Genomic DNA, 50,779 nt, shown 5'->3' on the forward strand with positions numbered 1-50,779 from the left:
CCAACCTTCCATTTTCCCTCTTCCTTATAGAGTTTTAGATTGGCGGGGTGTTCTGACTTGTGATAGAGGATATCCACCTCTGCGTAGTCTTTTTTGATCTTATTGATTTTCCAAGTGCTCTGCACGAGGACCATATCTGGGTTGAATGCGTTTAGAAATCCATTCCAGTAAGCTTTTGCTAGTGGGCCACCTTTGGCAAAATCATCCTCCGTTTCCTCTTCCTTCAGGTAAATTTTATCCTTGGCTGCGAATGAGATAACACTTTTTACAATCTCACTTTTAGATTTTGCTGTTAGCCCCTCCCAGACAACTACATACTTTTTTTCCTTCATGGCGGTGAAGAACTTTTCCACTGTCTCGTAAAGTATATTTTCCTCGGATACGTCGGGGTATGAGGTTGGAATATTTTGGTTGCCTGTGCAGTGTGTAATAAGCAAAACGGATAAAAAACAGAGATATGCTCTATAACTAAGGTTAGGTAATCGATACATAAACAGTTAGAAGAACCCCTTTCGCCAGAAAGTGGCAAAGAGGTTCTTTTTCGACTGTTGGTTAAATTTTAATGGTGTGCTGTAGAAGTTCCCGAACTTGACGCTTCTGCAACTGTCGCAATTACTGCCGCAGCTGCCACTGTAGCCACAGCAATTGTACCAATGCTTATACCCGCAATAGTTGCAGTTCCTGCTGCTGCTCCAGCACCTGCAGCTGCTGCTCCCGCGCCCACAGCTGCTCCTGCACCCGTTCCAGCACCTGCTGCTGCTCCTGCACCTACCTGTGCCTGAGCAAATACTCCAGTAGATAAGAGCATTCCGATGAGGGTGAGTACACTGATCACTGCAATTTTTTTACTGTACAGCTTACGCATCATTGAGTAAATCCCTCCTTCCCATCAAGGTACTTTATTTTTAGCATGCCAAATTTTTTTGTCAATGTTTTTTAGTCCAGACCCTGTTTTTTTGTTATGAGATCCTTTTCGAGGTAAACTTTTGTGTTCCGCTGAACTATGTCAAATAAGTCATGAAAGTGTATTATGTCCTGGGCTACATCCCTGGTCCAGGGTGAGAATTTGAAATCGTAAGATGTTTTGGAATCGGAGCCTTTGAATAAACGAAGGGGTATGACGATACCTATACCTTTGTCGTGGTAACCCCTATTGAACTTATCTGTAAATAGGGAGGTGTCTGTTATACTGTACCAAATGCTTAAAATAATACCATTTATAAACTTAGAGACAGAAAACACCACGCCTCTATCTCCTGCAAGAAACTGTCCTGCTTTTATATCAAGAGAACTCTCAAGTTCGGGTACGTTTAGCCTCGTTTTCAGAAATGCTGTGTTGTACCATGATTTGTAGTCTTCTTTTTTGTAAGAGAAGACGCTATCAGGTTCTCTTTTCTTAACACAGGTGGTGTTAAGTCCAACAAGGAGACGTCCATTTAGGAATGGTCGCATCGCCTCTACATCAACCCCACCGTACTGCAGTTCCAGGTAGCCTGCTGATATCCTACCGTAGATCTCCATTGGAAATTTCTCCATTTTCTCTAACATCAATAATCCCATGTTGAGTTTCTCCTTCTTGTACAGCCATAGGTCTGAGCGCACCGCCTGTGGCATAGGAGGGTTGGCAGATGAGATGTTGTTGAGAGGATAGCCCTCTAAACCGGCTATTATTGATGTACCTCTTCGAGGATTAATACTTATCCAGCCTAGTGCACCGAGACGGTATTTAAAAAAACCCGACGGGTCGTTGAGCAAAGTCTGGAATGACGGTTTAATTCCCCAATCCCACCATTTTGGATTTGTTTTCTTCGCCTCGAGGTTTTTGTGGATGGTTGTATCAATGTGGGAAAGGTAGAGGAATTCCCCCGTAGTTAAATGCTCCTGTATGTACTCTTTCAGATCGTATAGGGTGGTTTCGAATTTCACTATTGGGATATCGTTATCGGAGAGAATTAGGTGTATCTGTTTAACGGTGGTGTCTTCTTTTAATACTTCGTGTATTGCTCGAAGTGCCATGCCAATTGCCCGAGGAGTGTAGTAGTACTTGTCGTTCTGTGTTTCAATCCAGAGATCACTTCCGTCGATGATAATGCTGATGCCGCTGAACCCCGATTTTTCCAGGGCTTCCACTATTCTGTACTTGAGGGGCATATGGCGTGCTTGAGGTCTTTCTTTGTAAGGAACATCGTAGAGGGGGACCATAGGCGGACCCAATTCAAAGTTTACTGATACGTTTACGCCGAACTGTTCACCTCGCTGATAAGAAAAATCTGTTTCCAACCATTGCCAGGGTTTAACACGTATGCCGAAGTTGAATGGCGATGGTACAGGTTTGGGAAAATGTATCTTCTGTCCCGGGTCCTGTGTTTGTTTTTCATATCTTATAGGACTGTATTCAGCCATCAAAATGAGCCACGGGGTTAAAGCGAATTGAATGCCACCGAAGAACTGGCTATCGGATATAAATTCCCGAGGATTTTGGATTATTTCCATTTTGATCGTTTCTCCTGAGGGTGAAAGGGGTTTTTTGCCGAAGCGACCATTGCCAAAACCTAGTGTAAAATCGAGAGGATAGATCTGTTTCGATGCAACGACATACTGGGCTGAGAATATACGGGTTCCATGAGGATCCATGATACCTACAGCGATCGCGGGTAGATATTTTTTCTCACGTAACAGGCGAAACTTGATGTCCGCCACCTTGTCTTTGTAGTTGCCATAATTTCTCCATGTGGGATCACCAGGGTTGACGGGAACGTCGAGGATTTCCGTGAATCTTCCGTCTATTTCTATTCCCTTTAGAGGACTGAAGGCACCGTAGAAGTTTCTGTAAGGAGGAATGTGAGTAAATCCTAAACGAGCGTGATTTTCCTCAAGAAAACGGGCCGTGGGAGTTTCCATAATGCCAGTTCCACCGTAGTTTGCTGGTGTTATAAACTCTGTATCCTTTGCTTTTACTGGTGAGCCAATGATGTTGCACGCTATAAGAAAAAAAAATGCGACTACGAACCTCTTTATGTCTCCAGCAAGCAAATCACCCCTCATCTCCAGTCTCGCAGGAAAGGGTTTTACTGGAGTCCATTGGCTTCTCTATATGCGGCCACAAATCTGTCAACTAGAACGAAAGCATCATGCTGGATGTGGTGAATGTTGCCAATATTTGCCAGTCCAGTTACGTTTAGACTCCACGTTGTCACAGCGGTTTGCAATTTGGGATTGGCGGTAAGAAAGGCGAGTTGTCTCAATTCGAGTTTGATGTCGTAGGCGTACCAGTATTTTTCTGTTTCGTGGGTGTTAATGTTTAGGTAAAGAAACGGGCGCCCTGGTATTTTAAGCCATTCATCCCCTTCCAAGACCTTAATTCCTGCTTGATTCAGTCGATTTGTTATACGCCTTTTGAGAAATTCCTCTGATATGCCGGCCTTTTTTGCATATTTTTGTATGTTTGGTTGTAGGTCTTCTATGAATAGGGCCACACTCTTAATGTTTTGGAGTGTCTTTCTGCTTAAGGGCGTATCATCACTCTGACCGGCTTCAGGTGTTAGGTAAAAAATTAGAACAAGTATAACAGCAGTTACGATTTTATTCCTCTTGCTCATTTTTTTCCCTGCCATTTCTAAATACTCAGAACAGTTTTATAATCGTTGCGGCGGTAACAGCGGTGTTCATAAGTATTTGGGTTATGTCTCTAATTTCTCTAAGCCAGGCGATTGTTGTTATTTTTTCGGGAACTACGATGACGTCCCCAGGTTCAATTTGAGGGAACCTCTCTCTTCCAAAAGCAGTGAATTCCCAACGTTCTTTCCCTTCATCCCAGCTTATGATAGTGTCTTTAAGTTTGCGGGCGCTTCCATCAACCTTCAGTACAAATACGTTGTCTTCGTCGGCAAAAGTGGAGAATCCCCCCGAGGCCTTAATGTAGTCGATATAAGACCACCGGCTGTTATAAACGTGGGTACCTTCAGACATGACAGCACCAATTACATTGACCACACTACTCTTCTGGGGAATGTAGAGCGTATCCCCGTCTTCCAGTTCGATGTCGTAGATGCTTCCCTTGAGCAAACGTGGATGGGCAAGGTGGATGGTCATTCTTCCTGTTGCTTTAAGTGACCTCATGTGATCGATCAGGCGTTGCTTCATTTGCATTTCCTGTGATTTTGCCTGGGCTTCTTCCGCTGTCAGTGAAGAAGCTATATACGTTGACGCCCCCGCTAGAAGTTCCCTTTCCATTCTCTTCGTCATATCTTCCAGGCTCTTCTGCTGTAGCTTGCGGACAGATTCCCGGGTAAAGTAAGCAGCCCTCAGATATGCCGTGGGAAGGTACCCTCCTGCCCTCTCGATGACTGAGGATAGACGCTCACCTTTTTGGATTGCGTATTTGCCCGGGAATCGGAACTCTCCCATAAGTGTCACGTACATGGTGGGACCCCAGTTGGGTATACGTTTTACTAACAGATAGTCCCGGGGTTTCAGAAGGACGTTGTGCTCCGGGTCACCTGATAGGGCTTTCCGCAGGTTTATTACACGTCTTTCTGTGCGCATGGTATTTTGTTCGTCTATGAACGAAGAGAAAAGCTCAGCTTCGTCGAGGTAAGCAGATTCCAGAGTATTCCCTGCCTTGAATACTAGGTCTTTTACATACATATTTTCTGTGTATTGGTACTTTCCCGGTTTTGTAACTTCTCCATCGATTGTTACGAATTTATGTACTTCGTGTTCATAGATGGAGTGAATGGTTATCTTGTCCTCCTTTTCAAGAGGTATGTTGTGTTCTGGATCACCGGCCAAAGCTTTTTCTACGCTGAAGAAAAGTGTGTGGAGTTTTCCCGATGCATCCTTTCTTACTATTTGTGCCTTTTTGAGATAAGCCTCATTCGTAAGACCGCCGGATGCAAGAATGGCATCTCTCACCCGCATGTTATCCTCGAGCTTCAAACGGCAGGAGGGTCTCATCAAATTCTCGAATTCCAAAATCTTCGTTGCGTAGCTGCTCTCACCCGCGTTTTGTAGGGCAATTCTTAGTTGAAGTAATTTACCCGCGGGGGGCACCTTACCAGCATTAATTGTGGAATTTATTTCCCCTACCATTGCTGCGAGATCATTCATACCCCGGTTGGAGAGGTCCTTTTCCATTGACTGAAAGTAAAGTTGGGCGTTTTTTAGGGTTGTAAGAAATCCCGGAGTGCGGTTTTCAAGAACGTCACTACTCTCAGCATGACATTCTCCCCGTATTTCCCCTTCGACGGTAACATATGGTTTTTCCTCAAAGAACCATTTACTGAAAACATAGATCTCATCTTGAGGCATTAGTTCTATGTTGTGATTTTCATCTTTCGAAAAAAGAAGTGCTTTCAGATTAACAGGGACTAAAGTAGAATTCATTAGTGGTGGTTCTAATCGCTTTATCAGAGCGTAATCTAGATATGTTTCTGGCAGTAGTTCCTCAATTTTTACTACATCTCCGATTTTCATCCCTTTTTTGTATTCGTATTTCCCTGGACGTTTAACGTTGCCGTTCAAAGTAACTATGTTAACGTCCATCTCTACAATGGGGAATACTTTTACGAGATCTCCATCCTGAAGTATAAAATTTTTGGCCTTTTCGAGGTTTTTGTCGTCAATGTCTACTACTATCTGTTTTTCGTTTTTGACGATGCGTTCAACCTGGATCTGCCTTGTGTAAGCTGAAGGTATTATTCCCCCAGCGATATCGACTAGGTACTTTAAGTCGTGCTGCGTGGATAGTTCGTATATGGCTGGTCTTTTGACATGGCCGGCAATACCGACCAGTGGTCCTGTTACGGGAACAAAGATCACATCCCCTGCCATGAGTGTTACGTCCTTTGATTTGTCTCCTCTGAGGAAAAGGTCGTAGAGGTCAAGAGTTGTAATAGTTTCCCCTTTCCTTCGGAGTTGTATTTTGCGCATTGAACCGATCTCTGTGGGTCCGCCTGCCAAGAGGAGAGCGTCTGTGATCGTTGCAAAGGAACCGATTGTATAAGCACCCGGTCGTCTAACATCACCGAGAACGAATATGGGTATTGTTTTGAGGGCACCCAGTGTTACATCAACATTTGTACCAACGATCTGTTCGGCTTGCTTTATGATCTGTTTGGACATCTCTTCGAAGGTCATTCCAGCCACGTAGAGTGGCCCAATTTGAGGAATGGTAATCTTCCCATCCCTGTCTACAATCAAGTTGTACTGAGCGTTTACACGGCCCCAAAGGAGTAATCTTACTTCATCTCCTGGCCCAATAACGTATTTCAGTGGTACCGGTATGTCAGAACGATCTGTCACAAGGCGAACTGCTGCCGTTTTGAAGAATTCGTAACCGAATGGTTTGAGGTTAAGTGGGATGTTCTGGTACTTTCCGATTTTTCGGAACCGGGTAAAAAGGGATTCTTCCTCTTGGACCGCGCCTTTATATTCTAGCATCTCTTTGCCCTTTGTAACTTCTTCCGGGGTAATCCCTTTGTATTCTGGACGTTTTTTAAGGGCTTCAATGGCTTCAGGTGTGAGTTTTTCTCCCTTTTTCTGTAATTCCCCCGATTTCTGAATTTCATCAAGTCCCAAGGTTTGCCTTTGCTCGGGGGTCAATTGCTGGTAAATATCTTTCAATTGTGTGGAAGGGGGCAACTGAGGCGGAGATACGGGTTCGGTTACTCTGGATGACCCATCCTGAATGCTTTTCACTGTTATGGAGGGCTGTTGGGCAAAAATACTTCCTGCCCACATGATAACAAGGATAAGCAGAAATTTCATAAAGTGTTTCATGGGACCCCACCTGATTGTAAAGTTTGTACCCTCTTTTTTGTATTTTCGATGTAATTTAGAAGGAAAGCTAAAAATATACCTACGAATAGGGAACTCACGAAAGCAACACTTACCATTAATAACCTTTTGGGTTTAATTTTCAAATCGGGGATCTTTGGCGGATCCACCAGCTTAAAGGCGAAGTTTTCCTTGACTTCGGCCATCATGGAAAGCTCAATCTGTTGTGCTATGAGTGCATAAGTTTTTTGTTTTATAAGGGGATCTGAGGTGGTTGCCAATTGTTCTTCCAGATATTTCTTGTTCGTGGTTGCCACCCTTTTTGCTTCGCTGCTCATATGGTCAGTTAGTGTCCTTAGTAGATACTCAACTATATGTGCTGCCATTTCTGGGTCTTTAAACTCCGCCGATACGGTTATGGTTCCTTCCTTCGGTGATTGTGTAATTTTAATTATCTTTTCGAGTGCCCGAAGTCCATCCCATGTGTCTGGTACGTGAGGATCTTTTTTGACTACGGTCGGGGGTGGGGGATTTATTAACTTATTTATGTAAGGCAGGGGGTTTATTGAAGCACTCCTTTTTTTCTTCCACGTATTCTTTTTTTCATCCCATTGATCTGAAAATAATACTGGTAGAAGGTTGAACTGGGTAATCATCTTTTCCCGGAGGACGTTGGATTTAAGGAGGGCCATTATTTCTGCAGCAGTCGCTGATCCTGGAAGGGAGATACCGGGTAGTGCACCAAATTGGGCCGCTATTAAAGCACTGACACCCGCGGAACTTCCCGTATCTTTAGTTATTGGAACGATTACAGCCTGTGCTCGGTATATGTTGGGCATAAAGAGGGATACAACAGCAGTTGATAAAACGGATATGAATACAATAATGGCTATCATTTTGCGGTACTTCCAGATAACAATCCACAATTCATAGAGATCTATTTCGTCCTCCGAGGGATAATGGGTTACTTCACCGGGTGCATGTGGGGATGGTCGATTTTCTGTCATTCTCCCTCCTCTTTTTCATGGGACTAGAATTCTTATAGTAAGACTCACCAAGTGTCAAGGAACTTCCTGGTACCTCATCTCGCACCGCGTGCGAAGATCACAACCCTTATTGTGCGCGCAATCACATGAAGGTCCAATAGAAAGGATAGGTTTTTAATGTAGTAGAGATCGTACTCCAGTTTGATCAGTGCATCTTCCAGCGTAACTCCGTGCCTGTAGTTCACCTGGGCCCACCCTGTTATACCGGGACGAACGGTGTGGCGAAGGTTAAAGTACGGTATCTTTTCGGAAAATGTTTGCACTTCCTCCTCCATAAGTGCTCGAGGACCGATTAGACTCATTTCTCCCTTTATCACGTTTATGAGTTGGGGTAACTCGTCAATGCGGAACAGTCTTAAAAACTTACCCACGCGGGTTATTCTGGGATCATCAGGTTGCCCGGCTAATTCACGTTGATACTCTTGCCCTACCTTCATGGAACGAAATTTGTAAAGCACAAAAGGTTTGCCTTGAAAGCCCACACGTCTCTGCCGGAACAATACGGGACCAGGGGATTCCAATTTTATGGCTGCGGTGATTATTGCTACGAATGGTAACGATGCTAGAAGTAGAATCGACGCAATTGCTTTATCCAAAAGCTTTTTGAAACGCCTGTTGTATAGGGTTCTCCGAACTCCTGTTATCCGGGAAAAAACAAACCAGCGGTCATCTATGTACCTCACAGGAATCCTCTGGAAATTTATTTCTGAAAAGATAGACGGTTCTAGGATATCTACCCCTGAGAGCTTAATCTGTGTGAGTTCCCTAGTAAATTGTGGAGATTTCTCGATGAAAGGTGATATGATAATAGCGTCTGGCTTGAGCTTCGCTGGTGTCCTCTTGAGATGATAAGTGTCTGAGTTTTCTGTGTTTCCCTTTCCAGTTGGTGGAGTATTATCCTTTTTATCGGTGAGTTCATCAAGAAAACCAAGAAAGTGAAAATCCTTCCTTTTTTTTATTTCTTCTGCAAGTTCTAGGCTATGTTTGTCTTTTCCTATTATGAGTACCCTTTTTGGCGCAAAGATTGAAGTTTTTTTGGTTCCAGTGATGATGAGCCTTGATAACAGACAGAGAACGAAAACCATTGAAGCCCATATTGTTAAAGTTACAGTGTCGTAAGGGCGCACGTTGAATATGTAAAATAGGGCAGCGGCTAAAAAAAAGGCAGCAGCATTTGCAATAACTATCCGTGAAAAAGTGGTAAATCTGCCAGTTGTTACGTCAATACTATACAATTCAAATACGTAAAAACTTGCAAGGTACAAAGTGAAGAGGACAAGTTCTGGGACTAGAAGGACATCTACATCTGGAACAACACCGAAACGCAGAAGAGGCGTTAGATAGAAAGATACTGTAATGCATAGTATATCCCATAAGAGCAGGAGAAATTTCCACTTTGGTATGCTTATTGGCATAGATTTTTAAAAGGGGTTTCTGATATAGGAAAACTTTGCGCCCCTCCTGTGAATGTACTTCATACGATTTTTCCACTTTGTGTGTCAAGTGAGAGGGTAAGGAAGCTTTTTTTTCTTGACATATCAAGACGATGGTGATAGGCGAGCAGCGGTCTTAATACTTACATTTAGAGGTGGGTACTACGAGACTTTAGTCCATAAATTTTAAAGTTTTAACACTGAAGAACGGCGAGGTGGCTTACCGTGGTGCCAAGTAAAGAGAAGATAGGTGCAGTAATGGTTGTTGGATCGGGGATTGCGGGAATACAGGCATCCCTCGATTTGGCAAATTCAGGGTTCAAAGTTTACCTTGTAGAGAGGGAAATAAGTATAGGCGGCGTAATGGCCCAGCTGGATAAAACGTTTCCAACCAATGACTGTTCTGCGTGTATTCTGTCTCCTAAGCTTGTAGAAGTTGGGCGACATCCTAATGTAGAGATTTTGACCCGTTACACTGTAAAGGGTGTAGAGGGAGAAGCGGGCAGATTCAAAGTGAAGCTCCAGAGGGCGCCACGTTTTGTGGATCTGAATAAATGTACTGGCTGTGGTGACTGTGCAAGGGTATGTCCTGTGTCCGTTCCTTCCGATTTCAATGAAGGGTTAGATGAGAGGAAAGCTATATACCGCCACTTCCCGCAGGCTATTCCAAGCGGCTACGCCATCGATAAATTGGGAACGTCACCTTGCAAGGCTAATTGTCCGACCCACATAAGTGTTCAGGGTTACGTAGCCCTCATTGCTGCAGGGAAATTCAAGGAAGCTCTTAAGCTCATAAAGAAAGACAACCCATTCCCCGTTGTATGCGGTCGGGTATGCAATCACCCCTGCGAATCCGCATGCATGCGTGGGAAGGTGGATGAACCCATTGATATCATGCACCTAAAGCGGTTTGTGGCAGATCTGGATCTGAAAGATGAGAACAGGTACATTCCGGAAAAGAAAGATTACAAGGGCAAACGGGTGGCTGTGATTGGGGCTGGACCTGCAGGACTTACCTGTGCGTACTATCTGGCTATCGAAGGTTACGATGTGGAAGTTTTTGAGGCATTACCCGTCGCGGGTGGTTGGATGGCAGTAGGAATTCCTGATTACCGCCTGCCCAAGGATGTGTTGAAGGCTGAAATTAAAGTGATCGAAGATTTGGGTGTGAAGATTCACTTGAACACTACTGTAGGAAAGGATGTTCCCTTTGAAAAGCTGCGACAGGAATTCGACGCTATCTTCATAGGATGTGGAACAGTCAGGAGTGCGAAGCTGAATATACCCGGTGAAGATCTTGAAGGGGTGATTCACGGTGTTGATTACCTGAAGAGGATAAATCTGGGTGAAAAGGTTTATCTGGGTGATAGGGTTGCCGTAATCGGTGGCGGTAATGTGGCTATGGACGCTGTGCGAACGGCAATTCGAACAGGATCAAAAGATGTTTTCATACTTTACCGTCGTTCCCGAGCGGAGATGCCTGCATCGCCTGAGGAGATCGAAGAAGCACTTGAAGAAGGTGTGCGAATGGAGTTCCTCGTGGCTCCCAAACGGATTCTTGGTGAGAACGGAAAAGTAACGGGTGTGGAGTGCATTCGGATGGAACTTGGGGAACCCGATGCCAGTGGTCGTCGCCGTCCTGTGGAGATACCAGGTTCGGAATTTATCGTGCCTTGTGATGCTTTGATTCCTGCAATCGGTCAAGAAGCTGATCTGGATTTCATACCAGCGGACAGTGGCATCACCATAAACAGGTGGAAAAACCTTGAGGTTGATCCTGTAACTTTTGCCACAAGTGTGCCCGGTGTGTTTGCGGGCGGTGATGTTGTAACAGGCCCGGCAACTGTGGTCAAAGCAGTGGCAGCTGGTAAAGAAGCAGCGATATCCATCGATAGGTATCTCCGCGGTGAAGATATTGCGGCAGGAAGGGCTAAGGATTGGACCAAAAATATTGCTGATAAGAGTGATGTTTCCAAGGTGTCAAAAAAACCGAGGACACCTTTCCCCCATCTCAAGCCTGAGGAGAGAAAAACGAATTTCAAGGAAGTGGGACTTGGCTTCTCAGAAGAACAAGCGATTGAAGAGGCAAAAAGATGTTTGTCCTGTGGTATCTGTTCCGAGTGTTATCAATGTGTTGAAGTTTGTATAGCCAAGGCCATTAATCACGAAGATACCTTTGCAGAAGAAGTCCTCGAGGTTGGAGCTATTATCGCTGCTCCCGGATTTGAGGTCTTCGACGCTCAGCTGAGGGGGGAGTATGGTTTTGGGGTTTACCAGAACGTAGTTACCTCGCTACAGTTTGAGCGTATACTTTCGGCGTCCGGTCCATATTTTGGGCATGTTCAGCGCATATCTGATGGTAGAGAGCCCAGGAAGGTTGCGTTTATTCAGTGTGTTGGTTCCAGGGATGTATCCTGCGGGAACAGTTGGTGTTCATCTGTGTGCTGTATGTACGCTACTAAAGAGGCTATCATAGGTAAGGAACATGTAAAGGATCTGGAACCTACCATTTTCTACATGGACATAAGGGCTCATGGCAAGGACTTCGATCGTTTCGTAAACAGGGCCAAGGAGGAATATGGTATACGCTATATCCGTTCCATACCTTCCACAATAAAGGAACTTCAGCAGACAAAAAATCTTCTTGTAAAATACGTTCAGGAAGACGGGACTTTGGTTGAGGAAGAGTTTGACATGGTAGTCCTTTCCGTGGGGCTTACGCCTCCTAAAGAGGCGAGGGAATTGGCCAGAGCCCTGGGTATAGAGTTGGAAGAACATGGTTTCTGTGCGACCGCGCTGGATAATCCGGTCAAGACCAGCCGGGAAGGTATCTTTGTGTGCGGTGCATTCGGAGGTCCAAAAGATATTCCGGAGACTGTCATGGAAGCGAGTAGCGCTGCGGCTTGTGCTGCGGGACTACTTGCGGAAAAGCGGGGTACAATGGTGACCGAAGAGGAAATGCCTGCTGAGATGGATATAAGGGGCATAGGACCGCGGACTGGCGTATTTGTTTGTCACTGCGGTATTAATATCGGTGGTGTGGTCAATGTACCGGAAGTTGTCGAATACGCCAAAACGTTACCGAATGTTGTTTTTGCTATGGAAAATCTCTTTACCTGCTCACAGGATACAGCTGTGAAGATGGCGGAGGTTATCAAAGAGAAAAACCTAACGAGAGTTGTTGTAGCTTCATGTTCACCCAGAACCCATGAACCCCTATTCCAAGAGAACTGCTTAAAGGCGGGATTGAATCCATTTCTATTTGAAATGGCAAACATTCGCGATCAGAACTCCTGGGTTCATATGAATGAACCCGAAGCAGCTACGGAAAAAGCCAAAGATCTGGTAAGGATGGCTGTGGCAAAAGCGCAGTATCTGAAGCCTTTGAAGCCAGGGCAGCTTACCATCAATCCGTCTGCGCTTATCATTGGTGGTGGTTTGGCAGGTATTACAGTAGCACTGTCCCTGGCTGAGCAGGGATTCAGGTCGTATATTGTGGAGAAGGAACCTCTCCTCGGAGGAAATTACAGAAGACTTCACTACACCCTAGAAGGGTTGGATGTCCAGGCTCATTTAAAAGAGCTTTTAGATAAGGTAAAGAGCAACGAAAAAATACGGGTTTATACAGGAGCAACCATTGAAAAGATAGAGGGATTCATTGGGAATTACAAGACGACAGTGAAACTCCGGGATGGTGAAGATACGTTTGAACACGGTGTCGTTATCGTGGCCACAGGTGCGTATGAAAATAAGCCTGTGGAATATATGTACGGACAATCACCGAATGTGTTTACTCAGAGGGAACTAGAAGAGCTCATAGCCAGTGGTGACGAGCGGATAGCAAAGGCGAGTAGAGTTGTTATGATTCAGTGTGTTGGTTCCCGAACAAAGGAAAGGCCGTACTGTAGCAGGTACTGTTGTTCGGAGGCGATAAAGAACGCTTTGAAACTGAAGGAAATTGACCCCTCGCGGGAAATAACCATCATTTACCGGGACATCCGCACCTTTGGTTTAAAAGAGGATTACTACCGAAAGGCCAGGGAATGGGATGTCCGTTTCATTCGTTACGATGAGGATAGAAAACCGGAAGTTTTGCAAAACGGGGGTAAACTATTAGTGAGGGTTTTTGATCCTGTGTTAGACGATACTGTAGAACTTCAGGCAGATATGTTGGTTTTGTCCGTTGGTGTAATCCCCAATCCTGACAATGAGAAGATAGGGAAGATGCTTAAAGTGCCCATCAACCAGGATGGTTTTTTCCTGGAGGCGCATGTGAAGCTCCGACCTGTAGATTTTGCCACAGATGGAGTATTTCTCTGCGGTATGGCTCATTCCCCAAAACTCAGTGAGGATACGATAGTTCAGGCGAATGCCGCTGTTTCGAGGGCGTGCACCATACTGACTAAGGATTACATCGAAGCGGAAGGAAAAACTGCTTATGTGATAAAGGAACGTTGTTCTGGTTGTGGGCTTTGCGAGGTAAACTGCCCCTTCGGTGCCATAGCGGTTAACGAGGTGGAAGGTGTGGCGGAGGTCAACACGGTGTTGTGCAAGGGTTGTGGGGTGTGTTCGTCATCGTGCCGTATGAATGCCGTTGATTTAAATGGATTTACAAACGAGGAAATTCTCGCCCAGATAGAGGCGCTGTAGTTTGAGGAGAGCATATATGACGGGACGTAACAATTGGGAACCTAAGATTGTAGCTATAGTTTGTAATTGGTGTACATACGCTGGTGCTGATCTTGCGGGAATAAGTCGTATTCAGTATCCGCCGAATGTGCGAATTGTTAGGACACCCTGTACGGGGCGGATAAATCCTTTTTACATTGTAAAGGCGCTACAGCACGGTGCAGATGGGGTGCTGGTTTCGGGTTGCCATCCTGGAGAATGCCATTATATTACGGGTAATCTGTCGGCACGACGAAAATTCGTCATGCTTAAGCGATTTTTGAATTACATTGGAGTGGAAGAAGATCGCACAATTTTTACGTGGGTTTCAGCTTCGGAGGGTGAGAGGTTTGCGAAGGTTGTTCAAGGGGTAACTGAGCGTGTAAGGGCACTTGGGCCGGCGAGTAAACTTGTGAAAACCCTGTAGAAAAATGTTAATAAAGGTGAGGGTTCATCGACCGTGGAAAAGATTGAGAAAAATTTAAAGGAAGAGGCGAGGAAGCTCCTGGAAGGTAAGCAGGTGGATGTGCTTATAGGTTATGAAATGGGGACTTTACCACTTACGGCAACGCCCTGTTTCATTAGTTCACCTGATGAGGTGGATCGGTTAGTTTGGAATGCCCTCTGTGTTCACAATTTGGCCAAGTATGTTCATGACGTTATTGCACAGCACAAAAAGGCTCAGAAGAGGGTAAAACCAGAGGACAGGAAGAAGAAAGTTGTTGGGGTTGTGGCAAAGGGGTGTACTTCTCGTTCTATTGTTCTTCATCTCCAGGAACGACAGTACACCAGGGACGAGGTGATTATACTCGGTGTTCCGTGTACGGGTTACATCGATAAAAGGAAGTTGGATCGTGCGTTGGATGGACAGGAATTGAGGGAGGGTTCGCTGAACGAGGATTACGTTCTGGTGTATACGAAGGCGGGGGAGAAGAGGTTGGTGTTGAAGGAGCTTTTGGCGGATAACTGTATTACCTGTCCTTTTAATAATCCTGTGATATACGATGTTATGCTTGGTGAAAAAGCGGTTCCCATGAACGTGGAAAGTGAGTATTTTCTTGTAGATGAATTCGCTAAACGTTCTACTGAAGATAGATGGGCGTACTTTACTAAGGAAATGGCCAAATGCATTCGTTGTTACGCTTGCCGACAGGCTTGCCCGTCATGCTATTGCCCAACGTGTTTTGTGGAGCAGAGTCAGCCTTACTGGGTAGGGATAAGTGATGATCCTTCTGATACTCAGGTCTTCCAGATCATGAGGTTGTTCCACATGGTGGGCCGTTGTGTTGATTGTGGCTCTTGTGTTTCCGTATGTCCTATGGGTGTGGACCTAAGAACGTTTTTGAAGAAGTTGGACAAAGATGTTTTTGAATTGTTTGGTAGCAGAGCGGGGTCTTCGATGGACGACCTTCCACCGCTCTCTCAATTCAGCGAACATGATTATGGTGATTTTATATTTAATCCATGAAAAGTAAAGGTTTTTGCAGGAGAAGTTATGGAAAGCTTTCTCGAGAGGGTTAATAAGAGAATTGATGGTGTTCCCATTCAGAGGTGTTTTCACTGTCGTAAGTGCACGGCGGGATGTCCACTTGCCTTTGCAATGGAGTACAATCCCAATCGGGTGATCAAGATGATTCAGATGGGATTGGAGGATGAGGTGCTGAATAGTTCTACCATATGGCTTTGCGCCTCCTGCGAGACGTGCATTACCCGTTGCCCTAATGAGGTGGATATAGCTCGTATGATGGATGTACTTAGGGAGATGGCCATTGAAAGGGGAGTACCCGTGCGGGAGAAGAAGATTCTTGCGTTTCATCAGGCTTTTTTGAACAGTATCAAGTCAAGGGGAAGAATAAACGAGCCCTTCATGATAATGGATTATAAGTTGAGATCGGGAGATCTGTTTTCGGATATGGCGATGGGAGTAAGCATGTTTTTGAAGGGGAAGTTGGCGCTTATTTCTCCTAAGACGAGGGACATTGCGTCTGTGCGACGCATATTTGAGAAAACGGGAAGAAAGTCAACCGTTAATTAATAAATCCTGGTTATCAAGGAGGAGAGAGTTGGTTATTTCATATTATCCAGGATGTTCGCTTCATGGAACGGCCAAAGAGTATGAACAATCAGTAAAATCAGTGAGTGCGGCTCTCGGGATAGGTTTGCAGGAAGTAGAGGATTGGTCATGTTGTGGAGCTACTTCAGCGCATTCCACAAATTTTGATCTCTCTATTGCGCTTCCGGCTAGGAACCTTGTACTTGTGGAATCCGCAGCGGTTAAGGAGGTTATGGTACCTTGTGCGGCGTGTTTCAACCGTTTCAAGAGTGCTCAATACTATCTATCGAAAAGTGATACTTTGAAAAGACGTACGGAAGAGGCAATAGGGAGACCTTATCGTGGGGAGGCGGTGGTAAGACATCCTCTCGAGATATTCTATAAGGACGTGGGGTTAGATGCACTGGCTGGTAAAGTAACGAAGAAACTTGTAGGCCTTAAACCTGTTTCTTATTACGGTTGTTTACTTTTACGACCCCCGAAGGTATGTCAGTTTGATGATCCTGAGAATCCGTACATGATGGATGAAATCCTTCAAGTTCTGGGAGCGGACGTGAAAAAATGGTCGTACAAGACAGATTGCTGTGGTGGAAGTCTCACCATAAGCAGGGTGGATGTTGTTGGCCGTCTGGTAAATAAACTTATGACTATGGCGCGCGAGGCAGGCGCAAATTGCATCGTTACTGCATGTCCTGTTTGTATGGCAAATCTCGACACTCGATCTGGGGAAACAGTGAGACTGCCCGTTTTTTATTTCACGGAATTGATGGCATTGGCCTTTGGGCTAAGTGGACCTGTGAATTGGTTTAGGATGCACAATATAGATCCCGAGCCTCTTCTGGGAGGATTGGGAATCGTGTAAGTAATTCTGGGGTCTAACTCCAGAGGCAATAAAAAAATAAGGGCTGAAGGCGGATATGAAAAGACGAGTAGTAAAAAAAGATGCCCTGGTTGGGATTGCGAAGAGGATTTCTGAGAGTGTCGTTGTTTATACCCCGGTTTTGGTAGAGGGGGACGTGCTTTTCAAGGCGCTTGAGAAAGGGGACGAACCTCTTTTGGGTTATGCAAACAGTAAGAATGCTCCAAAGAATTTTTTCTTCCCCCGTTCGGAGATCATGTTGCGTTTTACAAGAACACCCAAGGGGTTGGTGTTGACCCATGAAGAAATAACCTCACAGGAGGGTGTCTTGTTTGGGGCGAGACCCTGTGATACTAGGAGTTTTATCCTTTTGGACATGCTTTTCGATCAGGAGAAATATAAAGATCCCTATTATATAGCGAAAAGGCAGAGAACTACGGTGGTTAGTTTGGCCTGTGCTAACCCTCCCTACGCCACTTGTTTCTGTACCTCCGTTGGAGGCCATCCTGTTGATAGTCAAGGTGCAGATGTACTTATTACTGATGTTGGTGGTGAATATCTGGTTGAGTTTCTGACACCGAAAGGAGAAGCTCTGGTAAAGTACTTTGGGGAGGTGGAAGCTGATGAGTCGGTGGAAGAGAAAAAAAAGAAAGTATCTGAGGAAGCTGAAAAGGCTTTAGCTAAAAAACTCGCCGTTGATGGTTTGAAGGAAAAACTGGACAGGAACTTCCACAGTCCATTCTGGGACGATGTGCACAAGAGATGTTTGGCCTGTGGAACATGTACGTACCTATGTCCTACCTGTCATTGTTTCGACATCAGAGACGAGGTTAAGTACGATGATGGTAGGAGATTGCGTAACTGGGATTCCTGTATGTTTCCTTTATTTACGCAGGAGACCTCTGGTCATAATCCCCGGCCGACCCAGAGAGAGAGATGGCGACAGAGGGTGATGCACAAGTTTAGTTACTATCCCGAGAACTTTGGCGCCATAGCCTGTGTGGGTTGCGGTCGGTGTGTGATGTACTGCCCTGTTAACATTGATATACGCAAGATTGTAGAAGATGCAGCCCGCTTGTTTAGCAATACGTCCCCATAAGAGGAGATGAAGATGGAGAATCCTTATCTGTCATATCCGGTTGAAGTGGTGAAGATCATAACGGAAGTGGACACCAAGGACATTAAAACCTTCCGTATGGTTTTCCTCAACAAAGAGGATGAGGAAAAATTCCGCTATTTGCCAGGACAGTTTGCAGAGTTATCAGTGTTTGGGAAAGGTGAATGTCCAATTGGAATAGCTTCCTCCCCTACGCAGAAAGGTTATGTAGAATTTACCGTTCAGAAAGCTGGTGTAGTGACCACGGCATTGCACGAAATGGAGGAAGGAACCAGAATGGGGATCAGAGGACCTCTTGGACATCCCTGGCCCCTTGAGTATCTTGAGGGGAAGAATGTTGTAGTTGTGGGAGGTGGTTTCGCATTTACCACTCTTCGATCTCTTTTGAATTATATGATTTATGAAGAGAACAGACCAAAATTTGGGAAGATCACAGTTATATACGGAGCCCGCACGCCGGGATTGCTGCTTTACAAAGAGGAATTAAAGCAGTGGTCCGAGCGGGGAGATATCGAGATGAACATTACTGTTGACAAAGGTGATGCAACCTGGACGGGAAGGGAAGGTTTTGTGCCCACGATATGTAAGGAAGTGGCCCCCAGTCCAGAAAATGCAGTTGCTGTTATTTGTGGTCCGCCCATTATGATTCGCTTCACCTTGCCCGTTTTCTTAGATCTAGGTTTTTCCAAGGAGAATATTTTTACATCTCTTGAAATGAGGATGAAATGTGGTATTGGTAAATGCGGGCGTTGTAATGTGGGCAGCAAATACATATGTAAGGATGGGCCAGTTTTCTCTTTTGCTGAACTTGATAGACTGACACGCGATTATTGATCAATCAAAATTGGGAGAGTTACATGCCGAAGATTGTTGCCAAAAAGATATTGGCTGAGACGATAGTGCGTATGGATGTTGAAGCCCCCGAGATTGCCAGACGACGTAAAGCGGGGCAATTTGTCGTTTTGAGGCTCCACGAAAAGGGTGAGCGTATACCACTCACGATTGTGGATTCCGATTATGAGAAGGGGACGATAACGTTGATATTCCAGGTGGTGGGCAAGACAACTGCAGAGCTAGCTATGCTTGATGAAGGATCGGAGATAAAGGACCTTTTGGGACCATTGGGTCATCCCACAGAGATAGAGCCATTTGGACGTGTCATCTGTGTGGGAGGGGGGGTAGGCGTTGGTGTTATATATCCGATCACGAAGGCCCTTAAGGAGGAAGGTAATTACGTGATTTCTATAATAGGTGCGAGAACTAGGGATCTCATAATTCTGGAGCGAGAGATTGGTGTTCTGAGTGATGAGTTTGTGGTCTGTACCGATGATGGTAGTTATGGATTTAAGGGGTTTGTAACGCAGGCATTAGAGGGTATTTTGCGCGAAGATGGCAATATTGATCGTGTGTTTGCCGTTGGACCCGTGCCCATGATGAGGGCTGTAGCAGACGTTACACGACCGTATAACATCAAGACCATAGTTAGCCTCAACCCTATTATGGTGGATGCTACTGGTATGTGTGGCGCTTGTCGTGTTTCCATTGGTGGAAAGACAAAATTTGCCTGTGTTGACGGACCGGAATTTGATGGCCATGAGGTGGACTTTGATCTTCTCATGAAACGTCTAAAGATTTACGTGAAGGAGGAGGCAGTTGCCTACGAAAGACACAAGTGTGGTTTCCATGGAAGCTGACGTAAGAAGAGAGAAAATTCCACGTCAGAAGATGCCTGAACAGGAACCGAGGGAGCGGATCCGGAATTTCAATGAGGTGCCCCTCGGGTATACACCGGAGCTTGCAATGCGGGAGGCCCAAAGGTGTATTCAGTGTAAAAAACCGGGTTGCATTAAGGGCTGTCCAGTAGATGTTCAAATTCCTCAATTCATAAAGCAGATTGCTGAGGGTGATTTCTTGGGTGCAGCGCGTACGTTGAAGGATACCAATAGTCTACCGGCAATATGTGGGCGAGTATGTCCTCAGGAAATCCAGTGTGAAAAGTACTGTGTGCTTGGTAAGAAGGGTGAACCTGTGGCTATTGGGCGTCTCGAAAGGTTTGCTGCAGATTACGAGAGAGAGACAGGTCAAATTGCCATTCCCGAGATTGCCCCTCCGAATGGCAGGAGAATTGCTGTTGTTGGCTCTGGCCCTTCAGGACTGACCATTGCAGGTGATCTCGTGAAACTCGGCTATGAGGTTACAGTTTTTGAGGCGCTTCATAAGGCTGGTGGTGTGCTTGTGTACGGAATTCCCGAGTTCAGGCTTCCAAAGGCAATTGTTGAAGCGGAGGTATCGTATCTCGAACGTTTAGGGGTTAAATTTAAGCTCAATACGGTGATCGGACGCGTGAAAACTGTGGACGATCTCTTTGCCGAAGGGTACGATGCTGTGTACATTGCCGTTGGTGCTGGAGCCCCTATGTTCATGAACATCCCGGGAGAAAATCTTAACGGCATCTATTCTGCAAATGAATATCTTACCCGTTCTAATCTGATGAAGGCTTATCTTTTTCCTGAATACGACACACCTATTGTTCGAGGGAAAAATGTGGCGGTGATTGGTGGTGGAAATGTGGCTATGGACGCAGTGCGCACAGCTTTAAGGTTGGGCGCTGAGAATGCGTACATCATTTATCGGAGAAGCGAGACAGAGATGCCGGCTCGTCTTGAGGAGATACATCACGCGAAAGAGGAGGGTGTGAAGTTTTTGCTTCTTACCAATCCTGTGAGGTACATCGGGAACAAGGACGGTTGGGTTACAGGTGTGGAATGCATCAGGATGACTTTGGGTGAGCCTGATGCTTCAGGTAGGAGAAGCCCTATTCCGGTTGCGGGTTCTGAATTTGTTCTTGAGGTTGATACGGTAGTTGTGGCTATAGGTACCATGGCTAACCCCATAATAGCTAAGACGACGCCTGGTTTGGAAACGAACGAGAGAGGTTACATTAGGACAAAAGATGACAGTGGAGAGACGAGCAGGGAAATGGTTTACGCGGGTGGAGATATCGTTACAGGTTCGGCAACGGTTATTCTAGCGATGGGCGCGGGAAGAAAAGCCGCTCAGGCAATCCATAGGAAATTGATGGAGCCCTCAGGAGAAGTAGTGTAGTGACGGTGCAAGTTGACTTCAACTTTTGCTTGTGTTAAGGGAATGACTGTTATGGCAGAATACAGAGATACCAGTCGGAGTGAGGGAAAAAGTCCGCTAGTACAGATGGCTTACGCGAGTAGTGTTGGCATCGCACTCGTATTAGTTATCTTTGCCAGTTTGTATGTTGGTTACTGGGTGGATAGTAAATACGGAACAATCCCTTTTTTCTCTCTGCTTTTTTTAATATTAGCAATTGCCGGAGCGTTTCGTAATCTGTACGTCTTCATAAAAAGGAACTTCAGGGATGAAAAAACTATTATCAGGTCCCTTAAAACGGAACCCCATCGTAAAAGACCCGTTCCAGCAAAGACTTGAAATTCTCCTTTGGGTTTCCCTTGTTGTTTTTACCCTTGCAAGTTCAGTTTTTGCTGCGCCGAAGTTTACTCTGGGGGTGTTTCTGGGTGGGTGTATAAGTATAGTAAATTTTTTCTGGTTGGGGAGAGATCTGAGAGCAGTATTCAGATCTCTCAATCAGGCCGCTCAAGCTAGGCTTCTGTTCAAGTACTACATACGTTTTGGTGTCACCGCTGTTGTGTTGTATTTTATTGTTAAGAGTGACATTGTTGACATATTCGGACTACTTATTGGATTGTCTCTAGTCGTTATAAATATAGTTGCCAGTGCCATCATGGAGTTAACAAAAAAAAATAGTGTTGAGGAGGTTCGTTGAGGTATGCATTCGCTTTCATTTTTGGGCCATCTCGGGGTACCATCCCATGTGGCTTATATGTGGTTTGTTATGCTCTTACTGGCCGTAAGTGGTTTCCTGGCTACTAGAGCGCTGAGGCTTGTTCCCTCTGGTTTTCAGAATTTTATGGAGGTGGTTGTAGAGACTTTTCATAGGCTCTTAATCGACACAATGGGACCTGAAGGGAAGCGTTTTTTCCCCTTAATAGGTACAATCGGACTGTTCATCCTTACTTCCAATCTTCTGGGACTGATTCCTGGTTTTGAATCGCCAACGGCTAATTTAAATACAAATGCGGCTATGGCATTGGTTGTATTTGCCATGACGCATATTGTGGGAGTTAAAATTCATGGTATTAAATACCTCAAGCAATTCATGGGACCCGTTTGGTGGTTGACACCACTTATGCTGCCCATAGAAATCATCAGTCATCTTTCACGGCCACTTTCTCTTTCTGTCCGATTGTTTGGCAATATTGAGGGTGGTCATATTGTGTTGGCTATTCTCTTTATCCTCGTTCCTTTCCTGATCCCCCTTCCGATTCTTGTTTTGAAATTGCTCATTTCTGTTATTCAGACGTTGGTTTTCATGTTACTTTCGATGATGTACATCGCGGGGGCGATGGAAGGTCATCACGAGTGATTTCTTAGTTTTCGGTGAGTAAAATTAGCTTTAAAAGTTATGGTGGGTGCTGTTTCTATTTTTACGATAGCTAAAAATCGGCACTGTTAGGGTGATTTTGATCCTTCTTCGCCAATTCCAAACCACGGGCAGTCTTTGGAGGCAGGAAGTTTCAATTTGAGTACTATTTGCGGTGTTCACCAATATATCAAAACTCACTTTTATCTGGTTACCGATTTGGTATACCCCATCGGGATTGGTGAGCTACAGAAGTTTGAAAAGATACCAATGAAGATACCTTGATGTAGGTACGGATGATTCTTTGGAATTGGGGAAATCACAGTAAAGGTGGTCAATTAAAAAACAGCTTAAGTTTCTACTAGTTGATTGGAGCGAAAACTCAAGCTTAGGAAGGGTCTTTTTGCCTCGGTTTAAAGTTCCTCTTTTTTATTGGACGTTGTAGTAATCCTTAAACCAGTCTGCGAATTTTTTTATACCCTCCTCCAGGGGGGTTGAGGGTCTGAAGTTAATTGTTCTGTAGAGATCTTCAACATCCGCATGGGTCGCTTTGATCTCCCCTAGCTGCAGTGGTAAAAAATTCTTTTTGGCCTTTTTACCAAGTGCTTCCTCCAAGCGTTCTATGAATTCCATAAGGTCTACAGGTTTAGAACTACCGATGTTGTATATCCGATAGGGGGCGTTACTAGTTGCAGGATCAGGATCCATTGGGGACCATGCGGGATCGGGCACAGGGGGTTGGAAAACAAGTCTGTACATGGCTTCTACAATGTCGTCTATAAATGTGAAGTCCCTCTTCATGTTTCCGAAGTTGTACACATCTATGGTTTTTTCTTCTACGATTGCTTTAGCGAAAGAGAAATATGCCATATCCGGTCGTCCCCACGGGCCGTAGACGGTAAAGAACCTGAGGCCTGTACTGGGTGTATTGAAGAGTGTTGCATATACATGGGCCATCAGCTCGTTGGCTTTTTTAGTGGCTCCGTACAAACTTACGGGATGATCTGTACCTCTATGGACGGAAAAAGGTGTATTCGCGTTAGCTCCATAAACGGAGCTGGATGACGCAAATATGAGATGCTTTATCGGTTGGTTGCGACATCCCTCAAGAATGTTGAGAAATCCTTCAACGTTGCTACTCACGTATACATGTGGATTTTCTAGGGAATGGCGAACTCCTGCCTGGGCTGCGAGATGTATCAAATAATCGGGTTTTTCCTTGATTATCAAGGAAATTGTTTCTTTATCTGTGATGTCAAGGTAGTGGAATCTGAAATGTCCGTAATTTTCTAAGATAGAGAGTCTATCTTTCTTCAGTTTTATCTCGTAGTAATCGTTGAGATTGTCAACCCCAACTACGAAGTGGTTTTCACTCAATAAGCGAAGACAAAAATGGAAACCAATGAATCCTGCGGCACCCGTAACCAGGAATTTACTCCTTCTCTCGGTCATAAGGTTTCAGAAACTATCCTTTAGGGTCAACCGACACGCCTCCAGTGTTCGATCCCTGTCTTTTAAATCATGGGCGAATGAGAGAAACCACGCTTCGAACTGGGAAGGTGGAATGTTTATACCGTGTTTAATCATGCCGCGGAAGAACCTCCCAAAAAGTTCTGTGTTAGAACTTCTTGCCGAGGCATGGTCAAAGACTTCCTTATCTGTAAAGAAAATTGTGAACATGGAACCCTCGCGGTTTATGGTAACCGGGACCCCCGCTTCCCTAAAGATCTCCTCCATTTCGTAACAGAGGCTAAAGGTATTTCTGTTGAGCAGGTCATAGTAGGGTGCGTTTTCTTTGAGGATATTTAAAGTTGTAGTTCCTGCTGCTGTGGCTAATGGGTTACCCGAAAGGGTACCTGCTTGATATACCGGGCCCTCCGGTGCCAGAAGATCCATAATTTTCATTTTTCCACCAACTGCTCCTATGGGCAGACCCCCACCTATAATTTTGCCCAGACACGTTAGATCTGGTTCGATACCAATGATATTCTGGTACCCCCCAAAGGTAAACCTGAACCCCGTTATCACTTCATCGAAGATGAGAACAATGCCATACCGATCGCTGAAGTTTCTTAGGGCGTTGAGGAAATTCGCTCGAGGAGGAACCACACCCATGTTCCCTGCGACTGGCTCCACAATGATCGCGGCTACTTCCTCACCTATGGATCTCAACGTGTGTTCCACCATTTCAATGTTGTTGTAGGGAACTGTGATTGTTTTTTCAGCGAGACAGGAAGGCACGCCGGGACTTGTGGGAATTCCCAGTGTGGCCATGCCGGATCCCGCTTGTGACAGAAGGGAGTCTGAGTGGCCATGGTAACAACCTTCGAATTTCAGGATTTTTTCCCTATTTGTAAAGGCTCGGGCCAAACGTACAGCGGTCATTACAGCTTCTGTTCCAGAGTTTACCAGTCTTACCTTCTCCATAGAAGGTATGGCCTCCACCAGTAACCGGGCCATTTCCACTTCGTAGGCTGTGGGTGCGCCGTAGCTAGTCCCCAATTTGGATTGCTCAATTATTGATGCGGTGACAATTGGATGGGCATGGCCGAGTATCATTGGCCCCCATGACATCACGTAGTCGATGTACTCGCGGTCATCAATATCGTAAATCTTGGATCCGGAGGCCCTCTGGATAAATATAGGCTCACTCCCGACGGCACCAAAGGCCCTCACCGGGCTATTTACCCCACCCGGAATGAGTTTTTTTGCCTCTTCGAAGAGCTTTTTAGATTTACTATTCATGGAAAGTAGACCATGCTCGTTTTTTTCAGTTCTCTTACAGTGGGATAAAGTTTGTATTCAGCTGTTCCGGAAATCTCAGTCATGAGATTTATTAACTTTTTGAGAGCTTCTCTGTCCTCACAGTGTACCATAGTAAAAATTGTGTACTTACCCTCCAAAGGGGGTTCTCTCCTGTAGCAATGGGAGACTTCTCTGAGTGTGGCAAAGGTGCTGCCCACTTCTGCACATCTAGTTGCAGGAATCGCCCACACGATCATTACATTTTCCATATAGCCTGCCGTTCTGGGGCTCACAATAGCGCCCAGCCTTCTGATCATTCCCTTTTTTTTCAACTGCTTGATTATATGGAGAACTTTTTCTTCATCAAAACCTAGTCTATCGCCTATAAGCTTGAAAGGTCTTTCGCACAAAGGTACATTCCCTTGGAGTTCCTTTGCAACCATTATCTCTTCGTGGGTTAGATGGGATAGCATGGCGTCTTTTAGGACATTTTGTGTTGTGTGTCAATGTATCAATTTTCACGCTTGACATCAATGAGTGCTTCCTATATTGGAGAAAAAGCATTTAGAAAGGGGGTGGATTTTGAAGACATACGGAGTTTTTGAGGTAAGAGGTTTGAGTGTCATTAAAAAATTTACAATGGAGGTATGAGATGAGGAAGAGTGTGAAACCGTTGTTCTTAAGTTTTTTTGTGGTGTTGGTTTTCACGTCCATAGCGATTGCTGCTGAACAAGCCCAGACAGGAGTTGTTGACTACACAAAAGCTATTGTGCTTGCGAGCAGTCTTATTGCTGCAGGAATAGCAATGGGTGTGGGTGCTCTAGGTGCTGGACTCGGAATGGGTCAGGCCACAAGTGGTGCGAGTGGAGCTGTGGGAAGGAATCCGGAGGCCCAAGGGAAGATTCTTCTTACCATGATGGTCGGTATGGCTATGACAGAGTCCATCGCCATATACGCATTGGTTGTTTCTCTTGTTATCCTCTATGCTAATCCTCTTCTTAAATATGCCGGTATGGGTGGATAAGAGAATATTTGGATGAACTTATACGGAAGGGAACGAGGCCTTTAAGAAAAGCAACCTCGTTCCTTTTTTTTGCGTTTATCTTTCCATTAGAGGCTATAAATTTCTTCACCCACAAAGTTGATCCAGTGGTTTTTCAAGATTTGAGATGCTCTTTCTATGTTGTCGCAACCGATAATGAGAATTGTCTCTTTTCCAATGCGCTCAATGGTGGTGTAAATGTAGTGTATGTTTACGTTGCCCTCTGCGAGGGGTTTCACAATGGCATTCATTCCTCCTGGGTGACAAGGAACCTCTACGGCTAGGACAGGTGTGTTTTCCACGTTGAAATTAAAACTTTCCAGAGTTGTAACTGCTTTTTGTGGATCGTTTACCACCAGACGTACTGTACTTAGTTCTTCAGTGCTCGCTGCAGAAATAGCTTTTATCTTGATGTCCTCTTTGTCGAGGATGTCTATAAGTTGAGTGAGGGCTCCAGGAACGTTTTTCAGGATCACGGAGATCTGTTTTATTGCCATTTTTAGATTCCCTATTGAAATTCAAAACCTGTGTTAAAGGCTTGTATGTTTAATTCAAAGGCCGTTTTTTTTCTTTTTCCGAAGATCTGTTTCAGCCCTTTTATGTAGCTGTCTGCTGTGAGAATACCCGTGCTGCGGATAAAGGCTCCCATCATAACGATGTTTTGTGTCTGGGTGTGGCCAACCTTTTCGGCAAGTAGTACTGCTGGGATTGTATGGATGATTACGTCTTTTCGCGATGGTAATGTGTCAATGATGGACGAATTCAAGAATATTTCCCCTCCAGATGCCACTCTGTTCTGGAATGTCAAGAGGGAAGGTTTGTTCATAACCACGAGATAATTCGGTTCAGAGGCTATGGGTGAAGCAATCTCTTCGTCAGATATACATACGGTGCAATTCGCTGTTCCCCCCCTTACCTCCACTCCATAGGAGGGAAGATAAGTTACGTAGTACCCCTCTATCATGGCGGCATGTGCAAGGCTGTAACCCATGAATAACACACCCTGTCCACCAAATCCTGCAAATATTGTCTTGAGAAGCATGTTCAATCCTTTTTTGCCTTGTCCTTGATTATACCTAAGGGAAATTCTTTGGTCATCACTTGATCAATCCAGCGACATGCCTCTAAAGGAGTCATCTTCCAGTTTGTGGGACACTGGGATAGTATCTCCACCAGTGAAAAGCCTAGGGAATCCATCTGGTACTGGAAGGCTTTTCTTATGGCCTTACGGGTCTTCAAAATATTGGAAGCGCTGTTCACTGCGCAACGCTCTATGTAGGTTGTACCAGGTAGTTGAGCTAACAGTTCACTTATGTGCAACGGGTAACCGTCGATTGATGCTTTTCTTCCCTGTGGTGTGGTAGTTGATACCTGTCCGAGAAGTGTGGTGGGTGCCATCTGTCCACCTGTCATTCCGTAAACCGAGTTGTTTATAAATATGACCGTTATATTTTCTCCTCTGTTTGCTGCATGGATGGTTTCCGCTGTTCCTATGGCTGCTAGATCTCCATCACCCTGATAGGTAAATATGATTCTGTCTGGAAGGATACGTTTCATTCCTGTTGCAACGGCGCAACCACGCCCGTGTGGGGATTCCAACATGTCGATGTCGAAGTAATTGTAAGCAATAACGGCACAGCCTGCGGGCGGTATACCAATGGTTCTGTCGGCTATATTGAGTTCATCAATTACTTCTGCAATGAGTCGATGGGTTATGCTATGACCACAACCACTGCAGTAGTGAAAAGGAGTGTCTTTTAAGGATTTAGGTTTTGCAAAAACCTTTTTCATTGTTTTTGTTTTGCTTCGTAAGCTATTACTTTCGCCAATTCCGCCGGTGTGGGAATCACACCCCCTGGACGGCCGTAAAATTTTATGTTTTCTGACCTTCCTAGGGCGAGTTTAACGTCTTCGAGCATTTGGCCTGTGTTCATTTCAAACACAAGAAAAGTCTTTGCTTTTCCTGCAAAACTGCGCAGCGCTTCAGCGGGAAATGGCCATAGAGTAATGGGGCGCAAAAGACCGGCCGCGATACCCATCTCTCTGCTACGCTTTATAGCCCCTTTTGCAATTCTTGCTGCGGTTCCGTAGGCCACCACAAGAATTTCTGCATCGTCCGTCCAGAATGTGTCCCACCGTGTTTCTGTAGATTCAATAACTTGATATTTACGGAAGAGTTTCCAGTTGTGTTCCTCCATCCGTATTGCGTCGAGTATTAATGCTCTTAAGAAACGGCTTTTGTTTTTTCCTTTGCCCCTAATCATGTAAGCTTCGCTGTAGTTACGCGGTTGAGGCTGTTTGAATTCTACTGGTTCTATCATCTGGCCCATCATGCCATCTGCGAGTATTATTACGGGGTTTCTGTATTTGTCTGCGAGATCGAAGGCGTCCATCGTTAAATCGGCAAGTTCCTGAACAGACGCAGGTGCTAGAACTATGGTCCGGTAATCACCATGGCCGCCTCCCTTTGTAGCTTGAAGGTAATCGGCCTGTGAAGGTAGAATATTTCCTAAACCTGGGCCTCCTCGCATTATGTTTACGATTACTGCAGGTAATTCCAGGGCTGCTAGTTCTGAGATGCCTTCTTGCTTAAGCGAAATGCCAGGTCCGGATGAGGAGGTCATGGAGCGCGCCCCTGCAGCGGAAGCACCAATGACCATATTAATAGCCGAAAGTTCACTTTCCGCCTGTATAAAGACACCGTTTTTCACACGGCGCATATGCTCTGCCATGTATTCGGTCAGTTCATTCTGAGGCGTTATGGGATAACCGGCATAGAATTGACATCCTGCTCTGATCGCAGCTTCGCCTATTGCATGATTACCGGACATCAATATTCTATGCACGCCAGACCTCGATAGCGATTTCAGGGCACACATACGCACATAAGGCACAACCGGTGCATGTACCGTTGTTTGTAAAGGCCACCGGATGATAGCCTTTGGAATTTATATCTTTGGTAGGAATTATGTTATTCTTTGGACAGGTGTTGACGCAGAGTAAACACTCTTTGCATAACTCTGGGTTGATGACAATACGACCCTTCACCTTGAATTTTAGCTGCCTGTTTTTTGAAAGCGCTTCGTCACTACTTCATATTTTGTTGGCTTGTCAAGTTAAAATAATGGGATCTAGATGGATAGCCTCGGTATTTTATCTCCAAACCAATCTGATTGTTTGTGTAAAAGAAAAGTAGGTGGTATTCTAAACCTGCTATAACTTGGATTTAATGTGGGAGGTTGATGTGTCAAATCGGTACGTGGTGGAAGGGGTTCGCAGCCCAGTGGATCAGGTGGATACTGCTTTTTTATTGGAGCGGGTAAGCACCCTTTTGAAACTGGAGAAAATAAAGATTAAAGAGTGTAAAGTAGTTAGGAAGTCCCTTGATGCCCGCAAGAAGCCCCCTGTGTATGTGTTTAACTTAGAGATTCTTGTTGAGGAGGGCATTGAGGAGGGTGTTTTTAAAGGTCTCCGCGTGCATCGTTCCCCTGGTTTTTTTGAAAGGGTTCCCATTTTTGCACACGCTAAGAGAAAGAGACGACCCGTGGTTGTGGGAAGTGGTCCGGCCGGATTGTTTGCTGCTCTCACCCTAGCGATTAACGGGTTCCCCCCGCTTATTGTGGAACGGGGGAAACCAGTGGAGGAGCGTGTCAAAGATGTCGAGTCTTTTTGGAATGGTGAGGGGCTAAACGAAGAGAGTAACGTGTATTTTGGTGAAGGGGGTGCAGGTACCTTTTCCGATGGGAAGTTAACCACGCGGGTGAGAAATCCCTACGATATTTGGGTGAAGAAGGTTCTTGTTAAGCTTGGGGCTTCTCCGGAGATACTTATCGATGCCAAGCCGCATATTGGTACTGATAAATTACGCACCATTCTTTTTAATTTCCGCCTTCTATTGAAAAATAAAGGTTGCGAATTTCTGTATGAAAGCCGGGTTACCGATATACAAGTGCATAGAGGTGGTATTAACGGTCTTGTGATAAATGAGAGGGAGGTGGTGAAAACGGACGGAGTAATTCTCGCTATTGGTCAGAGTGCAGATGATACGTATGAGATGCTCCATAGAAGGGGTGTCCATTTGGAAAAAAAACCTTTTGCTATGGGTTTAAGGGTTGAACACCCTCAGGATGTTATAAATGCTATTCAATACGGCAGGTGGGTCAAAGAGATGGAATTGCCACCGGCGGATTATAATTTAAAAACCACACTACGTGTTTTGGGACGCTCCGTTTACACATTTTGTATGTGCCCTGGCGGGCGGGTCATTGCGTGCAGTCCAGTGAGGGGAGTTGTGGTAACTAACGGGATGAGCGAAAGTGGACGGAATGAGCCTTTTGCAAACAGCGCGGTTGTTGTTAATGTGACTAAGGAGGATATTGATGGTAGTGATCCTCTGGCAGGTCTGCGGTTCCGTCGTTTTTGGGAAGAAAGGGCCTTTCATGCGGGGGGTGGTAACTATTTTGCGCCGGCGCAGCGATTAATGGATTTTTTGGAAGGAAAGGACAGTCCCGAGATAAGTAATGTTTCCTATCGTCCAGGCGTTACACCGGCTGTTCTAGATGAGTTGTTGCCCAATTTTGTTGTGGTCTCCATCAGAGAAGGGCTGAAGATTTTCAATTGTAAAATGCCGGGATTTCTTTGTCATGAGGCTAATCTGATCGGAGTGGAGACAAGAACGTCGTCGCCAATACGCATTGTTAGGGGAGATAATGGTCAGAGCATCACTCTCAGAGGGTTGTTCCCCTGCGGGGAAGGGGCAGGTTACGCAGGTGGAATAATGAGTTCTGCCCTCGACGGTATAAGGATAGCAGAGAAGGTTTTGTGTCAGTGATCAGTATGCGTTCCATCCCGTTCGGATATCAAAAATGATATCTTCTCCACTCTTTCTGGTTTCTTTTTCCCGAAACTGGATGGCCTCATCTATGAACCTTTTTTGAAGATCTCCTATCGCCTCTATGCCTTTACCGATTATCTTTGGAGCTACTGCAACCACTATGCGGTCGGCAAGATGCTCTTTTATAAAGTTGGTAATAACCCTCGCACCACCTTCCACCAGAATGGAAGATATTTTCATGTGGCCAAGTGTTCTTAAAAGCTCTTTGAGATTTACCACACCTTCCCCGTCATCCGAAACTGCTATTACCTCTATGCCATGATCCTTCAACATCTCCATTTTATCTGCGGGAGCCCTACTGGTGGTAAACACCATTGTCCTTGCTTTTTCTAGTGATCTGAATATCTTGGCAGTCAAGGGAGTTCTGAGGTGAGAGTCCAATATCACACGGATAGGATTTCGCCCTTTGACAAGTCTGACTGTTAATTCAGGGTCGTCTTTGATGACTGTCTCACATCCCACGAGGACGGCATCATGTTCACTTCTCAGTTTATGGGCTAGTTTCAGGGAAGATAGAGAACTTATCCAGCGAGAGTCTCCTGTGGTTGTGGCAATTCTACCGTCGAGAGTTTGGGCAAATTTTACGGTTACAAAGGGAAGACCGGTGATTATGTATTTAAAAAAAATTTCATTCAGTCGGCGACATTGATCTTCAAGGATACCCACATCTGTGGTAATTCCATTTCTCCGGAGAATTTCTATACCCTTTCCCGATACTAGAGGGTTTGGGTCTTTAACACCCACGACCACCCGAGAGATTTTTTCCTTGATTATCCTGTTTACACATGGGGGAGTTTGGCCGTGATGACAGCATGGTTCAAGGTTTACGTAAAGGGTGGAACCTTTCGCATTGCCTGCGATTTTATCAAGAGCAACTATCTCTCCGTGCGGGCCTCCGTAGAACTTGTGCCACCCCTCTGAAATGATTCTTCCCTCTTTTACTACCACTGCCCCCACCATGGGGTTGGGACTCACATACCCAGCCCCACGGCGGGCCAGATTCAGAGCTTTTTTCATGAAAAAATCATCGTTCACAACTATTAAGCATAACACGGTTCTTCTTTTTTGATAAGGCCGTTGTTGACGGTTTTTGTTTGATGGTGTAGGAGAGTCAAAATTTTATTACAAGGGTAGGTGACTGTTATGAAGGGTGTAGTTCTTGCGGGTGGTTTGGGGACGAGACTTTATCCCCTAACTAAGGTGACGAATAAACATCTGCTGCCCGTTTACGACAAGCCTATGATTTATTATCCCATTAAGACCCTGGTTAACGCTGGTATAGATGAGATTCTCATTGTGACAGGTGGCAACAATGCGGGTGATTTTTTGAGACTTCTAGGGAATGGTAAGGAATTTGGTTTAAAGCATTTGAACTATACCTACCAGGAGGGAGAGGGGGGAATAGCGGCTGCTCTAGCACTTGCTGAACATTTCGCTGACGGTGACAAGATGGTGGTGATCCTGGGGGATAACATAATCGAAAGGAATATCTGCAAATCGGTGCAGGCATTTAAAGAGCAGAGAGAAGGTGCTCGTATTATACTAAAGGAGGTTCCCGATCCCCAACGTTTTGGCGTACCAGTTTTTGCGGGGGACCGTCTTGTTCGCATCGAGGAGAAACCCGCTCGTCCTGCTTCAAATTACGCAGTTATTGGCATTTACATGTACGATAGTCGCGTTTTTGATTACATAAGAACATTGAAACCATCAGCGCGGGGAGAACTGGAGATTACAGATGTGAACAACCGCTATATCGAGGCGGGTATTATGGAGTGGGACGTTTTAGAGGGCTGGTGGAGTGATGCAGGTACCTTTGAATCGCTCCACTATGCGAGCAACATGGTCAAGCTCACTGGGGCTAACAAGATGACGTGAAGGTTATATAATGGCTTATGATATATGGGGAAAATGTTGACATACATTGTTGCTTTCATTGTCGGTGCTGTTGTGGGAAGTTTTCTCAATGTCGTAATTAGCAGGGTTCCTCTTGGCCGTTCTATAATTTCCCCACCTTCTAACTGCCCTGTCTGTGGGGAGCGTATAGTCTTTTATGATAACATTCCTATACTGAGTTTCCTTCTGCTACGAGGGAGGTGTCGATACTGTAAGGAGAGAATTTCCTGGAGGTATTTTACTGTAGAACTCTTAACGGCGTTTCTAGCTCTCACGTTATTGATAAAATTTGGTGTGAATCTAAGGTTTCTGGTCTTTTTTATCTTTCTCTGTGTGCTTGTTGTTGTTGCATTTATCGATCTGGAGCACGGGATCGTGCCGCATATTATTGTTTTGCCGGGTATACCTATTTGCTTTATGGTGAGTATTTTCGTATTGGGATTGAAGTTTACAGATGCCCTTGTTGGTTTATTCGCGGGTGTGGCTATCTTATACCTCATTGCTTTGTACTACGAGTCCATAACGGGTAACGAGGGTTTGGGTGCTGGAGATGTTAATCTTTTGGGTATGATAGGGGCTTTCTTAGGTTGGCAAGGTTTGATAGTTGTGTTACCAGTAGCTGCCGTTTTAGGTGCGGCTGCGGGAATTATCATTGTCTTAGTTAAAGGGAAAGACTTGAAGTACGCTTTGCCTTTCGCCCCCTTTCTCTCGCTAGGAGCCGGTGTTTATATTTTTGTTAAGTGAATCCACTTGACTTGATCGCTGTTGCGTATTACGCTAGGTGCAAGTTAAAAAGGAGCGACCTTTGTGGTAGCTTCTTTTTTTACGTTCTGAGGGTTGGATATGAAAAAAGAAGTTCAGAGGATGTTAAAGAATACGTTGATTACCTTACAGCGGGAAGGTCGTTTAAGTTTGGAGACGCTGCCTAGGGTTGAGGTGGAAACCGCAAAAGAAGAGGCGCATGGTGATTATGCTACTAATGTGGCGATGGTTCTTGCTTCTTTGCTTAGGAGATCTCCCCACGAAATTGCGGGGATGATTGTGGGTCGTATCCAAGATGAGAAAAAAATACTGGACCGGGTTGAAGTTGCCGGTCCAGGTTTTATAAATTTTTTCATAAAAGATGATGTTTGGAGGTCATCGCTGGTACATATCGAGAAAGAAGGTCAAGCTTATGGGACAGGTGACATGGGTGAGGGATACCGCGCACAGGTGGAATTTGTCAGTGCAAATCCTACGGGTCCCCTTCACATTGGTCATGCTCGAGGTGCGGTTGTCGGTGACGTTATTGCAAATATTCTTAAAGCTTCTGGATATGAGGTGGAGAAGGAATACTATATAAACGATGCGGGAAACCAAATATGGAATCTGGGAAGGTCGGTGTATTACCGTTATCTTCAAATGGCGGGACGAGAGGTGGATTTTCCGGAAACATGTTACCAAGGGGATTATATAAAGGAGCTTGCCCAAAGGATCCTGGTAAATGAGGGCACGAAATTCCTCGAGTGGGATGAGGATAAGGTCATCAATCACTTCGCTGATCTGGCCTCTGGGGTTATAATGGAAGGTATTAAGAGGGATCTTCGTGATTTTGGAGTTACGTTTGATTTCTATTTTAGTGAAAGGGATCTTTATCGCGACGGAAGTGTAGATCGAGTTATCACTGACTTGGAAGCCAGGGGATTTGTCTACAGGGAAGATGGTACTCTGTGGTTTCGGTCAACTGCTTTCGGTGATGAGAAGGACAGGGTAATTGTGAGAAAGAGGGGAGAACCCACCTATTTTGCGGCGGATGTTGCCTATCATCGCTACAAATTCGCAAGAGGTTTCCATCTGATCATCGATGTCTGGGGGGCGGATCATCACGGGTATATACCACGCCTCCAAGCGGGCATTCGGGCGCTTGGTTATACTGGGGAAGCTCTGAGGGTGATTCTGGTACAGATGGTCAACCTGCTTCGCGATGGTAAGCCTGTGGCCATGTCCACGAGAGCAGGTGAATTTGTTACACTACGCGAAGTTTTAGATGAGGTGGGGAGAGATGCTGCCAGGTACAATTTTTTGATGCGCCGTTCTGACAGCCATCTGGATTTTGATCTTGAAGTGGCGAAGAAACAGTCTAACGAAAACCCGGTCTACTATGTTCAGTATGCCCATGCGCGAATTGCGAGCATACTCCGAATGGCGGAAGAAAGGGGTATAACTGTGCCCCGTTTCGAAGAGACTCCTCTCTTTAGACTGATCCTCCCTGAGGAGATGCACCTTATAAAGGCGGCTGTGCGTTATCCGGAGGTTGTAATGGCAGCGGCCAGTGCTCTTGAACCTCACCGCCTAACGTTTTATCTAAACGACCTTGCGAGTGTTTTTCACAGTTATTACAACCGATACCGCGTTATATCGGATGATAGTGAGTTGACCGCAGCGAGGCTTTTCCTCGTAAATTCTTTACGTATCGTTTTTAGAAATTGTTTGGGACTACTAGGTGTCGACGCCCCGGATCGGATGTAGATCTATGAAGTGGAAGAATAGAAAACCGGGTGTAGTGGTTCTAGGGAGGAGGGGTGTAGTTGTTTTGGTGGTGGGTATGGCGCTTCTTGTTTTTGTCTTTTTTCTTTTCGGTGTTCATGCGGGGAGACACATCGATGTTATGCCTGAGAAAATCGCCTGGGGAATCCCAAAGAAAGTACTTAGCGCTCTAAATTTGTTGCCCCCGAAGGGGGAACATTTATCAATGTATCAACCCGTGAGTGAAGAGGTGCGTCCTCGGGATGATGTGGCAAGCCAATCCACCGCCGGTCAAGTTCAGTCCGGATATCCGGTGATTAAAGAGTCTGAAACGAATAAAGTGGTTGAGACCCGTGAAGATAAGGTGGTCAGACCTTTAACTGAAGAAGGAAGAACTACTGGGGAAGATAAGGAGGGAGTGAGGAGCCTTACGGCGAGAGCTCTGTACAAAGTACAGGTTGTTTCCCTACAGGACAAAAAAAGGGCGGAGGAGGTTGCCAGTTTGGTGAGAGAACAGGGTTATCGGGCCTCTGTGGTGAGTGTAGATATTACAGGTAAAGGTAGATGGTACCGCGTGTTTGCGGACGGTTTTATGTCGGAAGATAAAGCGAAGGAAGCTGCAGCGGTTTTGATGAAAAAGGTGAAGGGGCAGTGTATAGTTATGAAAGCCAATTGAGGTGGGTATGTTTGAACTACTGACAGAAAAATTAGAAGGAATATTTCGGAAGCTGAAGGGGAGAGGGCGTCTGGATGAAGAGAATATCAAAGGTGCCCTCCGAGAGATAAGAATGGCCCTTTTAGAGGCGGATGTGAACTACAAAGTTGTTAGGGACTTCGTTGAGGATATAAGAGGGCGAGCTGTTGGCGAGGAGGTTCTTCACAGTATAACACCCGGGCAGCAGGTGGTAAAAATAGTACATGATCGCCTCGTGGAACTTCTTGGGGGTACAAGCAGCCATTTGCGTTTAGGTAGCAGAATTCCTGCTGTCATTATGCTCGTTGGTCTTCAGGGATGTGGGAAGACGACGACTGCCGCTAAACTGGCACGTTTCCTAACGAAACAGGGTCATCGTGTTTGTCTAGCCTCTTCTGATGTGTACAGGCCCGCAGCAATGGAACAACTCCGGATACTAGGTCAGAGTGTAGGGGTGGAAGTTTATGATGCGAGAGGGGAGAAAGATGCCATTTTGATATGTAAAAAGGCGATGGACGAGGCTAGAAGTCGTGGTTGTGACGTTCTGATCTTGGACACAGCTGGCAGGCTACATATAAACGAAGAGATGATGGAGGAGCTTCGACGAATAAGAGATAACGTTAAACCAGCGGAGGTGCTTTTTGTAGCTGACGCTATGACCGGTCAAGAGGCGGTTAACGTAGCTGCCCGGTTTAACGAAATTTTGGGTATAGACGGTGTAATAATGACAAAGCTGGATGGAGACGCGCGTGGTGGTGCGGCACTGTCTCTGAAGGCCGTTATTGGAAAACCAATAAAGTTCGTCGGTACGGGGGAAAAGATAGATGCCCTAGAGGTGTTCCATCCCGCGCGTATGGCTTCGAGAATTCTCGGTATGGGAGATGTTGTGACTCTTGTGGAGAAGGTACAGGCAACTATTTCAGAGAAAGAAGCTCAAGAATTGGAGAGGAAGTTAAGAAAAAAAGAATTTACGCTGGAAGATTTCCGTAATCAGTTACTACAGATAAAGAAAATGGGTTCTTTCAGAGAGGTTATGTCCATGATCCCCGGTTTCTCTAAGTTGAAAATGGCAGATGGTATGTTGCCCGATGATCGGGAGATCATTAAAGCTATAGCTATTATCGATTCTATGACGAAGGAGGAACGGGAAAACTATCAAATAATCAATGGAGAAAGGAGGTTACGTATAGCCAGGGGAAGTGGAACAACTGTACAGGACGTAAACAGACTCCTCAAAAGCTATGGGGAGATGCGGAAGCTTCTTAAAAGGATAACCACGAAGGAGGGTATAAAAGCTCTGAAGAGAAGTGGTTTTCGTTTTTGATCAAAAAGACTATTTTCATAGTGAAATAGTTATGCTATGAATGGTACTCTATTCGTTTAAATTCTCAGGAGGTGATGGACAGGTCGGATGGCAACGAAGATACGATTGGCCCGTATGGGAGGTCACAAAAGGGCGTTTTATAGGATTGTAGTGGCTGATTCGGAAGCACCACGCGATGGTCGTTTTGTGGAGGTTGTGGGTCATTACGATCCCCACAAGAGTACAGGGGGGGTGGTAATTAAGGAGGAGCGAGTGAGGGAGTGGCTTTCCAAGGGTGCTATACCCACCATGACGGTCTCTCGGCTTCTCGCGAAACATGGCGTTAAAGTAAAATAGGGCATAACGTAAATGCGAAAATCCTGAAGATTTTGAGGGGAAAGACATGCGGAGGTGGAAACTATGAAAGAGTTGATCAAGTACATTGCTCAGGCTCTGGTCGATCATCCGGACCAGGTACAGGTATCTGAGATTGTGGGTGAACAGACTTCGGTTATCGAGTTGCGCGTGGCGAAAGAGGATCTGGGGAAGGTTATTGGGAAGCAAGGTCGTACTGCGAAAGCGATGAGAACGATCTTGAGTGCCGCTTCGACGAAAGTCAAAAAGCGTACAGTTCTGGAGATTATTGAATAGTGCGTTGAAAAAGCTCTTTGAAATAGGGCGGATAGCGAAGCCACATGGCTTAAAGGGTGTCGTAAAGGTCACCTCTTTTCTAGAGGCCCCCCAGGAGGTGCTCCAGGAAGGTGATTCAGTGTTTCTGCGACGAGGAGGAAAAGAGATGGGTCCGTTTCGTCTGCAGAAACACAGCGTAATGGGAAAAGCGCTACTACTGAAATTTGAGGGTCTGGACAGTCGGGAGGCTGTGGAGGAACTTGTAGGTACATTGGTGCTTCTTCCCGTAGAAAAACTTAGAGCTTTGCCGGACGGTGAGTACTATTGGCAGGAACTGCTGGGGATGGAAGTGTATACAGAGCGGGGTGAGTATGTGGGGAGCATAACATCCATAATACCCTGTAGGGCCCATGATGTTTATGTCTGTAAGCATGGCGTAAGAGAGGTGCTTCTCCCCGCTGTTGGGGATGTCATTTTGAAGGTGGACAGACAAAAGAGAAAGATGGTGGTTCGCCTTCTTGAAGGCTTGTGAACATGCCCGTGAGATTCGATATACTCACTCTCTTCCCCGAAATGTTTCGTTCACCTCTGGAGTGCAGTATTTTAAAGAGGGCGCTTGAGAGAGGCACTGTAGAGGTTTGTCTTCACAATATTAGGGATTATGCAGAGGACAAACACCGAGTTACAGACGATGCACCTTACGGTGGTGGCGGCGGCATGGTGATGAAGGTGGAGCCGATTGACAGAGCCCTGCAGGCGCTCCGGGTAGAAGAAGGAACGCCGGTGATTTTGCTTACGCCCCAAGGGGAGCTTTTCCACCAGGCAGTGGCTGAAGAATTGGCCTCTTGTAGGCGGATTGTTATGATATGCGGTCATTACGAAGGTGTGGATGAGCGTGTGAGGTTGTATCTTGTGAGCCGCGAACTTTCAATAGGTGACTACATACTCACCGGAGGCGAGTTAGCGGCTATGGTTGTTGTTGATGCAGTTACTCGCTTGCTACCTGGCAGTTTGGGGAATGAACGGTCAACTAAAGAAGAGTCGTTCTCCAGCGGCCTTTTGGAGTATCCTCAGTATACTAGACCAGCTGAATACAAGGGCTGGCGAGTACCGGATGTGCTTCTTTCCGGGAATCATAGAGAAATTGAGTCCTGGCGGAGGCGCGAATCGCTGATTAGAACCTATAAGAGAAGACCGGATTTACTGAGAAAAGCAAAATTAACACCTCAGGACAAAGAGGTGTTACGCAACTTTATTGGCAGGGAGTTTGATGGGTAAAAGGTTAAACAACGAGGAGTGTGATGGGCGATGAGTAACATTATCGAAAAGATTGAGAAAGAAAACATGAGGGCGGATATACCGGATTTTCGTCCTGGTGATACTGTACGGGTATTTGTGCGCATAGTGGAGGGTCAGAAGCAGAGAATTCAGGCTTTTGAGGGAGTAGTAATTCGTCGCACAAGAGGTAACAGTAGGGCGAGTTTTACGGTTCGGAAGATATCTTACGGTGTTGGAGTGGAAAGGACCTTTCCCCTCCATTCGCCTGTGATTGAGCGTGTTGAGGTTGTGAGTCGTGGTCGTGTGAGGAGATCTCGTCTTTACTATCTCAGAGGTTTGAAAGGGAAAAAGGCGAAGGTGAAAGAGAGTGGCAGATCTTACTGAGATGAACGATATTGAACGCGAGCTCTGTTCTCTCGGTTATCGTTTTGTTGCGGGTGTTGATGAGGTGGGAAGAGGTCCACTGGCGGGACCGGTGGTAGCGGCGGCGGTTATTTTCCCTCCTTATTATGTAAACCCGAGTATCAAAGATTCAAAGGCCCTTACCCCAATGAAGCGGGAACAGATCTACTGGCAAATCATGAACGATGCGGAGTCAGTGGGGTGGGGTATTGTGGAATCCCATGTTGTCGATGAAGTTAACATCTGGAATGCCACCGTTTTGGCTATGAAAAAGGCCTTGAGTGCACTGAGTATATCTCCTGACTATGTTTTAGTGGATGGGAACAGAGGTTTTTTAAGCGACATCCCCCAATGTGCTATTGTAAAAGGTGACAACAGATGTATATCCATAGCTGCTGCTTCAATTGTGGCCAAAGTTATAAGAGATAGAGTTATGGATATATATCACCATGAATTTCCCCAATACAATTTTCAAAAAAACAAGGGTTATGCAACCCAGGAGCATCGCTGGGCAATTAGGCGTCACGGATACTGTAGGATTCATCGTCGTTCATTTCTTGTTAGAGATCTAGTATAGGGTTATTTCGTGGCTGGTTGTAGAGGTGGCGAGGCGCCGTTCACTTGTAGGTCATCGTGGTGAGGAGGAGGCGGTAAAATTCCTCACAAGGAAGGGATACCGGATACTGGAGAGAAACTACCGTTGCCCTCTGGGGGAAATAGATATAGTTGCTAGTGATGGAAGCACGTTAGTGTTTGCAGAGGTTAAGAGTAGGAGTTCGGACTCATACGGGGATCCTTTGGAAAGTGTAACCCTGGAAAAACAGAGACGTATCTCCCTTGTGGCCCTCCATTACATTCAGCGTAGGAAACTTTACAATGTACCCGCCAGATTTGACGTTATAACGGTCAAGATGGGAAACGGGGATGTGGAGATAAGTTTGATAAAAGATGCCTTTGAATTACAGGTGGGTTGATGGATATAAGGGAAAATATAGAAAATCACAGATGTGTAGGATGTGGTTACTGTTGTTTCCGCCAGACGTGTACTTTTGGTTTGATTCTCCACCCGGAGGCGGGGGAAAAGGTTTGTCCAGAACTTCATTGGAATGGTTTTAGGTATGTGTGCAGGCTTGTGGAGATGAGTGGGTCTCTCGGAGCATTTTATAGGGAGTATCTCAAGGTTGGACAGGGATGTAGGGCTTACGCCAATCCGTGGAGAAAGGATGTCCGGTGTCGTGATGGGGAAAAAGCACCTTTACACTACTGAAGGTGATGAACTCGCAGGTGGTCAGGCCCTTATTGAGGGCGTTATGATGCGCCATCGTGATCGTGTTGCGTTGGCGGTGAGAAGAAGCGATGGGTCCATCGAATTAAAGGAGGAGACCTACGTATCTCTCACTCGTCGGTATTCTGTTCTTGGGTGGTATGTTATAAGAGGATTCGTGACCTTTCTGGAAATGGTGATGCTCGGTGTGAAGGGTATCCTTTTTTCTGCTGAGATGGCCCTTAGGGAGGAGGAACAGGAGATGTCATCATGGCAGTTACACCTCTCCATTGCTTTCAGTTTTTTAATTGTGTTTCTTTTTTTCATTTTAATCCCCGCATACGGATTCACATTGCTTCGGGAGCACATCGGAAATACGTTTCTTTTGAACATTGCCGAGGGTAGCATCCGTTTGGTTGTTTTCCTCCTTTTTTTATCGTTAACCCTCTTTATGGGGGATATGAGAAGGGTGTACATGTACCACGGCGCAGAACATAAAACGGTTTTTGCTTGGGAGGATGGGAAAGAACTTACTGTGGAAAATATCCGCCCTTATCCCACAAGACACCCTCGATGTGGTACCAGTTTTGTGCTCGTGGTTATGGTGGTCTCTATTTTTGTGTTCTCTCTCCTTGGTCGCCCTGCTTTTTTTGAAAGGGTGTTCTATAAACTTTTGCTGCTTCCCGTCATTGCAGGGATTTCCTATGAAATTGTTCGCTTTACGGGGAAGTTTCGTAAAAGCAAAATGGTCAAACTCATCACGTGGCCTGGGCTTTTGCTTCAGCGCATCACCACACGGGAACCCACAGATGACCAGATTGAAGTAGCCATTGCCGCTATGAAAAAAGTTATTTAGAGAGCTTTTTCAGCAACCAGACGATATTGGCGCCCAAATCTTTCATTGTTCTCAAGCCTTCCTCGTCTTTTAGTACCTCCCCAATATTTCCTCCTATGGCCATGTTCCAGTAACTTGAGCCTGGGATTATCATCTGCATGTATTGGAAGAAGAGGTTTATGGAATTAAGCGCTTGTATCGATCCTGCCCTCCGGGCGGCCACCACAGCAGCTCCGACTTTTCTTTTCAGCATGTAATTGTTGGCCCGGGCTACGATGCCACACCTTTCAATCAACGCTTTCATGTTGGCGCTTACATCGCAAAAGTAGGTAGGAGATCCCAGGACGATACCATCGGCGGATGACATCTTTTCTAGGATTTCGTTCAACATATCCGTGCCTTGAGCGCAACGACCATTTTTATTTTTGAAACATTTGTAACAGGCCTTACAACCTTTTAATTCATGACCAGCGAGTTGTAATAACTCTGTTTCAATCCCCTCTTTTTTTATTTCTTCCAGGACAGTGTTGATTAAAATAGCAGTGTTACCATCTTTACGGGAACTGGCGTTCACAGCAAACACCTTCATTTTTTGGACCTCCTTCTTTTTTATCCTTTGTCCAGGCGGTAAAGCCCTGCTCTTCGTGCTTTTTCGATAGCATCCGCAAATTCCTGAGGCGTGATGCGTCGTCCTATAAAGGGATCTCCAACGGCTCTGCCGCAAGGCCTGTACTGCGCCATAATATTTACGTAGCTGTGGGGGGATATTTTCGTCGCGATGAATCGCACGATTTCTTCTGTACCGGCGATATTTTGGGGCATGACGAGGTGCCTGATGATAAGTCCTCGTTTGGCTATACCTCGTTCGTCTACGATGAGATCGCCTACCTGTCTGTGCATCTCCAACAGGGCTTCCTGGGCGCGTTCCCTGTAGTCAGTCACACCACAGAACTTTTCTGCCCACTCGTTATTCCAGAACTTAAAATCTGGCATGTAGATGTCGAAAACACCGTCCAGTAGGCGGAGAGTTAAAAGAGTTTCATAACCACCGCAGTTGTAAACAAGGGGGATGTTAAGGCCGGCTTCAATCGCGATGGGTAAAGCCTCCAGTATTTGAGGAACTACATGCGTTGGTGTAACGAAGTTTATGTTGTGACAGCCCATTTTTTGGAGGCGTATTATAACTGTAGCAAGATCATTGGGGCTGACTTCATCTCCGTATCTGAGATGGCTGATGTCGTAATTCTGGCAGAAAGAACAGAGGAGATTGCAGGAAGCGAAGAATATGGTTCCCGAACCGTACCTTCCCACAAGGGGGGATTCTTCACCAAAATGCGGTCCATAGCTGGACAGAATGGCCCATCTTCCCGTTTTGCATACACCTAACTCCCCTTCAATGCGATTCACCTTGCACCTTCTCGGGCAGAGCACGCACGATTTTAAGACGTTAAGGGCGGATTTTATCCTATTTTGAAGTTCCCCTTTTTTGTAGAGATCTATGTATGAAGGTACGTTCATTGACCGCTCAGTTGGCCGCATGCCGCACATATATCTTTGCCTCTGCTCGTCCTTACGATTGTGGTATATCCAGCATCAAGAAGTACCTGTTGGAAATTTCTTATAGCCTCGGGAGAAGGTGATTTGAAGCGTGATCCGGGAAATTCGTTGAATGCAATTAAATTCACTTTGCAACGTATTCCCCTCAACAGGCGGGCGAGTTTTTTGGCATCCTGGATGGTGTCGTTAAAATCACCCAAGAGAACGTATTCAAAAGTTAGCATACGCCGACCAGGCATGGGATAGTCTCGACATGCCTGTAGAAGGGCCTCTATGGGGTATAGGCGGTTTATGGGCATCAACGTACTGCGTCGTTCGTTATCTGGGGCGTTTAGTGACACGGCAAGATTAACGCGGATGTCGTGCCCAAGTTGGACGATCTTAGGAGCTATACCGCAGGTGGAAACCGTTATCTTGCGGGTGGAAAATCCCATTCCATAATCTGACGTGAAGTTTTTTATTGCCTTCAGTGTATTTTCGTAGTTTGCTAGAGGTTCCCCCATGCCCATGAGAACTACATTCTTTACACTGGCACCTTCAGGTGTTTCAAAACGAAGCCTAATCAACTGACCAACTATTTCTGATGCTCTCAAGTTTCTCTTCAATCCTATGGTTCCTGTGAAACAGAAAAGACAACCCATCGCACACCCCACCTGGGTAGATAGACAGGCGGTCCAGTGATTTTTGCCTGGTATGAGTACACTTTCCACTTTGTGCCCATCTTCAAGTTGAAATAGGACCTTTTTAGTGCCATCGATGGAAGTGCTCGTTTTCACTATCTCCGGGTCACGAATCTCCACCATTTCTTTTAATTTGTCGCGGAATTCCTTTGATAGATCTGTCATAACATCGAAAGATTGCGCTCCCCGCTGGTAAAGCCACTTCATAACCTGTCGCGCACGATATCGTTCCTTGCCCATCTCGGCGAAATAGGCTTCCATTTCTTCTAGGGTCATGTCTTTGAGGTGGGGTTTTCCCGACATGGACTATTTATAGCAGTCTTCTAGTCTTATGGAAATGGCCTTTATGAATTCCTGTGTTGATACAAGTTTCTTGGAAGGAATTGATTCTGCCATCCCGATGATATCCCCTGTCATGATTCCGGATTCTATGGTTTCTCGCACAGCCCTTTCCAAGTTCTCTGCGAAGGCGATTACATCCTGTGTATTGTCAAGCTCACCCCGTTTTTTCAGCGCCCCGCTCCATGCGAAGATGATGGCGGTTGGATTAGTGGATGTTTCCTCTCCCTTCAGGTATCGGTAGTAATGTCTCTGTACTGTTCCGTGAGCGGCCTCGTATTCGTAACACCCCTTCGGGGAAACGAGAACCGATGTCATCATAGCCAGGCTTCCGCAGGCTGAAGCAATCATATCAGACATTACATCCCCGTCATAGTTTTTTAGGGCCCATAGGATTCCGCCTTCAGAACGGACAACTCTCGCTGCTGCGTCATCTATGAGGGAAAAGTTGTAACTCAATCCGGCCTGTCTGAAATGTGTTTCCCAGTTGGTTCTGTATTCCTTCTCGAATATGCTCCGGAAGTGGCCATCGTACGTCTTGGATATGGTGTCTTTCGCACTGAACCAGAGGTCGAGCTTTCTCTCCAGGGCATAACGGAAACACGTACGTGCGAACTCTTCGATGGAATCGTCGAGATTGTGTATAGCCTGGACAATACCTGGACCAGAGAATTGAAACACAGTGGTCTCCGCCACTTCTTCCCCTTCTTCAGGCTGAAAGAGGAGTTTTACCTTTCCCTTCCTTTGTATTCTCATTTCGACGTTACTGTACACGTCACCGTAAGCGTGCCGACCAATGACGATGGGTTTTTTCCATGATCGCACATAGGGCACGATATTTTTCACCAGAATGGGTTCTCTGAAAACAGTTCCACCGAGGATCGTCCTTATTGTCGCATTGGGACTTTTCCATGCCTTCTTAAGATTGTACTCCTGTACCCTTTCTTCCGTAGGTGTTATTGTGGCACACTTTACGCCCACACCATGACTTAAAATGGCTCTGGCGGCGTCCTCTGTTATCTTGTCGTCTGTCTCGTCTCGTTTTTTTATGTGGAGGTCGTAGTATTTTAGGTCTACGTTTAGGTAAGGCAAGATGAGATATTCTTTGACGAGATCCCACATAATACGGGTCATCTCATCGCCGTCTATTTCTACAATGGGGTTCCTAACTTTTATCTTCATGATGTGTATTTCTCTCCCTGATTATATTCAGCATGCCGCCGGCGAGTATAATAGCCTTTTCTCTCTGACTGAGAGTATATTTTACCGTGAAATAACTTTTTTTGGAAATGTTGTGGATGATCAAGGATTCGCCCTTTTGCAGAGCTTCCCTTATGTTTACAATTTCAAGTGTGTCTCCCTGGCCGAGGGAATCGTAATCTGCATAGCTACTGAAGGTTAGGGGTAGTATACCTGAATTGATGAGATTTGATGCATGGATGCGTTCAAATGATTTGGCAATGACAAATCTGACCCCTACATGGGCTGGACACAGAGCGGCATGTTCCCGGGAAGAGCCTTGTCCGTAAGATTTACCAGCCACGATGATATTGGCAAAACCTCTTTCTTTGTTTTGGATGGCTCTTTTGTAGAATTCTGGATCCACCACTTCGAAGAGGTACTGGGCGTACCGAGAAATATTGGAGCGGTACTTCATCCTGTCCCCTGCAGGTATGATATGATCGGTGGTGATATTGTCTTCTAATTTGATTGCAACCACACCTTTTATGTTTTCGGGCATAGGGGTGTTCAATGGTGGTGATCCTATATTGGGTCCCCTTAAAATTTGTACCTTTTCTGCCTCATCACTGTTGAGGGGCGGGATAATCATTGAATCGTCGATACAGAATTTTTCTGGCATCTCTATTCGGGGATATTCTATATTTAATTTTCTGGGATCTGTTATGCGACCTGTAATTAAGGCGGCTGCTGCCGTTTCTGGGCTTACGAGATAAACATACGCATCTTTTGTTCCCGATCTACCGTAGAAGTTTCTGTTGGATGTTCTCAGAGATACACCGCCGGATGGTGGACTCTGACTATTGCCGATGCAGAAACCACAGGCATTTTCCATTATACGAGCGCCACTTGTGATTAGCGAACGCAAATGACTGCTCATAAGCAGGTTGGTAACTACCTGGCGAGAACCGGGGGCAACGACAAAGCTCACATCTTTGTGGGTTACTCTGCCACTTAGTATCTCGGCAACTGTGGCCAGATCCCTGTATGAGGAATTTGTGCAGCTACCCACACACACCTGGTGAACAGGTATGTTTTCTATTTCACTTATCCGTTTCACATTGTCGGGGCTATGAGGACACGCTGCTAGAGGCTCCAGTTCTGATAGATTTATGGTTACTATTCTGTCATATTGCGCATCTCTGTCAGCCTCCAGGGGTATCCAGTCATTTTCTCTACCCTGGGCACGGAGGAACAGCCTTGTCATATCATCGCTGGGAAATATAGAGGTGGTTACACCGCATTCCGCACCCATGTTGGCTATCGTCGCCCTCTCCGGCACGGTTAATTTCTTTAGACCTTCTCCTCCGTATTCAAATACGTAGCCCACGTTTCCTTTTGTTGTAAATATACTGAGAATGTAGAGAATTACGTCTTTTGCCGAAACCCACGGTGGTAGCTCCTCTTCCAAATTAATACGGATAACCCTGGGACACTTGAGGTAGAAAGGTTCTCCCGCCATCGCCAGGGCTACATCTAAACCGCCGGCACCGAGGGCAAACATACCAAGGGCGCCACAGGTGGGTGTGTGACTGTCAGCTCCAAGAAGAGTTTTTCCCGGTTTGCCGAATCTCTCCAGGTGGATTTGATGGCATATACCATTGCCTGGTCTTGAAAAATAGATTCCGTACCGCTGCGCTACGCTCTGAAGGTATAGATGATCATCCGCATTTTCAAAACCGATTTGAATCGTGTTGTGGTCTACGTAGCTTACTGACAGTTCTGTTCTCACCCGGGGGACGTTCATGGCTTCGAATTGTAAGTAAGTCATGGTACCCGTTGCGTCCTGGGTTAGGGTTTGGTCGATTCTTATTGCGATTTCTGATCCTGCTTCAAGTTTTCCCCCTACTAGGTGACTGGATAGAATCTTCTCTGTAATATTCAAACCCATATCAAACAACTAATATGGGGCACGGATGTCGTACCCCACTTTCCTCCTCTAGTATTGATGTTTCGTTTTTTATCAGGTTCCCTTGCGAGATGAACCGTTCACAAGAGATGTGTTTTCCCAACCTGTATCTAGAACCTTTACCCTTATAGCCTTTGCGAAACGCTTACTGTAATAAGGTTCATCCAGGGAATCGATCTTCACCTGCCGGAAACGCTTTCCCGAGGCTGCATGGATGAACTTTCCATTACCTATGTAGATACCCACGTGGCCGTATTTTCTTCGCGTATGGAAGAATATGAGGTCACCTTCCTGCAGGTCGTTTCTGTTTACGGGCATACCTGTAAATGCCTGTTCTTTCGCCGAGCGAGGTAGCTGGACGTCAAATAACTCGTATATCTTTTTAACGAAAGCAGAGCAGTCAAGCCCTCTTACCGAGTTACCACCCAACCTGTAGGGTGTACCCAAGAAGGCTTTCGCGACCTTTACCAAGAGGGAGCGTTCTTCGGGATTACGCCACTTTCCCAAAATGGAATATTCGTGTTGCTCATTTTTAACTTCTTCTTCCGTATCCAAGTCTTCGTCATCCAGTTCATCATCGAGTAGATCTTCATCTTCCGTTAATGCGAATGATCTGTTCTCTTTTATTTTTTCTTCAGACATCGGAGATCCTTTTGCATTTGCTGCTATCACTATTCTTTGCCCTACCTTTAGACGGTTTGAAAATAGGTTGTTCCACTTCTTAAGTTCCACTATTGAACAGCCTGTCTTTTTCGATATTGATGAAAGGGTATCCCCCTTTTTTACCGTGTAGTATGTGTGTTCACTTGATCCTTTTTTCTGAACGAGAGATCTTTGATTTTTTATCTGTGGGATTACCAATATCTGGTGGGTTTTGAGAGTTGTTCCGGTGAGGTTGTTTGCTTTTTTTATGGTATCGATGCTGACGCCGTATCTCTTTGCTATCTTTGAGAGGGTTTCTCCTTGCCTTACTCTGTGTTTTATGTCCGCAAGAAGCTTACCTTGAAATATGGGTAAAAATAGAAATGATAAGACGCATATAAAACCCACTACTCGTTGCGCCGTCATGAGGACCTCCTCTTGATTTTTTCAGAAGCAGTCCTTCCGAGGTACGCATGTTATAAATTGAGAGTCACACACCTACCTTTATTAAGTAAGTTTCCTGTACATGAAAAAAGGGGGTATGTCAAAAAAATTTTTGAAGGAAGAGCTTAACTCGTTTATTTCATTAGCAAAAGTTGTCTCTGTGCCTTCTTTCCCAGTTCTGATTCTGGGGAGATTTTTACCACGGTTTCCAAATTTTCTCTTGCTTCCCTTGAGTTTCCCAGTTTGAGTTGGGCATTGCCCAAAAGATAATACGCCTCTGTTAGGGATGGTAGATATTCAATAGCTCTTTTCAAATGTTGGACAGCCCGTGACCAATCACCTCGCTCACCGCTTATCCTTCCCATTTCGAGTTCTATAAATGGGTTAAGTTCGTTTCGGTTATCTTTTAAGGCTGCTTCTTGGAGCTTTGCCATTGCTCTGTCATAGTCTTTTAGCATGGTATAAGCTTTACCCATGTTAAAAAGTGCTACTGAAGGGGTTGCATAGAGCACGTTGCTTAGGGCCTTTTCAAAGTTTTCCAGGGCCTCTGGTATCTGACCCCTCACCAGATGCAGGGTGCCCATGTAATTATAGACTTCGGAGTAATCTGGTTTTAAAGCAACGGCCTTTCTACATTCTTCTATAGCTAGTTCGTGATAACCTTTACCTGCATAGGCCATCGCTTTCAGGTAATGTATTCGTGGATCTGATGAGTTCAGTTGCTCTGCTTTTATGAGTTCCTTAAGGGCATTCGTGTAATCACCAGATTCAATGTAGGCAGCCCCTAAATTCATGTGCACATCCGATTGTTTAAGCGTTGTTTCCGTGGCACATGATAAAGTGAGCAACACAAGGGTCATTAAGAACAACTTAATCCTTCTCACCGTCCTGCTCCTTCTCGTAAGTGAGCGGAGAAGATCCACCATTGACCCACCATTCGTCCTTCTCCTTAAACCACCAATCAGATGAATCAGTGATTAGAATCTGATCGGCGATTTTCCGGGCCTGTTTAGTGCAGAGTCTTTTGAGGGCAAACTCTATCCAGTCTTTACTGTACTTGTTGCCCAGATCTCCGTACTCCTTGAGCTGGATGATAAGTGCGAGCTGGTCGGCATCGTGGGCTATTTTAGCTTCTTTTGTCGATCGGCTGTTAAACTCGGCCATATGTTCAGCGATTTCATTTCCGAAGGGAAGGGGTTTAGTGAGATCCTCAATGGCTTTTTTTTCGTTAACAGTGACGTATTTTTTGTTGACGTAGTTCATGTCACCTGTTCTCGCTTCAGTTAGATCGTGGAATAGACAAAGTTTCAACACCTTATTTTCATCCACTTCTGGATCTAGTTTGCTGAGTGCATAACCTATGAATACGGTGCGCAGTATGTGTTCGGCAACGGATTCGTTGCCAGATCCTAAAAACTGAAACCCCGTTCGGGGTGTTTTCTGTAACATTCCTACTTCAAACAAGAAATTAACTATTTCCTCCATCTCACCCTCGCTTTAGTACTTGAATTCTGTTGCTCATCATATCGTAGACTTTTTTTATGTGCACCTGAAGGGCTCCGAGATTTTCGGGTTTCATGGAGAGTAGTTTGGCAAGCTGTCCCTGCCAGTACTGTATTACCTCTATTTCATGTTGCCGTAACTTTTTCTCCATTTCGGCTCGGAGTTCCCTTATCAGAGCTTCCTTCTCACTGCGATCTTTCAAAGATTTCCTCCCCTTGGCGTATTTTTGATAAGTCTATAACAGCAGTTTTCTTTTTCGCAACCCTCAATTTTCCTATTTGTGAAAGGATTTTTTCAATAGTGCTTGATTTTTTTTCTTCAATGTGGGATTTGAGTGTCGGATGAATTGCCCTATGCCTGTCCTCAGAACGTGTCGTAGTGGAATGAGGGATTTTCAGTTGTCCTTCCTTAATTCACTTCTCTTTCAGGAAATTTCCAAAGACCATAAATACTGGTGAGGAGGTGTTATAATGGAAATTAAAAATGTTTGTGTGCTTGGTGCCGGACTTATGGGGAGTGGGATAGCACAGGTGTGTGCTCAAGCAGGTTACAAT

Annotated in this window: 52 protein-coding genes (1 of these 52 running past the window's edge); 27 read left to right on the forward strand and 25 right to left on the reverse strand. The window is 45.5% G+C overall.

What is annotated here, in order from left to right; all coding sequences use genetic code 11:
• The 7 genes from N2317_05610 to N2317_05640 all read right to left on the reverse strand — a co-directional run.
• Positions 1 to 491, reverse strand: partial view of a hypothetical protein gene (locus tag N2317_05610; protein ID MCX7816965.1) — the 5' portion only. Its footprint begins 49 nt before the window's first position; 491 of the gene's 540 nt are visible here — the first part of the coding sequence; the start codon lies at positions 489 to 491; the stop codon falls past the left edge of the window.
• A gap of 68 nt (positions 492 to 559) precedes the next feature.
• Positions 560 to 868: a hypothetical protein gene (locus tag N2317_05615; GenBank protein ID MCX7816966.1), complete on the reverse strand. Its 309-nt coding sequence runs from the start codon at positions 866 to 868 to the stop codon at positions 560 to 562.
• A gap of 68 nt (positions 869 to 936) precedes the next feature.
• Positions 937 to 3,045 carry a YjbH domain-containing protein gene (locus N2317_05620; GenBank protein MCX7816967.1) on the reverse strand — a complete coding sequence of 703 codons (2,109 nt, stop codon included), beginning with the start codon at positions 3,043 to 3,045 and terminating at the stop codon, positions 937 to 939.
• A 23-nt stretch (positions 3,046 to 3,068) separates the two neighbouring features.
• Entirely contained in the window at positions 3,069 to 3,599 is a 531-nt protein-coding gene (locus N2317_05625) for a hypothetical protein (protein MCX7816968.1), read from the reverse strand.
• Between the two features lie 25 nt (positions 3,600 to 3,624).
• Entirely contained in the window at positions 3,625 to 6,780 is a 3,156-nt protein-coding gene (locus N2317_05630) for an SLBB domain-containing protein (GenBank protein MCX7816969.1), read from the reverse strand.
• Positions 6,777 to 7,784: a Wzz/FepE/Etk N-terminal domain-containing protein gene (locus N2317_05635; protein MCX7816970.1), complete on the reverse strand. Its 1,008-nt coding sequence runs from the start codon at positions 7,782 to 7,784 to the stop codon at positions 6,777 to 6,779. Before N2317_05635 ends, N2317_05630 begins: the two co-directional genes overlap by 4 nt.
• A 74-nt stretch (positions 7,785 to 7,858) precedes the next feature.
• Positions 7,859 to 9,238, reverse strand: a complete 1,380-nt coding sequence (locus N2317_05640; protein ID MCX7816971.1) for a sugar transferase — start codon at positions 9,236 to 9,238, stop codon at positions 7,859 to 7,861.
• A 276-nt stretch (positions 9,239 to 9,514) separates the two neighbouring features.
• Here N2317_05640 and N2317_05645 point away from each other — a divergent pair, with 276 nt between their 5' ends.
• The 11 genes from N2317_05645 to atpB all read left to right on the forward strand — a co-directional run bounded on the left by N2317_05645 (position 9,515) and on the right by atpB (position 22,430).
• Positions 9,515 to 13,906, forward strand: coding sequence for an NAD(P)-binding protein (locus N2317_05645; GenBank protein ID MCX7816972.1), 4,392 nt, complete (start codon positions 9,515 to 9,517; stop codon positions 13,904 to 13,906).
• A 16-nt stretch (positions 13,907 to 13,922) separates the two neighbouring features.
• Positions 13,923 to 14,351: a hydrogenase iron-sulfur subunit gene (locus N2317_05650; protein ID MCX7816973.1), complete on the forward strand. Its 429-nt coding sequence runs from the start codon at positions 13,923 to 13,925 to the stop codon at positions 14,349 to 14,351.
• A 33-nt stretch (positions 14,352 to 14,384) separates the two neighbouring features.
• The gene (locus tag N2317_05655) at positions 14,385 to 15,392 is read left to right on the forward strand and encodes a 4Fe-4S dicluster domain-containing protein (protein ID MCX7816974.1); all 1,008 of its coding nucleotides are present in this window, start codon (positions 14,385 to 14,387) and stop codon (positions 15,390 to 15,392) included.
• Between the two features lie 27 nt (positions 15,393 to 15,419).
• Positions 15,420 to 15,959, forward strand: coding sequence for a 4Fe-4S dicluster domain-containing protein (locus N2317_05660; protein ID MCX7816975.1), 540 nt, complete (start codon positions 15,420 to 15,422; stop codon positions 15,957 to 15,959).
• A gap of 28 nt (positions 15,960 to 15,987) precedes the next feature.
• Positions 15,988 to 16,839 carry a CoB--CoM heterodisulfide reductase iron-sulfur subunit B family protein gene (locus N2317_05665; GenBank protein ID MCX7816976.1) on the forward strand — a complete coding sequence of 284 codons (852 nt, stop codon included), beginning with the start codon at positions 15,988 to 15,990 and terminating at the stop codon, positions 16,837 to 16,839.
• A gap of 55 nt (positions 16,840 to 16,894) precedes the next feature.
• Positions 16,895 to 17,935 carry a 4Fe-4S dicluster domain-containing protein gene (locus N2317_05670; protein MCX7816977.1) on the forward strand — a complete coding sequence of 347 codons (1,041 nt, stop codon included), beginning with the start codon at positions 16,895 to 16,897 and terminating at the stop codon, positions 17,933 to 17,935.
• Between the two features lie 12 nt (positions 17,936 to 17,947).
• Positions 17,948 to 18,787: an FAD/NAD(P)-binding protein gene (locus N2317_05675; GenBank protein ID MCX7816978.1), complete on the forward strand. Its 840-nt coding sequence runs from the start codon at positions 17,948 to 17,950 to the stop codon at positions 18,785 to 18,787.
• Positions 18,788 to 18,810: 23 nt separating this feature from the next.
• Positions 18,811 to 19,647: a sulfide/dihydroorotate dehydrogenase-like FAD/NAD-binding protein gene (locus N2317_05680; GenBank protein MCX7816979.1), complete on the forward strand. Its 837-nt coding sequence runs from the start codon at positions 18,811 to 18,813 to the stop codon at positions 19,645 to 19,647.
• Complete coding sequence (gene gltA, locus N2317_05685; GenBank protein ID MCX7816980.1) at positions 19,607 to 21,058, forward strand: NADPH-dependent glutamate synthase; 1,452 nt, start codon at positions 19,607 to 19,609, stop codon at positions 21,056 to 21,058. The genes N2317_05680 and gltA overlap by 41 nt, the downstream gene beginning before the upstream one ends.
• Before the next feature lie 286 nt (positions 21,059 to 21,344).
• Entirely contained in the window at positions 21,345 to 21,770 is a 426-nt protein-coding gene (locus N2317_05690; GenBank protein MCX7816981.1) for an ATP synthase subunit I, read from the forward strand.
• Positions 21,771 to 21,773: 3 nt separating this feature from the next.
• Positions 21,774 to 22,430 carry a F0F1 ATP synthase subunit A gene (atpB, locus tag N2317_05695; protein MCX7816982.1) on the forward strand — a complete coding sequence of 219 codons (657 nt, stop codon included), beginning with the start codon at positions 21,774 to 21,776 and terminating at the stop codon, positions 22,428 to 22,430.
• Positions 22,431 to 22,856: 426 nt separating this feature from the next.
• Here the strand turns inward: atpB and N2317_05700 are convergent, their stop codons facing one another.
• The 3 genes from N2317_05700 to N2317_05710 are packed head-to-tail and all read right to left on the reverse strand — an operon-like array spanning position 22,857 to position 25,645.
• Positions 22,857 to 23,879 (reverse strand): NAD-dependent epimerase, encoded by a 1,023-nt coding sequence (locus tag N2317_05700; GenBank protein ID MCX7816983.1) that lies wholly within the window; start codon positions 23,877 to 23,879, stop codon positions 22,857 to 22,859.
• 6 nt (positions 23,880 to 23,885) lie between these two features.
• Positions 23,886 to 25,172: a glutamate-1-semialdehyde 2,1-aminomutase gene (gene hemL / locus N2317_05705; GenBank protein MCX7816984.1), complete on the reverse strand. Its 1,287-nt coding sequence runs from the start codon at positions 25,170 to 25,172 to the stop codon at positions 23,886 to 23,888.
• Positions 25,169 to 25,645, reverse strand: a complete 477-nt coding sequence (locus N2317_05710; protein MCX7816985.1) for a hypothetical protein — start codon at positions 25,643 to 25,645, stop codon at positions 25,169 to 25,171. Before N2317_05710 ends, hemL begins: the two co-directional genes overlap by 4 nt.
• Positions 25,646 to 25,824: 179 nt before the next feature.
• Here N2317_05710 and atpE point away from each other — a divergent pair, with 179 nt between their 5' ends.
• A complete protein-coding gene (gene atpE / locus N2317_05715) occupies positions 25,825 to 26,196 on the forward strand; it encodes an ATP synthase F0 subunit C (protein ID MCX7816986.1) in 372 nt (123 codons plus the stop codon).
• A gap of 86 nt (positions 26,197 to 26,282) precedes the next feature.
• Here atpE and N2317_05720 read toward each other — a convergent pair whose 3' ends face one another.
• The 5 genes from N2317_05720 to N2317_05740 are packed head-to-tail and all read right to left on the reverse strand — an operon-like array spanning position 26,283 to position 29,262.
• Entirely contained in the window at positions 26,283 to 26,711 is a 429-nt protein-coding gene (locus N2317_05720; protein MCX7816987.1) for a hypothetical protein, read from the reverse strand.
• Positions 26,712 to 26,722: 11 nt separating this feature from the next.
• Positions 26,723 to 27,256, reverse strand: coding sequence for a 2-oxoacid:acceptor oxidoreductase family protein (locus N2317_05725; protein MCX7816988.1), 534 nt, complete (start codon positions 27,254 to 27,256; stop codon positions 26,723 to 26,725).
• A 2-nt stretch (positions 27,257 to 27,258) separates the two neighbouring features.
• A complete protein-coding gene (locus N2317_05730; protein ID MCX7816989.1) occupies positions 27,259 to 28,005 on the reverse strand; it encodes a thiamine pyrophosphate-dependent enzyme in 747 nt (248 codons plus the stop codon).
• The gene (gene vorB / locus N2317_05735) at positions 28,002 to 29,060 is read right to left on the reverse strand and encodes a 3-methyl-2-oxobutanoate dehydrogenase subunit VorB (protein MCX7816990.1); all 1,059 of its coding nucleotides are present in this window, start codon (positions 29,058 to 29,060) and stop codon (positions 28,002 to 28,004) included. The genes N2317_05730 and vorB overlap by 4 nt, the downstream gene beginning before the upstream one ends.
• Complete coding sequence (locus N2317_05740; GenBank protein ID MCX7816991.1) at positions 29,053 to 29,262, reverse strand: 4Fe-4S binding protein; 210 nt, start codon at positions 29,260 to 29,262, stop codon at positions 29,053 to 29,055. Before N2317_05740 ends, vorB begins: the two co-directional genes overlap by 8 nt.
• Before the next feature lie 196 nt (positions 29,263 to 29,458).
• On the opposite strand from N2317_05740, the gene N2317_05745 reads away from it, so the two are divergent.
• Positions 29,459 to 31,045, forward strand: a complete 1,587-nt coding sequence (locus tag N2317_05745) for a hypothetical protein (protein ID MCX7816992.1) — start codon at positions 29,459 to 29,461, stop codon at positions 31,043 to 31,045.
• Here N2317_05745 and ribD read toward each other — a convergent pair whose 3' ends face one another.
• The gene (gene ribD / locus N2317_05750) at positions 31,046 to 32,161 is read right to left on the reverse strand and encodes a bifunctional diaminohydroxyphosphoribosylaminopyrimidine deaminase/5-amino-6-(5-phosphoribosylamino)uracil reductase RibD (GenBank protein MCX7816993.1); all 1,116 of its coding nucleotides are present in this window, start codon (positions 32,159 to 32,161) and stop codon (positions 31,046 to 31,048) included. It abuts the gene before it with no gap.
• Positions 32,162 to 32,251: 90 nt separating this feature from the next.
• Between ribD and N2317_05755 the strand changes: the two genes are divergently transcribed.
• The 14 genes from N2317_05755 (at position 32,252) to N2317_05820 (ending at position 41,933) form a co-directional block, all read left to right on the forward strand.
• A complete protein-coding gene (locus N2317_05755; protein MCX7816994.1) occupies positions 32,252 to 32,983 on the forward strand; it encodes a sugar phosphate nucleotidyltransferase in 732 nt (243 codons plus the stop codon).
• A gap of 33 nt (positions 32,984 to 33,016) precedes the next feature.
• Positions 33,017 to 33,745, forward strand: a complete 729-nt coding sequence (locus tag N2317_05760) for a prepilin peptidase (GenBank protein MCX7816995.1) — start codon at positions 33,017 to 33,019, stop codon at positions 33,743 to 33,745.
• A 99-nt stretch (positions 33,746 to 33,844) separates the two neighbouring features.
• On the forward strand, positions 33,845 to 35,509 hold the full coding sequence (argS, locus tag N2317_05765; GenBank protein MCX7816996.1) for an arginine--tRNA ligase: 1,665 nt from the start codon (positions 33,845 to 33,847) through the stop codon (positions 35,507 to 35,509).
• A gap of 4 nt (positions 35,510 to 35,513) precedes the next feature.
• Positions 35,514 to 36,182, forward strand: a complete 669-nt coding sequence (locus tag N2317_05770) for an SPOR domain-containing protein (protein MCX7816997.1) — start codon at positions 35,514 to 35,516, stop codon at positions 36,180 to 36,182.
• Between the two features lie 7 nt (positions 36,183 to 36,189).
• Positions 36,190 to 37,524, forward strand: coding sequence for a signal recognition particle protein (gene ffh, locus N2317_05775; protein MCX7816998.1), 1,335 nt, complete (start codon positions 36,190 to 36,192; stop codon positions 37,522 to 37,524).
• Positions 37,525 to 37,611: 87 nt separating this feature from the next.
• Positions 37,612 to 37,860, forward strand: a complete 249-nt coding sequence (gene rpsP / locus N2317_05780; protein MCX7816999.1) for a 30S ribosomal protein S16 — start codon at positions 37,612 to 37,614, stop codon at positions 37,858 to 37,860.
• A 63-nt stretch (positions 37,861 to 37,923) separates the two neighbouring features.
• Positions 37,924 to 38,154, forward strand: a complete 231-nt coding sequence (locus N2317_05785) for a KH domain-containing protein (GenBank protein MCX7817000.1) — start codon at positions 37,924 to 37,926, stop codon at positions 38,152 to 38,154.
• Entirely contained in the window at positions 38,102 to 38,665 is a 564-nt protein-coding gene (gene rimM / locus N2317_05790) for a ribosome maturation factor RimM (protein ID MCX7817001.1), read from the forward strand. The genes N2317_05785 and rimM overlap by 53 nt, the downstream gene beginning before the upstream one ends.
• Before the next feature lie 2 nt (positions 38,666 to 38,667).
• Positions 38,668 to 39,411: a tRNA (guanosine(37)-N1)-methyltransferase TrmD gene (gene trmD / locus N2317_05795; GenBank protein MCX7817002.1), complete on the forward strand. Its 744-nt coding sequence runs from the start codon at positions 38,668 to 38,670 to the stop codon at positions 39,409 to 39,411.
• A 30-nt stretch (positions 39,412 to 39,441) separates the two neighbouring features.
• Positions 39,442 to 39,795 carry a 50S ribosomal protein L19 gene (gene rplS, locus N2317_05800; protein ID MCX7817003.1) on the forward strand — a complete coding sequence of 118 codons (354 nt, stop codon included), beginning with the start codon at positions 39,442 to 39,444 and terminating at the stop codon, positions 39,793 to 39,795.
• Positions 39,779 to 40,390: a ribonuclease HII gene (locus tag N2317_05805; GenBank protein ID MCX7817004.1), complete on the forward strand. Its 612-nt coding sequence runs from the start codon at positions 39,779 to 39,781 to the stop codon at positions 40,388 to 40,390. The genes rplS and N2317_05805 overlap by 17 nt, the downstream gene beginning before the upstream one ends.
• A gap of 25 nt (positions 40,391 to 40,415) precedes the next feature.
• Positions 40,416 to 40,787: a YraN family protein gene (locus tag N2317_05810; GenBank protein ID MCX7817005.1), complete on the forward strand. Its 372-nt coding sequence runs from the start codon at positions 40,416 to 40,418 to the stop codon at positions 40,785 to 40,787.
• On the forward strand, positions 40,787 to 41,080 hold the full coding sequence (locus N2317_05815) for a hypothetical protein (GenBank protein ID MCX7817006.1): 294 nt from the start codon (positions 40,787 to 40,789) through the stop codon (positions 41,078 to 41,080). The genes N2317_05810 and N2317_05815 overlap by 1 nt, the downstream gene beginning before the upstream one ends.
• Positions 41,052 to 41,933: a DUF1385 domain-containing protein gene (locus N2317_05820; GenBank protein ID MCX7817007.1), complete on the forward strand. Its 882-nt coding sequence runs from the start codon at positions 41,052 to 41,054 to the stop codon at positions 41,931 to 41,933. The genes N2317_05815 and N2317_05820 overlap by 29 nt, the downstream gene beginning before the upstream one ends.
• On the opposite strand, the gene N2317_05825 is transcribed toward N2317_05820, so the two are convergent.
• The 9 genes from N2317_05825 to N2317_05865 form a co-directional block, all read right to left on the reverse strand.
• On the reverse strand, positions 41,926 to 42,501 hold the full coding sequence (locus N2317_05825; protein MCX7817008.1) for a flavodoxin family protein: 576 nt from the start codon (positions 42,499 to 42,501) through the stop codon (positions 41,926 to 41,928). The two genes, N2317_05820 and N2317_05825, sit on opposite strands and share 8 nt — an antisense overlap.
• Positions 42,502 to 42,521: 20 nt before the next feature.
• Positions 42,522 to 43,319, reverse strand: a complete 798-nt coding sequence (locus N2317_05830) for a radical SAM protein (GenBank protein ID MCX7817009.1) — start codon at positions 43,317 to 43,319, stop codon at positions 42,522 to 42,524.
• Between the two features lie 107 nt (positions 43,320 to 43,426).
• The gene (gene rlmN / locus N2317_05835; protein ID MCX7817010.1) at positions 43,427 to 44,452 is read right to left on the reverse strand and encodes a 23S rRNA (adenine(2503)-C(2))-methyltransferase RlmN; all 1,026 of its coding nucleotides are present in this window, start codon (positions 44,450 to 44,452) and stop codon (positions 43,427 to 43,429) included.
• A gap of 3 nt (positions 44,453 to 44,455) precedes the next feature.
• Positions 44,456 to 45,670 carry an NADP-dependent isocitrate dehydrogenase gene (locus tag N2317_05840; protein MCX7817011.1) on the reverse strand — a complete coding sequence of 405 codons (1,215 nt, stop codon included), beginning with the start codon at positions 45,668 to 45,670 and terminating at the stop codon, positions 44,456 to 44,458.
• Positions 45,654 to 47,618, reverse strand: a complete 1,965-nt coding sequence (locus tag N2317_05845) for an aconitate hydratase (protein MCX7817012.1) — start codon at positions 47,616 to 47,618, stop codon at positions 45,654 to 45,656. The genes N2317_05840 and N2317_05845 overlap by 17 nt, the downstream gene beginning before the upstream one ends.
• Positions 47,619 to 47,690: 72 nt before the next feature.
• Positions 47,691 to 48,704 (reverse strand): LysM peptidoglycan-binding domain-containing protein, encoded by a 1,014-nt coding sequence (locus tag N2317_05850; GenBank protein ID MCX7817013.1) that lies wholly within the window; start codon positions 48,702 to 48,704, stop codon positions 47,691 to 47,693.
• A 152-nt stretch (positions 48,705 to 48,856) separates the two neighbouring features.
• The gene (locus tag N2317_05855; protein ID MCX7817014.1) at positions 48,857 to 49,606 is read right to left on the reverse strand and encodes a tetratricopeptide repeat protein; all 750 of its coding nucleotides are present in this window, start codon (positions 49,604 to 49,606) and stop codon (positions 48,857 to 48,859) included.
• Positions 49,593 to 50,207: an HD domain-containing protein gene (locus N2317_05860; GenBank protein MCX7817015.1), complete on the reverse strand. Its 615-nt coding sequence runs from the start codon at positions 50,205 to 50,207 to the stop codon at positions 49,593 to 49,595. Before N2317_05860 ends, N2317_05855 begins: the two co-directional genes overlap by 14 nt.
• 1 nt (position 50,208) lies before the next feature.
• Positions 50,209 to 50,427 carry a hypothetical protein gene (locus N2317_05865; protein ID MCX7817016.1) on the reverse strand — a complete coding sequence of 73 codons (219 nt, stop codon included), beginning with the start codon at positions 50,425 to 50,427 and terminating at the stop codon, positions 50,209 to 50,211.
• Between the last annotated feature and the right edge of the window lie 352 nt (positions 50,428 to 50,779).

Source organism: Syntrophales bacterium (genome assembly GCA_026417625.1).
Lineage (GTDB): Bacteria > Desulfobacterota > Syntrophia > Syntrophales > UBA8958 > JAOACW01.

What these genes read in the sequence shown, in the direction of transcription:
- N2317_05625 (MCX7816968.1), bottom strand. Translation starts at nt 3,599, where the DNA reads ATGAGCAAGAGGAATAAAATCGTAACTGCTGTTATACTTGTTCTAATT.
- N2317_05640 (MCX7816971.1), bottom strand. Translation starts at nt 9,238, where the DNA reads ATGCCAATAAGCATACCAAAGTGGAAATTTCTCCTGCTCTTATGGGAT.
- N2317_05725 (MCX7816988.1), bottom strand. Translation starts at nt 27,256, where the DNA reads ATGCTTCTCAAGACAATATTTGCAGGATTTGGTGGACAGGGTGTGTTA.
- trmD (MCX7817002.1), top strand. Translation starts at nt 38,668, where the DNA reads ATGCCCGTGAGATTCGATATACTCACTCTCTTCCCCGAAATGTTTCGT.
- N2317_05845 (MCX7817012.1), bottom strand. Translation starts at nt 47,618, where the DNA reads ATGGGTTTGAATATTACAGAGAAGATTCTATCCAGTCACCTAGTAGGG.
- rplS (MCX7817003.1), top strand. Translation starts at nt 39,442, where the DNA reads ATGAGTAACATTATCGAAAAGATTGAGAAAGAAAACATGAGGGCGGAT.
- rlmN (MCX7817010.1), bottom strand. Translation starts at nt 44,452, where the DNA reads ATGTCGGGAAAACCCCACCTCAAAGACATGACCCTAGAAGAAATGGAA.
- N2317_05710 (MCX7816985.1), bottom strand. Translation starts at nt 25,645, where the DNA reads ATGCTATCCCATCTAACCCACGAAGAGATAATGGTTGCAAAGGAACTC.
- N2317_05650 (MCX7816973.1), top strand. Translation starts at nt 13,923, where the DNA reads ATGACGGGACGTAACAATTGGGAACCTAAGATTGTAGCTATAGTTTGT.
- N2317_05755 (MCX7816994.1), top strand. Translation starts at nt 32,252, where the DNA reads ATGAAGGGTGTAGTTCTTGCGGGTGGTTTGGGGACGAGACTTTATCCC.
- N2317_05840 (MCX7817011.1), bottom strand. Translation starts at nt 45,670, where the DNA reads ATGAAGATAAAAGTTAGGAACCCCATTGTAGAAATAGACGGCGATGAG.
- N2317_05825 (MCX7817008.1), bottom strand. Translation starts at nt 42,501, where the DNA reads ATGAAGGTGTTTGCTGTGAACGCCAGTTCCCGTAAAGATGGTAACACT.
- N2317_05850 (MCX7817013.1), bottom strand. Translation starts at nt 48,704, where the DNA reads ATGACGGCGCAACGAGTAGTGGGTTTTATATGCGTCTTATCATTTCTA.
- rpsP (MCX7816999.1), top strand. Translation starts at nt 37,612, where the DNA reads ATGGCAACGAAGATACGATTGGCCCGTATGGGAGGTCACAAAAGGGCG.
- hemL (MCX7816984.1), bottom strand. Translation starts at nt 25,172, where the DNA reads ATGAATAGTAAATCTAAAAAGCTCTTCGAAGAGGCAAAAAAACTCATT.
- N2317_05720 (MCX7816987.1), bottom strand. Translation starts at nt 26,711, where the DNA reads ATGGCAATAAAACAGATCTCCGTGATCCTGAAAAACGTTCCTGGAGCC.
- atpE (MCX7816986.1), top strand. Translation starts at nt 25,825, where the DNA reads ATGAGGAAGAGTGTGAAACCGTTGTTCTTAAGTTTTTTTGTGGTGTTG.
- argS (MCX7816996.1), top strand. Translation starts at nt 33,845, where the DNA reads ATGAAAAAAGAAGTTCAGAGGATGTTAAAGAATACGTTGATTACCTTA.
- N2317_05785 (MCX7817000.1), top strand. Translation starts at nt 37,924, where the DNA reads ATGAAAGAGTTGATCAAGTACATTGCTCAGGCTCTGGTCGATCATCCG.
- ffh (MCX7816998.1), top strand. Translation starts at nt 36,190, where the DNA reads ATGTTTGAACTACTGACAGAAAAATTAGAAGGAATATTTCGGAAGCTG.
- N2317_05615 (MCX7816966.1), bottom strand. Translation starts at nt 868, where the DNA reads ATGATGCGTAAGCTGTACAGTAAAAAAATTGCAGTGATCAGTGTACTC.
- N2317_05635 (MCX7816970.1), bottom strand. Translation starts at nt 7,784, where the DNA reads ATGACAGAAAATCGACCATCCCCACATGCACCCGGTGAAGTAACCCAT.
- N2317_05670 (MCX7816977.1), top strand. Translation starts at nt 16,895, where the DNA reads ATGAAAAGACGAGTAGTAAAAAAAGATGCCCTGGTTGGGATTGCGAAG.
- N2317_05700 (MCX7816983.1), bottom strand. Translation starts at nt 23,879, where the DNA reads ATGACCGAGAGAAGGAGTAAATTCCTGGTTACGGGTGCCGCAGGATTC.
- N2317_05860 (MCX7817015.1), bottom strand. Translation starts at nt 50,207, where the DNA reads ATGGAGGAAATAGTTAATTTCTTGTTTGAAGTAGGAATGTTACAGAAA.
- N2317_05630 (MCX7816969.1), bottom strand. Translation starts at nt 6,780, where the DNA reads ATGAAACACTTTATGAAATTTCTGCTTATCCTTGTTATCATGTGGGCA.
- N2317_05675 (MCX7816978.1), top strand. Translation starts at nt 17,948, where the DNA reads ATGGAGAATCCTTATCTGTCATATCCGGTTGAAGTGGTGAAGATCATA.
- N2317_05730 (MCX7816989.1), bottom strand. Translation starts at nt 28,005, where the DNA reads ATGAAAAAGGTTTTTGCAAAACCTAAATCCTTAAAAGACACTCCTTTT.
- N2317_05680 (MCX7816979.1), top strand. Translation starts at nt 18,811, where the DNA reads ATGCCGAAGATTGTTGCCAAAAAGATATTGGCTGAGACGATAGTGCGT.
- N2317_05760 (MCX7816995.1), top strand. Translation starts at nt 33,017, where the DNA reads ATGTTGACATACATTGTTGCTTTCATTGTCGGTGCTGTTGTGGGAAGT.
- N2317_05645 (MCX7816972.1), top strand. Translation starts at nt 9,515, where the DNA reads ATGGTTGTTGGATCGGGGATTGCGGGAATACAGGCATCCCTCGATTTG.
- N2317_05815 (MCX7817006.1), top strand. Translation starts at nt 40,787, where the DNA reads ATGGATATAAGGGAAAATATAGAAAATCACAGATGTGTAGGATGTGGT.
- N2317_05620 (MCX7816967.1), bottom strand. Translation starts at nt 3,045, where the DNA reads ATGAGGGGTGATTTGCTTGCTGGAGACATAAAGAGGTTCGTAGTCGCA.
- N2317_05820 (MCX7817007.1), top strand. Translation starts at nt 41,052, where the DNA reads ATGGGGAAAAAGCACCTTTACACTACTGAAGGTGATGAACTCGCAGGT.
- N2317_05770 (MCX7816997.1), top strand. Translation starts at nt 35,514, where the DNA reads ATGAAGTGGAAGAATAGAAAACCGGGTGTAGTGGTTCTAGGGAGGAGG.
- atpB (MCX7816982.1), top strand. Translation starts at nt 21,774, where the DNA reads ATGCATTCGCTTTCATTTTTGGGCCATCTCGGGGTACCATCCCATGTG.
- N2317_05690 (MCX7816981.1), top strand. Translation starts at nt 21,345, where the DNA reads ATGAAAAAACTATTATCAGGTCCCTTAAAACGGAACCCCATCGTAAAA.
- N2317_05660 (MCX7816975.1), top strand. Translation starts at nt 15,420, where the DNA reads ATGGAAAGCTTTCTCGAGAGGGTTAATAAGAGAATTGATGGTGTTCCC.